The organism is Acidimicrobiia bacterium, from assembly GCA_035948415.1.
In the GTDB taxonomy this organism is placed as follows: domain Bacteria; phylum Actinomycetota; class Acidimicrobiia; order IMCC26256; family PALSA-555; genus PALSA-555.
Window position 1 is genome coordinate 1 of record DASZJD010000017.1, and the last position, 56914, is coordinate 56914.

At 72.3% G+C, this 56914-nt stretch carries 55 protein-coding genes, 3 tRNA genes and 1 other RNA gene (1 of these 59 cut by a window edge); 31 read left to right on the forward strand and 28 right to left on the reverse strand.

Translation table 11 applies throughout. The features are described 5' to 3' along the window. Positions 1 to 278 (reverse strand): 4Fe-4S dicluster domain-containing protein (locus VG869_01845; protein HEV3449923.1); only part of this gene is annotated, 278 nt, incomplete at its 3' end. A 113-nt stretch (positions 279 to 391) separates the two neighbouring features. Between VG869_01845 and VG869_01850 the strand changes: the two genes are divergently transcribed. Together VG869_01850 and VG869_01855 are read left to right on the forward strand one after the other, a co-directional pair. Then, the gene (locus VG869_01850) at positions 392 to 1255 is read left to right on the forward strand and encodes a methylenetetrahydrofolate reductase (protein HEV3449924.1); all 864 of its coding nucleotides are present in this window, start codon (positions 392 to 394) and stop codon (positions 1253 to 1255) included. A gap of 106 nt (positions 1256 to 1361) precedes the next feature. After that, positions 1362 to 3599 (forward strand): arylsulfatase, encoded by a 2238-nt coding sequence (locus VG869_01855; GenBank protein ID HEV3449925.1) that lies wholly within the window; start codon positions 1362 to 1364, stop codon positions 3597 to 3599. 228 nt (positions 3600 to 3827) lie between these two features. Here the strand turns inward: VG869_01855 and VG869_01860 are convergent, their stop codons facing one another. Then, positions 3828 to 4385, reverse strand: a complete 558-nt coding sequence (locus VG869_01860; GenBank protein ID HEV3449926.1) for a hypothetical protein — start codon at positions 4383 to 4385, stop codon at positions 3828 to 3830. Positions 4386 to 4650: 265 nt separating this feature from the next. Between VG869_01860 and VG869_01865 the strand changes: the two genes are divergently transcribed. Then, positions 4651 to 6090, forward strand: coding sequence for a sigma-70 family RNA polymerase sigma factor (locus tag VG869_01865; GenBank protein ID HEV3449927.1), 1440 nt, complete (start codon positions 4651 to 4653; stop codon positions 6088 to 6090). A 188-nt stretch (positions 6091 to 6278) separates the two neighbouring features. Here the strand turns inward: VG869_01865 and VG869_01870 are convergent. The 4 genes from VG869_01870 to VG869_01885 all read right to left on the reverse strand — a co-directional run bounded on the left by VG869_01870 (position 6279) and on the right by VG869_01885 (position 7511). Continuing rightward, positions 6279 to 6370: transfer RNA gene (locus VG869_01870), tRNA-Ser, on the reverse strand. Positions 6371 to 6418: 48 nt separating this feature from the next. Next, positions 6419 to 6880 (reverse strand): nucleoside deaminase, encoded by a 462-nt coding sequence (locus VG869_01875; GenBank protein HEV3449928.1) that lies wholly within the window; start codon positions 6878 to 6880, stop codon positions 6419 to 6421. A gap of 1 nt (position 6881) precedes the next feature. Further along, positions 6882 to 7307, reverse strand: coding sequence for a PPOX class F420-dependent oxidoreductase (locus VG869_01880; GenBank protein ID HEV3449929.1), 426 nt, complete (start codon positions 7305 to 7307; stop codon positions 6882 to 6884). 119 nt (positions 7308 to 7426) lie between these two features. Beyond that, a tRNA-Ser gene (locus tag VG869_01885) sits at positions 7427 to 7511 on the reverse strand. Between the two features lie 45 nt (positions 7512 to 7556). On the opposite strand from VG869_01885, the gene ffs reads away from it, so the two are divergent. From ffs to recR, 4 genes are all read left to right on the forward strand, one after another. Then, positions 7557 to 7823: signal recognition particle sRNA large type (ffs, locus tag VG869_01890), an RNA gene on the forward strand. A gap of 63 nt (positions 7824 to 7886) precedes the next feature. Continuing rightward, a complete protein-coding gene (dnaX, locus tag VG869_01895) occupies positions 7887 to 9635 on the forward strand; it encodes a DNA polymerase III subunit gamma/tau (protein ID HEV3449930.1) in 1749 nt (582 codons plus the stop codon). Between the two features lie 11 nt (positions 9636 to 9646). Further along, positions 9647 to 9991, forward strand: coding sequence for a YbaB/EbfC family nucleoid-associated protein (locus tag VG869_01900; protein ID HEV3449931.1), 345 nt, complete (start codon positions 9647 to 9649; stop codon positions 9989 to 9991). Between the two features lie 13 nt (positions 9992 to 10004). Further along, positions 10005 to 10610, forward strand: a complete 606-nt coding sequence (gene recR, locus VG869_01905; protein ID HEV3449932.1) for a recombination mediator RecR — start codon at positions 10005 to 10007, stop codon at positions 10608 to 10610. 1 nt (position 10611) lies between these two features. On the opposite strand, the gene VG869_01910 is transcribed toward recR, so the two are convergent. The 3 genes from VG869_01910 to VG869_01920 all read right to left on the reverse strand — a co-directional run bounded on the left by VG869_01910 (position 10612) and on the right by VG869_01920 (position 12900). Further along, on the reverse strand, positions 10612 to 11253 hold the full coding sequence (locus VG869_01910) for a hypothetical protein (GenBank protein ID HEV3449933.1): 642 nt from the start codon (positions 11251 to 11253) through the stop codon (positions 10612 to 10614). A 4-nt stretch (positions 11254 to 11257) separates the two neighbouring features. After that, positions 11258 to 11650 (reverse strand): DUF2752 domain-containing protein, encoded by a 393-nt coding sequence (locus VG869_01915; protein ID HEV3449934.1) that lies wholly within the window; start codon positions 11648 to 11650, stop codon positions 11258 to 11260. 65 nt (positions 11651 to 11715) lie between these two features. Continuing rightward, the gene (locus VG869_01920; protein ID HEV3449935.1) at positions 11716 to 12900 is read right to left on the reverse strand and encodes an acetyl-CoA C-acetyltransferase; all 1185 of its coding nucleotides are present in this window, start codon (positions 12898 to 12900) and stop codon (positions 11716 to 11718) included. A 223-nt stretch (positions 12901 to 13123) separates the two neighbouring features. On the opposite strand from VG869_01920, the gene ccrA reads away from it, so the two are divergent. The 8 genes from ccrA to VG869_01960 all read left to right on the forward strand — a co-directional run bounded on the left by ccrA (position 13124) and on the right by VG869_01960 (position 21586). Further along, positions 13124 to 14470, forward strand: a complete 1347-nt coding sequence (gene ccrA, locus VG869_01925) for a crotonyl-CoA carboxylase/reductase (GenBank protein ID HEV3449936.1) — start codon at positions 13124 to 13126, stop codon at positions 14468 to 14470. Between the two features lie 70 nt (positions 14471 to 14540). Further along, positions 14541 to 14939, forward strand: a complete 399-nt coding sequence (gene mce / locus VG869_01930; GenBank protein ID HEV3449937.1) for a methylmalonyl-CoA epimerase — start codon at positions 14541 to 14543, stop codon at positions 14937 to 14939. 107 nt (positions 14940 to 15046) lie between these two features. Beyond that, complete coding sequence (locus VG869_01935) at positions 15047 to 15925, forward strand: phosphatase PAP2 family protein (GenBank protein ID HEV3449938.1); 879 nt, start codon at positions 15047 to 15049, stop codon at positions 15923 to 15925. A 100-nt stretch (positions 15926 to 16025) separates the two neighbouring features. Next, a complete protein-coding gene (locus VG869_01940) occupies positions 16026 to 16439 on the forward strand; it encodes an Hsp20/alpha crystallin family protein (protein ID HEV3449939.1) in 414 nt (137 codons plus the stop codon). Positions 16440 to 16546: 107 nt separating this feature from the next. Further along, positions 16547 to 18163, forward strand: coding sequence for an acyl-CoA carboxylase subunit beta (locus VG869_01945; GenBank protein HEV3449940.1), 1617 nt, complete (start codon positions 16547 to 16549; stop codon positions 18161 to 18163). Between the two features lie 2 nt (positions 18164 to 18165). Beyond that, a complete protein-coding gene (locus tag VG869_01950; GenBank protein ID HEV3449941.1) occupies positions 18166 to 18396 on the forward strand; it encodes a hypothetical protein in 231 nt (76 codons plus the stop codon). Continuing rightward, the gene (locus VG869_01955) at positions 18393 to 19517 is read left to right on the forward strand and encodes a metallophosphoesterase (GenBank protein HEV3449942.1); all 1125 of its coding nucleotides are present in this window, start codon (positions 18393 to 18395) and stop codon (positions 19515 to 19517) included. Before VG869_01950 ends, VG869_01955 begins: the two co-directional genes overlap by 4 nt. A gap of 266 nt (positions 19518 to 19783) precedes the next feature. Then, a complete protein-coding gene (locus VG869_01960; GenBank protein HEV3449943.1) occupies positions 19784 to 21586 on the forward strand; it encodes a long-chain fatty acid--CoA ligase in 1803 nt (600 codons plus the stop codon). Between the two features lie 20 nt (positions 21587 to 21606). Here the strand turns inward: VG869_01960 and VG869_01965 are convergent, their stop codons facing one another. Both VG869_01965 and VG869_01970 read right to left on the reverse strand, forming a co-directional pair. Further along, on the reverse strand, positions 21607 to 22029 hold the full coding sequence (locus tag VG869_01965) for a hypothetical protein (protein ID HEV3449944.1): 423 nt from the start codon (positions 22027 to 22029) through the stop codon (positions 21607 to 21609). Positions 22030 to 22067: 38 nt separating this feature from the next. Then, complete coding sequence (locus VG869_01970) at positions 22068 to 24458, reverse strand: amino acid permease (protein HEV3449945.1); 2391 nt, start codon at positions 24456 to 24458, stop codon at positions 22068 to 22070. Positions 24459 to 24553: 95 nt separating this feature from the next. Here VG869_01970 and VG869_01975 point away from each other — a divergent pair, with 95 nt between their 5' ends. The 3 genes from VG869_01975 to VG869_01985 all read left to right on the forward strand — a co-directional run bounded on the left by VG869_01975 (position 24554) and on the right by VG869_01985 (position 26776). Further along, positions 24554 to 25222 (forward strand): TrkA family potassium uptake protein, encoded by a 669-nt coding sequence (locus VG869_01975; protein HEV3449946.1) that lies wholly within the window; start codon positions 24554 to 24556, stop codon positions 25220 to 25222. A 1-nt stretch (position 25223) separates the two neighbouring features. After that, on the forward strand, positions 25224 to 25886 hold the full coding sequence (locus VG869_01980; GenBank protein HEV3449947.1) for an NAD-binding protein: 663 nt from the start codon (positions 25224 to 25226) through the stop codon (positions 25884 to 25886). Positions 25887 to 26008: 122 nt separating this feature from the next. Beyond that, positions 26009 to 26776, forward strand: coding sequence for a DUF4118 domain-containing protein (locus VG869_01985; protein HEV3449948.1), 768 nt, complete (start codon positions 26009 to 26011; stop codon positions 26774 to 26776). A gap of 32 nt (positions 26777 to 26808) precedes the next feature. Here VG869_01985 and VG869_01990 read toward each other — a convergent pair whose 3' ends face one another. The 6 genes from VG869_01990 to VG869_02015 form a co-directional block, all read right to left on the reverse strand. Continuing rightward, positions 26809 to 29064: a [protein-PII] uridylyltransferase gene (locus tag VG869_01990; protein ID HEV3449949.1), complete on the reverse strand. Its 2256-nt coding sequence runs from the start codon at positions 29062 to 29064 to the stop codon at positions 26809 to 26811. A 7-nt stretch (positions 29065 to 29071) separates the two neighbouring features. Beyond that, positions 29072 to 29410 (reverse strand): P-II family nitrogen regulator, encoded by a 339-nt coding sequence (locus VG869_01995; protein ID HEV3449950.1) that lies wholly within the window; start codon positions 29408 to 29410, stop codon positions 29072 to 29074. 11 nt (positions 29411 to 29421) lie between these two features. Further along, on the reverse strand, positions 29422 to 31047 hold the full coding sequence (gene amt / locus VG869_02000) for an ammonium transporter (protein ID HEV3449951.1): 1626 nt from the start codon (positions 31045 to 31047) through the stop codon (positions 29422 to 29424). Between the two features lie 181 nt (positions 31048 to 31228). Beyond that, entirely contained in the window at positions 31229 to 33208 is a 1980-nt protein-coding gene (locus tag VG869_02005; protein ID HEV3449952.1) for a protein meaA, read from the reverse strand. A gap of 76 nt (positions 33209 to 33284) precedes the next feature. Next, positions 33285 to 34139, reverse strand: a complete 855-nt coding sequence (locus VG869_02010) for a 3-hydroxybutyryl-CoA dehydrogenase (GenBank protein HEV3449953.1) — start codon at positions 34137 to 34139, stop codon at positions 33285 to 33287. Positions 34140 to 34174: 35 nt separating this feature from the next. Further along, positions 34175 to 34669, reverse strand: coding sequence for a J domain-containing protein (locus VG869_02015; GenBank protein HEV3449954.1), 495 nt, complete (start codon positions 34667 to 34669; stop codon positions 34175 to 34177). A gap of 59 nt (positions 34670 to 34728) precedes the next feature. On the opposite strand from VG869_02015, the gene VG869_02020 reads away from it, so the two are divergent. Continuing rightward, complete coding sequence (locus VG869_02020; protein HEV3449955.1) at positions 34729 to 35445, forward strand: Type 1 glutamine amidotransferase-like domain-containing protein; 717 nt, start codon at positions 34729 to 34731, stop codon at positions 35443 to 35445. Between the two features lie 2 nt (positions 35446 to 35447). Here VG869_02020 and VG869_02025 read toward each other — a convergent pair whose 3' ends face one another. Next, positions 35448 to 36239: a peptidylprolyl isomerase gene (locus VG869_02025; GenBank protein ID HEV3449956.1), complete on the reverse strand. Its 792-nt coding sequence runs from the start codon at positions 36237 to 36239 to the stop codon at positions 35448 to 35450. Between the two features lie 141 nt (positions 36240 to 36380). Here VG869_02025 and VG869_02030 point away from each other — a divergent pair, with 141 nt between their 5' ends. After that, on the forward strand, positions 36381 to 37595 hold the full coding sequence (locus VG869_02030) for an aspartate kinase (GenBank protein HEV3449957.1): 1215 nt from the start codon (positions 36381 to 36383) through the stop codon (positions 37593 to 37595). A 2-nt stretch (positions 37596 to 37597) separates the two neighbouring features. Further along, complete coding sequence (locus VG869_02035; protein ID HEV3449958.1) at positions 37598 to 38629, forward strand: aspartate-semialdehyde dehydrogenase; 1032 nt, start codon at positions 37598 to 37600, stop codon at positions 38627 to 38629. A gap of 79 nt (positions 38630 to 38708) precedes the next feature. Here the strand turns inward: VG869_02035 and VG869_02040 are convergent. From VG869_02040 to VG869_02055, 4 genes are all read right to left on the reverse strand, one after another. After that, a tRNA-Pro gene (locus VG869_02040) sits at positions 38709 to 38785 on the reverse strand. 62 nt (positions 38786 to 38847) lie between these two features. Continuing rightward, positions 38848 to 39228, reverse strand: coding sequence for a response regulator (locus VG869_02045; GenBank protein ID HEV3449959.1), 381 nt, complete (start codon positions 39226 to 39228; stop codon positions 38848 to 38850). A 10-nt stretch (positions 39229 to 39238) separates the two neighbouring features. Beyond that, complete coding sequence (locus VG869_02050) at positions 39239 to 40426, reverse strand: ArsA-related P-loop ATPase (protein ID HEV3449960.1); 1188 nt, start codon at positions 40424 to 40426, stop codon at positions 39239 to 39241. Beyond that, positions 40423 to 41364 carry an ArsA-related P-loop ATPase gene (locus VG869_02055; protein ID HEV3449961.1) on the reverse strand — a complete coding sequence of 314 codons (942 nt, stop codon included), beginning with the start codon at positions 41362 to 41364 and terminating at the stop codon, positions 40423 to 40425. Before VG869_02055 ends, VG869_02050 begins: the two co-directional genes overlap by 4 nt. Positions 41365 to 41449: 85 nt before the next feature. Between VG869_02055 and VG869_02060 the strand changes: the two genes are divergently transcribed. Both VG869_02060 and VG869_02065 read left to right on the forward strand, forming a co-directional pair. Then, a complete protein-coding gene (locus tag VG869_02060) occupies positions 41450 to 42874 on the forward strand; it encodes an NfeD family protein (GenBank protein ID HEV3449962.1) in 1425 nt (474 codons plus the stop codon). 151 nt (positions 42875 to 43025) lie between these two features. Beyond that, a complete protein-coding gene (locus tag VG869_02065; GenBank protein ID HEV3449963.1) occupies positions 43026 to 43289 on the forward strand; it encodes a WhiB family transcriptional regulator in 264 nt (87 codons plus the stop codon). Here VG869_02065 and selB read toward each other — a convergent pair whose 3' ends face one another. Continuing rightward, entirely contained in the window at positions 43290 to 45083 is a 1794-nt protein-coding gene (selB, locus tag VG869_02070; protein ID HEV3449964.1) for a selenocysteine-specific translation elongation factor, read from the reverse strand. Continuing rightward, positions 45080 to 46414, reverse strand: coding sequence for an L-seryl-tRNA(Sec) selenium transferase (selA, locus tag VG869_02075; GenBank protein HEV3449965.1), 1335 nt, complete (start codon positions 46412 to 46414; stop codon positions 45080 to 45082). The genes selB and selA overlap by 4 nt, the downstream gene beginning before the upstream one ends. 77 nt (positions 46415 to 46491) lie before the next feature. Between selA and VG869_02080 the strand changes: the two genes are divergently transcribed. Beyond that, positions 46492 to 46704, forward strand: a complete 213-nt coding sequence (locus VG869_02080; GenBank protein ID HEV3449966.1) for a hypothetical protein — start codon at positions 46492 to 46494, stop codon at positions 46702 to 46704. After that, positions 46704 to 47546 (forward strand): MBL fold metallo-hydrolase, encoded by an 843-nt coding sequence (locus tag VG869_02085; protein HEV3449967.1) that lies wholly within the window; start codon positions 46704 to 46706, stop codon positions 47544 to 47546. Before VG869_02080 ends, VG869_02085 begins: the two co-directional genes overlap by 1 nt. A 3-nt stretch (positions 47547 to 47549) precedes the next feature. On the opposite strand, the gene VG869_02090 is transcribed toward VG869_02085, so the two are convergent. After that, entirely contained in the window at positions 47550 to 48749 is a 1200-nt protein-coding gene (locus VG869_02090) for an Mrp/NBP35 family ATP-binding protein (GenBank protein HEV3449968.1), read from the reverse strand. A 58-nt stretch (positions 48750 to 48807) separates the two neighbouring features. Here VG869_02090 and VG869_02095 point away from each other — a divergent pair, with 58 nt between their 5' ends. The 3 genes from VG869_02095 (at position 48808) to VG869_02105 (ending at position 50504) form a co-directional block, all read left to right on the forward strand. Next, positions 48808 to 49482 (forward strand): helix-turn-helix domain-containing protein, encoded by a 675-nt coding sequence (locus VG869_02095; GenBank protein ID HEV3449969.1) that lies wholly within the window; start codon positions 48808 to 48810, stop codon positions 49480 to 49482. Between the two features lie 21 nt (positions 49483 to 49503). Further along, entirely contained in the window at positions 49504 to 49860 is a 357-nt protein-coding gene (gene erpA, locus VG869_02100; protein ID HEV3449970.1) for an iron-sulfur cluster insertion protein ErpA, read from the forward strand. A 200-nt stretch (positions 49861 to 50060) separates the two neighbouring features. Then, positions 50061 to 50504, forward strand: a complete 444-nt coding sequence (locus tag VG869_02105; protein HEV3449971.1) for a hypothetical protein — start codon at positions 50061 to 50063, stop codon at positions 50502 to 50504. A gap of 61 nt (positions 50505 to 50565) precedes the next feature. Here the strand turns inward: VG869_02105 and VG869_02110 are convergent, their stop codons facing one another. After that, on the reverse strand, positions 50566 to 51309 hold the full coding sequence (locus VG869_02110; protein HEV3449972.1) for a hypothetical protein: 744 nt from the start codon (positions 51307 to 51309) through the stop codon (positions 50566 to 50568). Positions 51310 to 51449: 140 nt separating this feature from the next. Between VG869_02110 and VG869_02115 the strand changes: the two genes are divergently transcribed. Both VG869_02115 and VG869_02120 read left to right on the forward strand, forming a co-directional pair. Next, complete coding sequence (locus VG869_02115; protein HEV3449973.1) at positions 51450 to 53159, forward strand: 2Fe-2S iron-sulfur cluster-binding protein; 1710 nt, start codon at positions 51450 to 51452, stop codon at positions 53157 to 53159. Positions 53160 to 53196: 37 nt separating this feature from the next. Next, positions 53197 to 53337, forward strand: coding sequence for a hypothetical protein (locus tag VG869_02120; GenBank protein ID HEV3449974.1), 141 nt, complete (start codon positions 53197 to 53199; stop codon positions 53335 to 53337). Positions 53338 to 53346: 9 nt separating this feature from the next. Here VG869_02120 and VG869_02125 read toward each other — a convergent pair whose 3' ends face one another. Beyond that, positions 53347 to 54036 (reverse strand): response regulator transcription factor, encoded by a 690-nt coding sequence (locus tag VG869_02125; protein ID HEV3449975.1) that lies wholly within the window; start codon positions 54034 to 54036, stop codon positions 53347 to 53349. Positions 54037 to 54041: 5 nt separating this feature from the next. Continuing rightward, positions 54042 to 55367, reverse strand: coding sequence for a glutamine synthetase family protein (locus VG869_02130; protein HEV3449976.1), 1326 nt, complete (start codon positions 55365 to 55367; stop codon positions 54042 to 54044). Between the two features lie 189 nt (positions 55368 to 55556). Here VG869_02130 and glnA point away from each other — a divergent pair, with 189 nt between their 5' ends. Beyond that, positions 55557 to 56914, forward strand: partial view of a type I glutamate--ammonia ligase gene (glnA, locus tag VG869_02135; protein ID HEV3449977.1) — the 5' portion only. It continues 79 nt past the right edge of the window; only the first 1358 of its 1437 coding nucleotides appear in the window; its start codon is at positions 55557 to 55559; the stop codon falls past the right edge of the window.

A 56914-nucleotide genomic window follows, 5' to 3' on the forward strand; every position in this document is an offset into this window, starting at 1 on the left:
GCCCGGACGCGCCCGAACAAGAACTCGTCGATCTCGGGCTCCCAGGCCCGGAAGCGGGGGCAGGCCCGGGTGCAGCTGGTGCAGCCCTTCTGGCCGTGCGAGCAGTCGTCGGGCCCGAACCCGTCTTCGGTCTGGAAGGGCTTGTAGACCCCAGCGTCGTCGCGGTAGCCGAGCACGTCGTGGGGGCAGACGATGACGCAGCCGGCGCAGCCGGTGCACAGCCCGCTCGTGACCACCTCCTCGTAGAGTTCCTTCCACTGCAGCTTCTCGGGCGGCACCCGAGCAGTCTGGCACGACCCCAACCGCCGGCCCACGCCGACAGAACGGCCGGCGTCCTCGTGGGACGGTGGCCTACGCTTCGGAGTCCTCCACGGCACGGGCAGGTCGGTTGGTGGCCAAGATCAACGACATCCTTGCGGCCGGCCGGACGCTGTCGTTCGAGTTCTTCCCGCCGCGCACGCCGGAGGCCGAGGCCCAGCTCGAGCAGACCCTCGTGGAGCTGGAGCCGCTCCGGCCCTCGTACGTGTCCGTGACGTACGGGGCCGGGGGGTCGACCCGAGACCGGACGCATGATCTCGTGGTGCGCATCAACCGCGACACGTCGATGACCGCGATGGCCCACCTCACGTGCGCCGCCCACACCCGCGCCGAGCTCACCGACGTGGTCACCCGGTACGGGGACGCGCGGGTCGAGAACATCCTCGCCCTCGGTGGGGACCCGCCGAAGGAGCTCGAGCTTCCGCCGGGCGAGCTCGAGCACGCCATCGAGCTCGTGCGACTGGCGCGTGGTCTCGGCGACTTCTCGATCGGGGTCGCTGTGCACCCGGAGCCGCACCCGCGCTCGCCGACGATCGAGAGCGACCGACGGTTCACCGCCGAGAAGCTCGCCGAGGCCGACTTCGGGATCACCCAGTTCTTCTTCGAGCCGCGCCATTACTTCGAGCTCGTCGACGCGATGCGGGCTCGGGGCGTCGAGCGCCCCGTCATCCCGGGGATCATGCCCGTGCTAAGCCTCGCCGGTATCAAGCGCATGGCCGAACTGCAGGGCTCGGCGTTCCCGGACTGGCTCGCCGAGCGCCTCCACGCCGTCGGCGACGACCCGAAGGCGGTCCGGCAGGTGGGGATCGACGAGGCGACCCGCCTCTGCGCGTCGCTGCTCGAGGGCGGCGCGCCGGGCTTGCACTTTTACACGCTCAACCGCTCCCCGGCGACCCGCGAGATCGCCGCCAACCTCGGGCTGGCGCCGACGGGCTGAGCCCCGCGCGCCGCCGGCGGGGGCTCTAGCGTGCCGGGCCCGGGCCGGTGCGTGGGAGGACCCGATGACGGGACGAGCGACCATCGGGCGGACCATCGCAGAGTCGGTGCCGGCCTTCCCATCGGTCGCCCGGCCGCCCGCGGGCGCGCCCCACGTCGTGCTCGTGGTGCTCGACGACCTCGGCTTCGGGCAGCTCGGCTGCTTCGGGTCCGACATCGCCACCCCCGCCATCGACCGGCTGGGCGCCGAGGGGCTGCGGTACAACCGCTTCCACGTGACGTCGCTCTGCTCCCCGACGCGCGCCTGCCTGCTCACGGGCCGGAACCACCACGCCGTCGGCATGGGCTTCCTGACCGACGTGCCGACGGGGTTCCCCGGCTACGACGGGCGGATCCCGCCGTCGGCGGCGACGCTGCCGCGGATGTTGCGCGACGCCGGGTACAGCACCCTGGCCGTGGGGAAGTGGCACCTCGCCCCGCGTTGGGAGCAGAGCGCGTCGGGCCCGTTCAGTCGCTGGCCGCTCGGCCTCGGCTTCGAGCGCTACTACGGGTTCCTCGCCGGCGACACCAACCAGTGGGCGCCCGAGCTCGTGCGCGACAACGGCTTCGTCGAGCCGCCCCGGTCGCCGGGGGACGGCTACCACCTCACCGAGGACCTCGTCGATCAGGCCGTCCGGATGGTCCAGGACCAGCAGCAGGCGACGCCGGCGAAGCCCTTCTTCCTGTACTTCGCGACCGGGGCCATGCACGCGCCGCACCACGCGCCGCGGGAGCACATCGAGCGCTACGCCGGGCGCTTCGACGCCGGCTGGGACGCCTGGCGGACCCAGCTCTTCGAGCGTCAGCTGGCGGGTGGCGTCGTCCCGCCGGGGACCACGCTCACGGACCGCCCGCCCTGGGTCGACGCGTGGGGGGACCTGTCGGCGGACGAGCGCCGCCTGTTCGCCCGCCTGATGGAGGTGTTCGCCGGGTTCCTCACCCACACCGACGAGCAGCTCGGCCGGCTGTTCGCCTTCCTCGAGCAGCTCGGCGTGCTCGACGACACCCTCGTGCTGCTCCTCTCCGACAACGGCGCCAGCGCCGAGGGTGGTCCCTTCGGGTCCCTGAACGAGCATCGGTTCACGCACGACCGCCTCGACGACCCCGCCGACACCCTGGCCCGGCTCGACGACCTCGGCGGACCACGCGCGTACAACCACTACCCGTGGGGCTGGGCCTGGGCTGGCAACACGCCCCTGCGGCTGTGGAAGCGGTACACGTGGCTCGGCGGGGTGCGGACCCCGCTGCTGGCGCGCTGGCCGGGCCGGATCCCCGACCCCGGCGCGGTGCGCCCGCAGTTCAGCCACGCCGTCGACCTCCTGCCGACCGTGCTCGAGGCGGCCGGCCTCTCAGCGCCGGACGTCGTCGACGGGCGCACCCAGCAGCCCATCGACGGCGCCAGCCTCCTCGCCACGTTCGCCGACGCCGCGGCTGAGAGCCCGCGCCAGACCCAGTACTTCGAGATGATCGGCTCCCGGGCCATCTACCACGACGGGTGGAAGGCCACGACCGACCACCTGGGCAACCAGCTGCGGGTGGAGACCGAGCGGCTCGAGGGCAGCCGCGACTTCGACCGCGACCGCTGGCTGCTCTTCCACCTCGACGAAGACTTCTCCGAAGCCCACGACCGCGGTGACGAGCACCCCGAGCTCGTGCAAGCGCTCGTCGAGCGGTGGTGGAGCGAGGCGGGACGCAACCAGGTCCTGCCGCTCGAGGACAGCATGATCTTTCGCGTCTCCGCCCTCGAGCCGCCCCCGTACGGCCGGCGGCGGCGCGCCGTGCTCCATCCCGGCGGCGGCCCGGTGAACGAGGACGCGCTCCCGACGCTGCTCGGCGGCTTCCGACTCGACGTGGAGCTGGACGTCCCCGCCGACGGCGCCGAGGGCGTGGTGTGCGCGCTCGGGGACTGGAACAACGGCTGGGCCTGCTACCTGATCGCCGGACGACCGATCGTCGCGTTCAGCCTCCTGGGCGCGCCGTACCGGATCGCCGCCCGCGACCCGATCCAAGCGGGCCGCCGTGTGCTCGGCGTCGAGTACGCGCGGGGCGCCGACCCGGGTGGCGCGGTCACCGTCGCGGTCGACGGGGTCGTCGTTGCCGACGGCTCGTTGGCGGACCCTCTGCCGTTCCGGTGGCAGATCGGCGGCGCCGGCCTGCTGGTCGGACGGGACCGAGGCTTGCCCGTCTCGGAGGACTACACGCCGCCGTTCCCGTGCACCGCCGAGCTGCGCTCGGTCGTGCTGGAGGGCGGGGCCACGCGTCAGCGCGACCCCCAGGAGGTGGCGGCGGCGCTCCGGCACGAGTAGCGCTCGGACGGCGGACGGGACCGGCGCCGCCGCCGAGCCCGAGCCGCGACACCTCGTGCACAATCCCCAACGCGCAACGACCGGCCGGCGGGCGGTCCCAGCAGGACGATCGCGGCCGAGTCGGGTGGACGCCGATGGACCCGGAGCGCGGGCTCCGGGTCCATCGTCGGCCGGCGGGCGGTCCTGAGCCGTGCCCGGCGCTGCACCCGGCTCGGCTCGTCCACGCGCTTACGGACAGCCGAAGCCGACCTCGGCGAGGACGGCCGCCGACGGCGTCAGACCTGCACTGCCCGGACAGCCCACCATCGCAGTCCCGGCGTCCGTGACCGTCCACTGGCCGGCGTCGCAGTGCACGAGGCCATGTCCGCCTTGGAAGTCGTTGTAGAAAGCCGGTACCGGTCCGTCGAAGAAGCTGGCCCACGACGGGTCCGAGGCCGCGATCGTGATGTTCGCGACGTTGTACTCGTCGGCGGTGACGTTCAGCCCGGCGACGGGGCTGGCCTTCACGGCCGCAGGGATGGTGGCGGCCCCGCCACACGGCGGCGTCGGCGCCGTGACCGGCGTCGCCGGTCCGGGCGTGGCGTTGCTGGGTGTGACCGCCCCCGGCGCCGCCGTCGTGCGCCGCCGGCTCGCGGGATGACTCGCCTGTGGCGAGGTCGCGCAGGCGGCCAGCACGCTCAGCGCCCCGATGGCGACGAGCGACCGAGTGGCGAAGCGCTGGAAGGGACGAGGCCTCGGATCGGGAACCGAGCCCGTGACCGGCTGACGGGTGTGGAAGTGGGACATGACGACCTCCTGGTTGGTTCATGGATCAGAGGCCCGTCGGTGGTGATCCCTTACAGTTTTCGAGTCCCGATCTGGTCAGCTCGGCGGCTCGGCCGCTGACTGATGGCGTGGGCTCGCCACGCTCGGCGTTGCGGCCCCGCCCGATGGAACGCTCGTGGTGCCGCAGATCGGACGGATTTCTTGCAAGGTCGCGTGCCGCGCCCGACTCTCACTCGTGTGGACGGAATCGCCATGGGCGCGTCCGGAGCCCCCTACGATTCACGGCGTGCGCAGCGACGCCGAGCTCGCGGCTGCCGCTCGCGCCGGTGACCAGGACGCCTTCGCGGCGATCTACGACCGGTATGCCGATCGGTTGCACGACTTCTGCTATTCGGTCCTCCGCGATCGCCATGAGGCGGGCGACGCGATGCAGGACACGTTCGTGCTCGCCGCTCGTCATCTCGATCGCCTTCGTGACCTTGGGGCGCTGCGGCCCTGGCTGTTCGCGATCGCGCGGCGCGAGGCCCTGCACCGCGCGACGGCGCAGAACCGCGTCCTCCCAACCGAGGACGCGGGCGCGGACGAGCGTTCCGAAGGCCCAGATCCGGAGGACGCCGTGATCGGCGGCGACGCAGCGACGGTGGTGTGGCAGGCGGCCGCGGGGCTGGCCGAACGCGACCGGGTGCTGCTGGATCTGCACGTTCGCCAGGGTCTCGACGGCAAAGAGCTCGCCGAGGCGCTGGGCACGACCCCGTCGCACGCGTACGTGCTGATGACCCGTCTCCGCGATCAGGTCGAGCGCTCGATCGGCGCCCTCCTCGTGGCTCGGCTGGGCCGCCGCGACTGCGAGGAACTCCAGCAGGTGCTCGCGGGGTGGGACGGCACGTTCTCGCCGCTCTGGCGCAAGCGCGTCGCTCGGCACGTCGAGGACTGCGAGACCTGCTCGGAGCAGCGACGCAGCTTGGCGAGCCCCCTCGCGCTCCTGGCCGCGGCTCCGCTCGTCCCCGCCCCTCTGGCGCTGCGTGCGCTCACGCTCGAGCGCATGAACCGGGGCGGCGGCGGGTCCGTGCGCTCGTGGCGTCGACCTCGCGGTCGAGGCGGCTTTCCCCCGCCGCTGTCCCGCCGGCCGCGCCCTCGCACCGTCGTCGCGGCCGCGGCCGCCGCGATCTTGGTGGGCGCCCTCGCCGCGGGAGGCCTGCTGGCCGGAGGTGGATCCGGCGCTCCGGTCACGATCCGAGCCGACCGCGGCACCACCCAGTCGACCGCGGCCCCCAGGGCGACCACGACGTCGATGCCGGCTGCGAGCGATGCTGCCACCTCCACCACGGTGGCCACTGCGGCGCCCCCAGGGCGAGGCGGAGGGAGCGGTCCGTCGCCGCCACCTCCACCCCCGCCGAGGGACACCACGCCGCCGACGCTCACGAACCTCACCATCCAGTCGAGCTGCATCGACCAGCCGAGCGGAACCGAGGTGCTCGGCGCCACTGCGTTCGACGACTCCCGGCTCGCCTCCGTCGTGGTCGAGGTCCGCTACAACAACGGGTCCCAGGTCGCGGACGCCGGCCCGATGACCCCGAGCGGTGGCGACCGCTACTCGAGGACGGTCGCGGCCACTTCCTTCCCGCCGCCCTTTGCGACCGCGACCTGGACCGTGACGGCCACCGACGGCGCGGGAAACCAGTCGACCGCGTCAGGTCCACCGTTTGACGTCGGGTGCATCCACTGATTACGGGTCCCGTCACTCCATGTGCCGGGCGGTGGTGTCGGGCGCACCCGCCGGGCGGGCCGCTTGACCTTCGGAGCCGACGCACCGATGCGACGAGCCTCGCGACGCAGGGCCTCATGAAGAGTCGTCGCAGACTCGGCGCAGGCCGGCACCCAGCGACTCGGAGCCGGGGTGCCTTGCGGAGGGAGTGGCGGAGGGAGTGGGATTTGAACCCACGGTGCCCATTGCTGGACACAACGGTTTTCGAGACCGCCCCGTTCGGCCGCTCCGGCATCCCTCCGTCGACGAGTCTACGGCCGTGCCATTCGCCGACTGGACGGTGCTCGGCTCAGCGTCGCAACGCGAAGAACTCGTGGAGGACTGCGCTGCACTCGGCGGCCCGCACTCCGTCCACGACTTCGAACTCGTGGTTCAGGCGCGGATCCGCGCCGAGCTGGTAGAGGCTCCCGAGCGCGCCCGCCTTCGGGTCGGCGGCGCCGAACGCGACTGCGTCGACCTGGGCGGCGACGGCGGCGCCGGCGCACATGGGACACGGCTCCAGCGTGACGACGAGCACGCAGCCCGCGAGCCGCCGCGATCCCACGACCGCGGCGGCGTCGCGCAGGGCCAGGATCTCCGCGTGCGCGGTGGGGTCGTCGCGGAGCTGGCGCTCGTTGTGACGCTCGGCGATCACCACGCCGTCGGCGGAGCCGGCGACGACGGCGCCGATGGGCACGTCGCCGTGCTCGGCTGCCGCGCGGGCCTGGAGCAGCGCCTGCCCCATCAGTGCTTCGAGCCGCTGGGGTCGCACCTCAGGCCGCGACGTCGGTGTTGGCGACCACGGTCGCGCCGGTCACCCGCGCGAGGAGCTCGTCCGGGACCGCGTTCCGCCGGCCGAACTCCTGCGCCTGGTCCGCCCCCATGTACCGACCCCCGATCTTGGTGGCGAAGCGCAGCAGCTCATCGAGGTCGGTGCTGAGCGACGCTTCGCCGGTCACGGTCACGAACGCGTACGGAGGGCGTTCGTCGTCGACGCAGAGGGCGACCCGAGGGTCACGGCGCAGCGCGCGGCCCTTCACCGATTCTGCACCCGTCGTGAACACCGCGTCGTCGCCGTCGAGCACGAACCAGACCGGCACGACGTGCGGGCGCCCGTCGGCCCGGACGGTGGCGAGCTCGGCGGTGCGGGTCCCGGCGCCGAGGAAGGATCGGACCTGCTCCGGGGTCATGGGCGCCATCGGGCCAGTATCGCCGGCGCGCCTCGGACGACTGCCCCCATCCGCGCCGATCGGGCCTCGCCGGAGCGGCACCGAGTGGGCGCGCGGGACCCTCGGTCGCGCGGCCAGTACCGCCGGGGCGGAGGGAGTGGGATTCGAACCCACGGTGAGTTGCCCCACACACGCTCTCCAGGCGTGCCGATTCGTCCGCTCTCGCATCCCTCCTGGAGGACGGCATCGTAGGCACCGGCGCTAACCTCGCCCCGCGGACCGTGCTAGGCGGGGAGCTCGTGGTGCCCTGTACCCCCAATCCACGCACGGGGGGCTGAAGCCCCGCCCGAGGCCCGATCCGCCGTTCGATCGGACCCGCTCGACCGGCGTCGAGGGTCGGGTCCTGCGCGACGAGACCCCGCGAACCGAGTCAGGTCCGGAAGGAAGCAGCTCTCAGCGGACCGTCCCGGGTGCCGCAGGCAAGCCTGGCCGGAGCCGGCGGCGGGCACCGCGAGGGCGGCGGCCAGGTCGACGGCGGGTGCACGGTCCGCACCCTCGCATCGACGCGCCGGCGACGGGCCGAGCGCCGGCCGTCGATACAGTCCGTCCGTGGCCTACCAGGCGCTCTACCGAAAGTACCGGCCGCAGCGGTTCGGGGAGCTGGTCGGCCAGGAGCACGTCACCCAGGGCCTCCGCAACGCCGTGCGCGAGGGAAGGGTCGGCCACGCCTACCTGTTCTCCGGGCCGCGGGGCACGGGCAAGACCACCACCGCCCGCATCCTGGCCAAGGCCCTGAACTGCACGAACCTCGGCGCCGACGGGGAGCCGTGCGGCCGGTGCGAGAACTGCCGGGCCATCGCCGCCGGCACCTTCCTCGACCTGTTCGAGATCGACGCCGCCTCGAAGCGCAAGGTCGACGACGCCCGCGACCTCCGTGAGCAGCTCGCGCACAAGGGCTTCGGCGGGCGCCGCACCGTGTACATCCTCGACGAGGTGCACATGCTCACCAAGGAGTCGGCGAACACCCTGCTCAAGAGCATCGAGGAGCCGCCCGAGCACGTGGTGTTCGTCCTGGCGACCACGAACCCGGAGGAGGTGCTGCCGACGATCCGGTCGCGGACCCAGCACCTCCAGTTCACGCTGCTCAGCCCCGAGGACCTCGTCCGCCGCCTCGCCGACCTGCTCGGGCGCGAGGGGATCGACTTCGACCCCGAGGCGCTCGAGACCATCGCCACCGCCGCCGGCGGCTCGGCGCGCGACGCCGAATCGCTGCTCGACCAGGCGATCGCGGGTGCCGACGGCCGCCTCGACGCCGAGCGGGTCGCCAGCCTGTTCGGCTCGACCGCGTTCTCGCGTCGCGTCGGCGTGCTCGAGGCGATCGCCGACGAAGACGCCGCCCGTGCCCTCGTGGCCCTCGACGAGCTCCTCGACGCCGGCCACGAGCCCCGACGGGTCGCCGAGGACCTCCTCGTCGCCGCCCGCGACACCTTCCTGCTCACGGCCGGCGCCGGGAAGGTGCGAGTGAGCGCGCCGGCGGCCGACCAGGCCCAGCTGGCTCAGCTCGGTGAGCGGCTCGGCAACGCGGCGCTGGTCCGCGTCGTCGAGACGCTGGGCCAGGCCGTCGTCGACATGCGGGGGGTCGACGCCGCCGACCCCCGGCTCGTGCTCGAGGTGGCGCTGGTGCGCCTCAGCCGCCGGGACGCCGGGCCGCCGCTGCAGACGGTGGTGGAGCGGATCGAGCGCCTCGAACGATCGCTCGGGCCGCCAGCGGCCGCGGCCCCGCCGACGCCCGGCCCCGAGCACCGGGCGCCGGGCCGGACCATCGGCGCCGTGCGCGCCGGCGGCGCCGAACCGCGACCGGCCCCGGTCCCGGCGGCCAGCCCGCCGGTGGAGCGGCGGCCGTCGGTGGCCGACGGGCCGGACCTCGACCTCGACGACGTGATCGTCGCTTGGGGCGAGCTGCTCCCCGGCTTCTCACCCGCGACGCGGGCGGCGGTGCAGGCCGCCCAGCCGCTGCGCGTCGACGGCGACGTGGTCGTGTTCGGCGTCGCCCCCGGTCTGCTCGAGGCGGCGCGCCCGCGCTTCAAGAAGGAGGCCGACACCATCCGGGCCGCGCTCGCCGACCGGTTCGGCCGCAGCGTGAAGTTCAACCTGGTGGCCGCCGACGACTTCAGCGCCGTCGGCGACGCCGACCGCGCTCGACCCGAGTCCGCCCCGCCGTCCCCCGAGCCGTCCGAGCCGGACCCGTCGGAGCTCCACGACGCCGCCGACGCGACCGACGCACCGCCGCGGCGACCCGAGGCGCGGCTGACCGAGGAGTTCGGCGCTACCGTCGTCGACGAAGTCCCACGCCAGTAGAGGGAGCGTGCGTGGCGAAGCAGAAGCCGCAACCCAACCCCCAGGCCAACCTCCTGCGTCAGATGCAGCGCATGCAGCAGGACATGGCGACCGCGCAGGCCGAGCTGGCGGCCGAGACCGTCGAGGGTTCAGCTGGTGGCGGCGTCGTGAAGGCCACGGTGACCGGGACCGGCGAGCTCCGCGCGGTGGCGATCTCGCCCGACGTCGTCGACCCCGAGGACGTCGAGATGCTCGAGGACCTCGTCGTCGCGGCCGTCACCGAGGCCATGCGCGCCGCCCAGGAGCTGCAAGCCCGCAGCATGGGCTCGATGACCGCAGGCCTCGACCCCGGGTCGCTGGGCGGGCTGCTCGGCTGAGGCCGTTCCCGCCATGGATGTCTACGAAGGGCCGGTCCAGGCCCTCATCGACGAGCTCGGCCGCCTCCCCGGGGTGGGGCCGAAGTCGGCGCAACGGATCGCGTACTACCTGCTGAAGGCGGCTCCGGAGGACGCCAACCGGCTGGCCGCGGCCATCAGCGAAGCGAAGGCGAGCGTGAGCTGGTGCCGTCGGTGCTTCAACATCGCCCAGGGGGAGCTGTGCCGCTTCTGCCGCGACGAGCGACGCGACCCGACGGTCCTGTGCGTGGTCGAGGAGCCTCGCGACATCGTGGCCGTCGAGCGCACCCACGAGTTCCGGGGCCGGTACCACGTCCTGCAGGGCGCCATCTCGCCGATCGAGGGCATCGGGCCCGAGCAGCTGCGGGTGCAGGAGCTCGTGCGTCGCATCGGCGACGAGGAGGTCCAGGAGGTGATCCTGGCCACCAACCCGAACATCGAGGGCGAGGCGACGGCCATGTACCTCGCCCGGCTCCTGAAGCCGGTCGGGGTGACGGTCACCCGGCTGGCCAGCGGCCTCCCGGTCGGCGGCGACCTGGAGTACGCCGACGAGGTCACGCTCGGTCGGGCCCTCGAGGGTCGGCGCGAGGTTGACGCCTGACTCAGAGCGAGGCAACGGGCTGGCCGCTCAGCAGGCGGTAGACGTAGGCGAGGGCGACGGCGCTGATCGCGTACGTGACGACCAGGCCGACGACGCAGACCACGAAGCCGGCCAGGTTCAGGAGCAGGAGCACGACGGACAGGCCGAGCAGCCGGATGCGAGCCCCGCGGGTGATCTGGGCCGAGCGTCGCAGCGCCACCGTGGCCGGCGCGTCGGGGTGCTCGGCGACGACGAAGCCGTAGAACTGGAACACCAAGCCGAAGATCAGCCCGGGGACGACGAGCAGCAGCAACCCGATGTAGAGACCGAGCAAGAACAGGACCGACGCCACGAGGAACGGCCCGTAGCCGTCGGGGCGGAACGCCTCGGCCAGCGACGGGGTGCGGCCCTCGACGACCTCGAGGGCGGCCCGGATCAAGCCGAAGACGAGGAGCACCTCCACGAGGGCCCCGAACAGGCTGAAGGCGTAGTTCATCGCCGGGCTGCTGTTGGCGGCGCTCAGCAGCACCGTGAGCGCGTCGCCGGCGAGCACGACGAGCGACACGAGCATGACCGGCGCGAAGTTGCGCCAGCAGGCGTTCCAGCCGTACGTGACGGCGTCGCCGATCGAGAACTTCGGAACGGGTCGAGCCGGCTCCGCCACGAAGCTAGAGCGGGCGGCCGGTGGCGTACTTGAAGAGCTGCCAGGACCACAGCAGCCCCAGGATCAGCGCCACCAGCCACACCGGGACGTGGATCCGCTTCGTGCGCCAGGCCAGGAGGAGCAGCACGGCGGCGGCGACGACGGCGACGCTGCCCGGGTTCAGGAACGCCGCGTGCGCCAGGTCGCCGTGGACCGCGGCCGTGACGCCGCGGGTCATGCCGCACAGCGGGCACGGGATTCCCGTGAGGGTGCGCAACGGGCACGGCGGAACGAACTCGAAGGGGACGACGGGACGCACTGCCGCCACCGCGAGCATCCCGGCGCCGAAACCTCGAAGGGCCCCGAGGTCGACCGGGGTGTAGCCGGACAGCGGCTCGGGAAGCCGCACCGCGACCATGTCGGCAGCGTAGCGACCGGTCGCGCGGACAGGACTCCGCGCGTGCGCCGCGCCTCGACGAGCGGTCAGGACACCTTCACGATGGCGGCGTCGCCCTGCCCGCCACCGCCGCACAGCGCGGCGGCGCCGAGGCCGCCGCCGCGGCGTCGAAGCTCGTTCACGAGGGTGAGCAGCACCCGAGTCCCCGACATGCCGATGGGGTGGCCGAGCGCGATGGCGCCACCGTTCACGTTCACGATGTCGTCGGTGACACCGAGGTCCTTCATCGAGGCCAGCCCGACGGCCGCGAAGGCCTCGTTGATCTCGACGAGGTCGAGGTCGGCCACGGTCTTGTCGATCGGCTCGAGGGCGCGCTTGATCGCGCGCGAGGGCTGGCGGAGCAGCGAGGTGTCGGGGCCGGCGACCATCCCGAAGCTGACCAGCTCGGCCACGGGAGTGAGGCCGAGCTCCTCGGCCTTCGAGCGGCTCGTCACGATGACCGCCGCCCCGCCGTCGGAGATCTGGGAGGCGTTCCCGGCGGTGATGCTGCCGTCCGGCGCGAACGCCGGCTTCAGCGCGGCGAGGGACTCGGCGGTGGTCTCGGGCCGAACTCCCTCGTCGGTCTCGACCACGATGGGGTCGCCCTTGCGCTGCGGGATCGCGACGGGTGTGATCTCGTCCGCGAACCGGCCTTCCTTCTGGGCGACCGCGGCTCGCTCGTGGCTCCTCGCCGCCAGCTCGTCCTGCGCGGCGCGGGTGATGCCGCCGAACTGGCCCGTGTAGCGCTCGGTGCCGGCCCCCATGTGGACGGCGTCGAAGGCGCACCACAGCCCGTCCTGGATCAGGGCGTCGACGAGCTCGCCGTTGCCCATCCGGTACCCGGCCCGGGCCTTCGGTAGCAGGTAGGGCGCGTTCGTCATCGACTCCATGCCGCCGGCGACCACGATCTCGGCGTCGCCGGCCTGGATCATCTGGTCGGCGAGGTAGACGGCGTTCAGCCCCGACAGGCAGACCTTGTTGACGGTGAGGGCCGGCACGCTCATCGGGACGCCGGCCTGGGCGGCGGCCTGCCGGGCCGTGATCTGGCCCTGTCCGGCCTGCAGGACCTGGCCCATGATCACGTAGTCGACCTGGTCGGGACCGACCCCGCCCCGCTCGAGGGCGGCGCCGATGGCCCGGCCGCCGAGGTCCATCGCCGAGCACGATGCGAGCGCGCCCGAGAGCTTGCCGATCGGCGTACGTGCGAACGAGACCATCACGGAACCTGGCATCGAGCCCTCCTGGTTTCCTGAGCTGTCGCCCTCTCGAGCCGGCGGACGATGGTACCCCCGAGTCGGCGCCATCGCTCCGGCCGGACCGACGCGCGTAGGGTTCGGGACCGATGAGCAGGTACCGGACGACCGTCGCGGACACGACCGACCCTCGCGGTCGCCCCGGTCGCCGGCGCACGCGCGCGAGCCGCTCGGCCGTCATGCCGGCGGCGTCGAGCCGGCGATGAGCGCGATCGACGCCATCCGCACGGCGATCCTGGAGGGGGCGCCGGGCGACGAGCTCGGGGCGCTGGCGCTGCCGGAGAGCTTCCGCGCCGCCGTCGTGCGGGCCGACGAGCAGGACATGTTCGGCGGCATCCCGTCGGAGGAGAAAGATCCGCGCAAGTCGGTCCACGTCGACGACGTCCCGCTCCCGGAGCTGGCGCCGGACGAGGCCTACGTCGCCGTGATGGCGTCGTCCATCAACTTCAACACCGTGTGGACGGCCATCTTCGAGCCGCTGCCGACGTTCCAGTTCCTGGCTCGACTCGGCAAGGAGAGCGTCTGGGGCGCGCGCCACGACCAGGCCTTCCACGTCCTCGGGAGCGATGCCGCGGGCGTGGTGGTCCGGGTGGGTTCGGCCGTGCGCCGCTGGCGTCCCGGCGACGCCGTGACCGTGCACTGCAACTACGTGGACGACCAGGACCCGTCCTCCCACGACGACGCCATGCTGGCGACGAATCAGCGGATCTGGGGCTTCGAGTCCAACTACGGGGGCCTCGCCGAGCTGTCGCTCGTCCGGGCCAACCAGCTCATGCCGAAGCCGGCCCACCTCACCTGGGAGGAGGCCGCGGTCAACGCCCTCTGCAACTCGACGAGCTACCGGATGATCGTGAGCCCCCACGGGGCCCAGATGACCCAGGGCCAGACCGTCCTCGTGTGGGGGGCGACCGGCGGGATCGGCGCCTACGCGTGCCAGTACGTGCTGAACGGCGGCGGGAACCCGGTCGGCGTGGTCTCCTCGCCGGACAAGGTGGCGTTGCTCCGCGAGCTCGGCGTGCACGCGGTCATCGACCGCAGGGCCGAGGACTACCGGTTCTGGCGCGACGAGCACACTCAGGACCCGGGCGAGTGGCGCCGGCTCGGCAAGAAGATCCGCGAGCTCGCCGGCACCGACCCCGACATCGTCTTCGAGCACCCCGGCCGGCAGACGATGGGGGCCTCGGTGTTCGTCGCCAAGCGCGGCGGCGTCATCGTCACGTGCGCGGCGACGAGCGGCTACACGATCGAGTACGACAATCGCTATCTCTGGATGAACCTGAAGACCATCAAGGGCTCGCACTTCGCGAACTACCGCGAGGCGTGGGCCGCCAACCAGCTCGTGTGCGACGGCAAGATCCACCCCACGCTGTCACGCGTGTTCAGCCTCGGCGAGACCGGCGCCGCCGCCTACGAGGTCCACCACAACCTCCACGAGGGAAAGCTCGGTGTGCTCGTGCTCGCTCCCGAGGAGGGCCTCGGTGTCACCGACCCGGAACGGCGCGCGGAGCTCCTACCCCAGATCACGCTGTTCCGTCGCCACGGCGCCTGATCGCCGGTCGGCGGGCAGGCGATGCCGGGCCGATCGCCCGTCACGTTCCCGGTAGCGTGAGGGCGTGGGCGTGCTCACGGAGATCGATCACGTCGCGATCGCGGTGCACGACCTCGAGGCCGCGATCGCGTACTACCGCGACACCTTCGACGCCGAGGTCACCCACCGAGAGGTCGTGGAGCGCGACGGCGTCGAGGAGGCGCTCCTCCGGGTGGCGGGTTCCTACATCCAGCTCTTGACGCCGGTGCGCGACGACTCGCCGGTCGCGAAGTCGCTCGCCACCCGGGGCGAGGGGCTGCACCACGTTGGGTACCGGGTCGCCGACTGCGCCGCCGCGCTCGCCCGGGTGAAAGCCGAGGGCCACCGGGTCATCGACGAGGTGCCGCGCCCCGGGAGTCGCGGGACGACCGTCGCCTTCCTGCACCCGAAGTCGGCGTTCGGGACGCTCATCGAGCTGGTGGAGGAGTAGCGGTCCCTGACCGCGGCGGCGTCGGCGCCGGTCGCCAGACTGGGTCGATCGACGCCCTCACTGACGACCGTCGGCGGCGCCGGGTCGCGCTCCTCGTCACGAGCGGCGTGTGCCTGGTCGGGCTGGCCGCGCTGTACCTGCTGGCGGTGCGGACCGGGCTCGGCCAGCACCTCGACGACGACGCCCTCCTCGGGCGCTCGCTGAACCCGCGGGTGCAGCACGCCGCGAGCCGACTGCTGCGCAGCATCGACGTGTCGTCGCTCGCGCTCGTCGGCGGGGCCATCGTCCTCCTGGCCGTGGCCCGGGCGCGGCTCCGCCTGGCCGCGGCCGCCGCCGTCCTCATCGTCGGTGGCGTCGGCAGCGCCGAGGGCCTGAAGCACGTGCTGTCGCGGCCCGAGCTCACCGGCCCCGACCGCCTGCCGATCCCGAGCTACCCGAGCGGCCACACGACCGTGGCGGCGTCCCTGGCGCTGGGGCTCGTGCTGGTGCTCCCGGCCCGCTGGCGGCCGCCGGCGGCCATCGCCGGCGCCGTCTACGCCAGCGCGGTCGGGGTGGCGACGGTCACCGCCGGCTGGCACCGACCCAGCGACGTGGTCGGGGGGTTCCTCATCACCGTGGCCTGGGCGGGCGCCGTCGGCGCCGCCCTCGTGGCCCGAGCCCGGAGCGCCGCCGCGACGCCCGTCGACCGCCGCGCCGCCCGACGAAGCCGCTACGCGGTGGCGCTGCTGGCGCTGGCGGCCGCCCTCCTCGGCGCTCTCGGCGTGGCCGTCGCCCGCACGGTGGAGTCCCTCTCCGACCGCAACCTCCAGACCCTGCCGGTCGGGGCGGCCTACGTCGGCTCGGTCGCGTTCATCGCCGCGGCGGGCGCGGCGCTGTTCGCGCTCTTCCTCGCCGCCCTGGGTGGCGCCGTCCTCGACCGGGGGCCGCCGGCGGCCTCGGCCCGGACGAGCGCCGGTCTGCCGCAGAAGTTGACAACGCGACACTGAGGTTTTCTCAGTGGGAGCCGGAATAGCCGCCCCGGCGGCCCCGTTGGCAAGGATCGGAGGCCCCGAGCGGGGCCTCATCAGAGCATGGAGGTGCAGAGCTGTGTGGTACGACCCCTTCCGGGAGTTTGATCGCTACACCCGCAGCCCCTGGATGCCCATGGACGCCGTGCGTCGGGGTGACCAGGTCGAGCTGCGGTTCGACCTGCCGGGCGTGGCGCCCGACACGATCGACGTCGACGTCGAGCGCAACGTGCTGACGGTACGAGCCGAGCGGCACTGGGCACCTGAGGACGGCGACCACGTCTTCGCCCGCGAGCGGACCCAGGGCACGTTCAGCCGCCAGGTCCTCCTCGGCGACGCCCTCGACCCGGAGCGTCTCGAGGCTCACTACGACCACGGCGTCCTGACCGTGCGGGTACCCGTGGCCGAGCAGGCCAAGCCCCGCAAGGTCCAGATCCACGTCGGGTCGCCCCAGGCCCAGCCTGAGGCGATCGAGGTGGGCGCCACGAACTGACGCCCGCCCTTACTTCGACCGGCCCCGCCGCCACCGGTGGCGGGGCCTCGTCGCGTCCGGCGCTCGGCTCGGCGGCCGGACGAGGCCCTGGCAGTAGCCTGCGACCGATGGCCGCCGAAGAGGACGAAGTCCGCGGCGAGGCCGCGCCGGGCGCGGCCGTTGCGCCGGTGCCGCACCCGATCGAGGAGCGCCTCGGCCTGCTGGCGACGCTGCGCGAGCAGGCCCTGCACGCCGGCAGCGAGGCGGCGGTGGAGCGTCAGCACGCCCGCGGCAAGCTCACGGCCCGGGAGCGGCTCGGGCGGCTGCTGGACCCGGGCTCCTTCGTCGAGCTCGACATGCTGGCGCGCCACCGGGCCCACGGCTTCGGGATCGAGAACAGCCGTCCGCTGACCGACGGGGTCGTCACCGGCTGGGGGACGATCGACGGTCGCAAGGTGTTCGTCTTCGCCCAGGACTTCACCGTCTTCGGCGGCGCCCTCGGCGAGGTTTTCGCCGAGAAGATCCACAAGGTCATGGACCTCGCCGAATCCGTCGGCTGTCCCGTCATCGGGCTCAACGACGGGGCCGGCGCCCGCATCCAGGAGGGCGTCGTGTCGCTCGCCGCCTACGGCGGCATCTTCTTCCGGAACGTCAAGGCGTCCGGGGTGATCCCCCAGATCAGCGTCATCCTCGGGCCCTGCGCCGGCGGCGCCGTGTACTCCCCGGCCATGACCGACTTCGTGTTCATGGTCAAGGGCACCTCGCACATGTTCATCACCGGCCCGGACGTCGTGAAGACCGTGACCGGGGAGGACGTCACCCAGGAGGAGCTCGGCGGCGCGATGACCCACGCCTCGAAGTCGGGCATCGCGACGTTCGTGGCCGACGACGAGGAGTCCTGCCTGGAGCAGGTCCGGTACCTGCTGTCGTTCCTGCCGCAGAACAACCTCGAGGACCCGCCCTACTTCGAGCCCTCCGACGACCCCGACCGGCGCTGCGACGGGATCGTCGAGCTCATCCCCGACGCGCCGAACAAGCCGTACGACATCAAGGCGGTGATCGGCGCGGTCGTCGACGACGGCGACTTCTTCGAGGTCCACCCGCTATGGGCCATGAACATCGTGTGCGGCTTCGCCCGCATCGACGGCCACGTCGTCGGCGTCGTCGGCAACCAGCCGCAGGTCCTGGCGGGCACGCTCGACATCGACGCCTCCGAGAAGGCGGCCCGGTTCGTGCGGACCTGCGACGCGTTCAACGTTCCGCTCGTGACGTTCGTCGACGTCCCCGGCTTCCTGCCCGGGACCGACCAGGAGTACGGGGGGATCATCCGCCACGGCGCCAAGCTGCTGTACGCCTACTGCGAGTCGACCGTGCCCCGGGTCCAGATCGTGACCCGGAAGGCGTATGGCGGCGCGTACGTGGTCATGAACTCGAAGTCGATCGGTGCCGACCTCGCGTTCGCGTGGCCGTCGGCGGAGGTCGCCGTGATGGGCCCGCAAGGCGCGGTCAACATCATCTTCCGCAAGGAGATCGAGACCGCCAGCGACGCCGAGGCCCGCCGCGCCGAGCTGATCGAGGAGTACAGCGAGCGCTTCGCGAACCCGTACATCGCGGCCGAGCGCGGCTACGTGGACGACGTGATCGACCCTCGCGAGACCCGCCGCGTGCTCGTGCGGTCCCTCGAGATGCTGCGGACCAAGCGCGAGCAGCTCCCTCAGCGCAAGCACGGCAACGTGCCGCTCTAGCGATGCCGGCGCCCCGCCCCGTTCTCCGCGCCATCTCGCCCGAGGCCACCCCCGATGAGGTGGCGGCGATCCTCGCCGCGATCACCGTCTGCCTGCCGGCGCGCCGGGCCCGTGGGGGCGACGACACGCTCCACGAGTGGGTCCGCACCTCGCGCCTGCGCGCGCACCGGTCGGGCCTCCGTCGCGGGCCCTGGCGCCTCTCGGGCCGGATGCCCCGCCGCAGCCGGGCGTGACGGCCCGTCCGATCGAGCCCGAGCTGATGAGCGTCGGGCCCGACGAGGTCGTCGTCACCTGCACGACCGCCGGTGACGAGCTCGTCACCACCCGGGTCGGCCCGCGCGAGGTGACGACGACGGGTCCGCGCCACGTGGCCCGCGTGATCGGCCTCGATCCCGACACCGAGTATCGGCTCACGGTCGAGGGCGCGCCGCCGAGCCGGTTCCTCCCCGCGACCGTTCGCACCCTGGCTCGTCCCGCCGGTCGCGTGCTCGCCACCGTCGCCACCGCCAACGACACCCACCTCGGCGAGCTCGAGTGCGGCCGCACCGGCGATCCAGCCACCGACGCCATCGGCCCGATCCTGCGCGCGGAGCCGGGCGCGCCGCCGTACCCCGAGACCATGAACCGCGCCGTCGTGGCCGACATGCGCCACCTCGACCCGGACGCGGTCGTGGTGAAGGGCGACCTCACCGCGATCGGCACCGAGGAGCAGTACGGCGCCTTCCTCGCTGCGTACGGCGGGCTCGGCGAGCGGATGCACCACGTCCGTGGCAACCACGACGCCCTGCTCGACCCGACCCTCGCGGTCGAGGACACCCCCTACGCCGTCGAGCTCCCCGGCGTGACCCTGGCGGTCCTCGACACCGTCATCCCGGGCACCGACGCCGGCCAGCTCCCCGCCGACCAGGTGCAGTGGCTCGACGACCTCGCGTCGGAGCGGGTCGGACCGGTCCTGGTCTTCGGGCACCACCACTGCTGGAACGTCGACGCGCCGCGCCGTCCGGCAGGCCCGTACTTCGGCATCCAGCCGTCAGACAGCGAGGCCCTCGTGGACGTGTTCGCGCGCCACGAGCACGTCGTCGGCTACTTCGCCGGTCACACCCACACCAACCGGGTGCGGCGCTTCGGCGCCGCCCACCACCGGCCCTTCGTCGAGGTGGCGTGCACGAAGGACTACCCGGGAGCCTGGGCCGAGTACCGCATCTACGAGGGGGGCTACACCCAGGTCATGCGTCGAGTGCTGGCTCCGGCCGCGTTCGATTGGGCCGAACGCTGCCGCTCGATGATCCAGGGCGTCTACGGCGAGCTCGTCCTCGGCGGGATCGAGCACCGCTGCTTCGCCGAGCGGTTCTGAGCCGCCGGCGGCGGGACGCGACGCGCCCCGAGGAGGGTTCGGCGTAGAGATCCCGGCCCGGCTGCCGGGCGCCCCAACGGCCTCCTCGGGACGCGAATGCGCACAGTATCCACCATTGTCCACAGTTTTTCCACTTCCCTGACCGGGTTCTCCACCGTGGCTGTGGACAACCGGCCCCAGGCGGCGCCGGACCCCGCGGGTGGCAGGCCGGGGGGCGAACCGGCCGCGCGAGACTGCGGGCCGAAAGGGGGGGCGAGGTGCCGCAGGTGACGTCGGAGGAGCTGGCCCGGGCCGTGGCCGGGCAGACGGTCGCGACCCGCTTCCGGGACACGGTGGCCGCCCGGGGCGACGCCGTGGCCCTGCGGTGGCGGACCGGAGAGGGCTGGGGCGAATGGACCTGGGCCGATTACGCCGATCGGGCCTGCCGGCTGGCGGCGGCGCTCGAAGGGCTCGGCGTCGGACCCGGCGACCGGGTCGTCCTGATGATGCGGAACCGGCCCGAGTTCCACGTCGCCGACGTGGCGTCGGTCCTGGTCGGCGCGACCCCGGTGTCGATCTACAACTCGTCAGCGCCGGAGCAGGTCCAGTACCTCACCCAGCACTCGGGGGCAGTGGCGGCGATCGTCGAGGACGTCGGGTACCTCGAGCGGCTCCTCAAGGTGCGCGACGAGCTGCCGGCTCTCGCGCACATCGCCGTCATCGACGACGACGGCCGCGCCCCCGACGAAGTCCTCCACTTCGAGGAGCTGTGTCGCGGGAGCGCCGTCGACCTGGACGTCGCCGCGGCGAGGCCGCGACCCGAGGACCTGGCCACGGTCATCTACACCTCCGGGACGACCGGCCCGCCGAAGGGCGTCATGATCGACCACGCCAACGTGGTGTGGACGGTCGAGAGCTTGCGGCGCACCCTGCCGATCGACCCCACCGGCTTCCGGGTCGTGTCGTACCTGCCGATGGCGCACATCGCCGAGCGGATGGTGTCCCACTACTGGGGCGTCGTCTTCGGCTACGAGGTCACCACCTGCCCGGAACCGTCGCTCCTCTCGCAGTACCTCCCCGAGGTCCGCCCGCAGCTGCTGTTCGCGGTGCCCCGGGTGTGGGAGAAGATGCACGCCGGGGTGCTCGCGATCTCGGGTCGGGACGCCGAGGGACGGCGGGCGCTCGACGCCGCGCTCGCGGTCGGGGAGCGCGAGCAGGAGCATCGAGCCCGGGGCGAGCCGCTGCCCGAGGCGCTGGCGGCCGAGTACCGGGCCCACGCGCCGACGCTCGCGTTCGTTCGCGAGACCCTCGGCGTCGACGCGGTGCAGGCCGCGCTCAGCGGGGCGGCACCGCTCCCTCGCGAGGTCCTCGTCTTCTTCCGGTCGCTCGGCCTCGAGCTGTCGGAGATCTACGGGCTGTCCGAGTCGTCCGGGCCCATGACGTGGGAGCCGTTTCGAGTCAAGGTCGGCACCGTCGGACGCGCCATCCCCGGCTGCGGGGTGCGTCTGGCCGAGGACGGCGAGGTGCTGGCTCGGGGCGGGAACATCTTCCGCGGGTACCTCAACGACGCCGAGCGGACCGCGGAGGCCCTCGACGAGGAGGGCTGGCTGCACTCCGGCGACATCGGCCAGCTCGACGCCGACGGCTACCTGCGGATCGTCGACCGCAAGAAGGAGCTGATCATCACCGCCGGGGGCAAGAACATCAGCCCGGCGAACATCGAGGCGGCGCTGAAGGCCTCGCCGCTGATCGGGCAGGCCTGCGTCATCGGCGACGGTCGGCCCTTCGTGTCGGCGCTGCTCGTGCTCGACCCCGAGGTGACACCGGCGTGGGCCAAGACCCATGGTGTCGACGCCGACTCGCTCGAGGCCCTCGCCCACGACCCGGCGGTGCACGCGGAGGTGGAGCGCGAGGTCGGTGCCGCCAACGAGCGGTTCTCGAGCGTTGAGCGAGTGAAGCGCTTCACGGTGCTCGGCCAGGAGTGGCTCCCTGACTCGGAGGAGCTCACCCCGACGATGAAGCTGAAGCGGCGCGGGATCCACGCCAAGTACGCCGACGAGATCGAGGCGATGTACGACCAGCCGCGCTGACGGGGCACCGCCCCGGGTGGTCAGATCCCCTGCTGCGCCGCACCCGCCGCCACGACGAACAGCAACGCCGCCAGCACCCAGACCTGACCGGGCGTGCTGATCCACCGTGACGGGGCCCGGGCCGACGCCCAGGCGCGATTCAGCGATCGTTCCCGAGCGCCGGCGATGATCCACACCGCGAGCCCGACGCCGAGACCGGCCCCGAAGTAGCCCGTCGCGAGATGCAGCCGCTGGACCGCTCCGGCGTGGCAGGCACCGGTCGGGTCCGCGGTCGTCGACCGGTCCTGGCCGAGTGCGCCGACCGTGGTCCCACACTGCACCGGGGCCGGGCCCGTCCCCGCGACGGCGAAGCTGGTCAGGAGGAAGTAGAGCGAGAGCACCACGCCGAGGAGCAGCGCCACGCCGATGACGCGTTCGTGGTGGAGGCGGATGTCCCGACCCACCGCTTCTCAGCTCGCGTGTCGCAACGGCCGGCCTCCGATCAGCGCCGCGCCGGCTTCTTGGTGGGTGTCGGAGCGTCGTTGGGCAGGAGGCGATAGTCCGGGTTCAGGATGATGAGCTGTCCGGAGCGCGTACCGACGATCCCGTCGATGACGACACGCGCACCAGGCTCGATGCCGGCGATGTGTCGCCGTCCCAGGAAGACGACCGTGATGCGGCCCGTCCCGTCGGTGATCGTGCACTCGAGCGTCGGCTGACCGGCCCACGGCTGCACCCGGAGGGCGTGCACGCGACCGGCGATGCGGACCCGTTGCCGCTCGCGCACCGTGTCGATCGGCACCGCACCCTCGACCTGAAGCTCGGGCTTCGGGCGCTCGGCCTCGACGGGGGCCGTGGGCCGCCGACGAGGGATCCGGGGTCGGCGGTGATGCGGGGACGGCGTGACCCGGTTCTGACCGAGGTGGAACGGAACGATGGTGACGTTGGCGTGCGGCAGCTCGCTGATGACCGCGGCCATCGTGTCAGCCGTCCGGTCGTGGAGCCACCGGTGCCAGAAGCGGTTGTAGTCGCGCCGAGGAAGGAGCACCGTGGCCTCGGTCTCGCCGTCGGCGACGACCTCGGCGACCACGTCGAGCGCGGCGCGGGCGATCCTCCGATCTGGGATCTCGAGGAGGTCCAGCGGGAGCTGGGTCAGCCCGAGGCGACGCCAGTTGACGGCGAGGTCCTCGGTGCGGACGGGGTCGAGGTCGAAGTGGACCGCGCGCAGCTCATCGGGCATGAGCGTGCGCGCGTACTGGATGGCTCGGGCCGCGGCCAGGTCGAGCGTGTCAACGAACACGATCACGACGTGGCGGCGCAGGATCGGAGCCTCCGCCGCCTGTGGGGCGTTCTCCTCGAGCTCGACGGCCTCGGCCTCGTACTGCTTGTTCAGGCGCGTCAAGCCGTAGACCATGATCGGGACGAGCACGATGATGACCCAGGCGCCCAGGATCGAGCCCGCCGGCTTGAACTTGGTGATCGCGATGATCACGTCGACGGCCCCCGAGAGCACCGCTCCCGTGGCGTTGATGAAGAGGCCCTTGCGCCAGCCCGGTTCCTTGAGCCGCACGTGGTGTCTCGCCATCCCGGCCTGCGAGAGCGTGAACGACGTGAACACGCCGATGGCGTACAGCGGGATGAGGCGGTCGACCTTGGCGTCGGTGATGACGACCAGCACGATCGACGCCGCCGCCAACGCGATGATGCCGTTCGAGAAGACGAGGCGATGGCCGCGCTTGGTGAGCTGGCGGGGCATGAAGTTGTCGCCGGCGTGGAAGCTGGCCAGGCGGGGGAAGTCGGCAAAGGACGTGTTGGCCGCGAGGATCAGGATCAGCGTCGTGCCCGCCTGGAGGCAGTAGTACAAGGCGTGGCCACCCGGGCCGCCTCCGAAGACGACCTTGCCGATCTGGGAGATGACGGTCGGGGTGCCCTTGGCGTAGGGCGCGACGTGCATGTGGGCGGCGAGCAGCGACAGCCCCAGGAACATGGCGCCGAGCGTGGAACCCATGATGACCAGCGTGGTGCGGGCGTTCCGCCACTCGGGGACCCGGAACGCAGGGACCCCGTTCGAGATGGCCTCGACCCCGGTGACGGCGGCCCCGCCGGAGGCGAAGGCGCGGAGCACGACGAACAGCGTCGCCCCCATCAGGAAGCCACTGCCGCCGTGGCCGATGTGCACCAGGCCCGGGTGATGGAGCGACTCGACGGGTAGGTGTCCGAGCATCAGCTTGCCGATGCCGATGCCCAGCAGCGCCAGCATCGAGAAGATGAAGAAGTACGTCGGCACTGCGAACAACCGCCCCGACTCGCGGACGCCTCGGAGGTTGCCGAAGGCGATGAAGAGGATGAAGAACACCGAGAGCGGCACCGCGTACGGGGCCAGCGACGGCGAGACCGAGGTGAGCGCCGCCGTGCCCGCGGCCACCGACACCGAGACGGTGAGCACGTAGTCGGTGAGCAGCGCGACACCAGCGACTTGGGCCGGCAAGAGCCCGAAGTTGTCGCGCGTCACGATGTAGGCGCCGCCCGCGCTCGGGTAGGCCTTGATCGTCTGTCGATACGAGAGGATCAAGAAGGCCAGCACCACGAGCAGCACGATCGTGATGGGCATCACGAGCGCGAAGGCGGCGATCCCGACGAAGGGAACCAGGTGGGTGAGGATCTGCTCGGTCCCGTAGGCGACCGAGGAGAGGTTGTCCGAGGCGAAGACGGCCAACGCGGTCGGCTTGCCGAGACGCTCGTGGACGAGCTGCTCGGTGTTCAGTGGCGGGCCGAGCAGCCGGTTCTTGATCCGATACCCGAGGGTCTCGGGTACGTCATAGGAGGTGGGCACCGGCCGCGGCCCGGGGAGCGTCGTCGGGTCGGGCGTCCGAAGGTCGGCTTCGGTCTTCATGAGTCTCCTGGACGGGTCGGGACGCCGCGGCGCCGTCGCGGCGAGTCTTGCATCATCGAAGGCCGGGCCGGACTCGGGTGTGCCAGGATCGACGGGTGCACATCGTCGTCGTCGGGTGCGGGAGGGTGGGCTCCGGGTTGGCCGTCGCGCTCGAGGGAGACGGCCACAGCGTGGCCATCATCGACAAGAACCCGGCCGCCTTCCGCCGGCTCCCACCGGGATGGAGCGGCCGGGCCGTGCACGGCTTCGGCTTCGACCGGGACCACCTCGAGGCCGCCGGCGTCCACGACGCGACCGCCCTCGCGGCGGTCACGAGCGGCGACAACTCCAACATCCTGGCCGCCCGCATCGCTCGCGAGACCTACGAGGTCCCGCGGGTGGTAGCCCGCATCTACGACCCCCGCCGGGCCGTGATCTACCAGCGCCTCGGGATCGCAACCGTTGCCACCGTCACGTGGACCACGGACCAGGTCATGCGTCGACTCTTCGAGGACAACACGGTCACCGAATGGTCGGAGCCCAGCGGGGAGGTCGTCCTCGTGGAACGGTCCTTGCCCGACGCATGGGCCGGTCGCAGCTTGGACAGCCTCGCCGACGACGCCCGGTTCCGGCTGGTGTCGGTGACCCGCGCCGGCCATGCGGCGCTCGCGACCCAGGGTCTCGTCGGGCAGGAAGGCGACCTCTTGCATGTCGCGGTTCGCAAGCAGGACATGGACGAGCTGACGCGAGTGCTCGCGAATCCACCGACGACGCCTGGTCACTGACATGAAGGTGGCGATCGCCGGTGCGGGGAACGTCGGGACATACATCGCGGGCGACTTGCGCGAGGCCGGCCACGACGTGCTCCTGCTCGACAAGAACCTGGACTTGGTCAACCGCTGTCGTCCGACCCTCGACGTCGAGTGGGTCGTCGCCGACGCCTGCGAGGTCAGCTCCCTGCACGCGGCCGGGGTCGAGGGTACCGATGTGATGGTCGCCGCGACCGGCGACGACGAAGACAATCTCGTGATTTCGTTGCTCGCCAAGCAGGAGTTCGCGGTTCCGAGAGTGGTGGCCCGGATCAACCACCCGAAGAACCAGTGGCTCTTCAACGAGGCTTGGGGGGTCGACGTGTCGGTGTCGACTCCCCACCTGCTCAGCGCCCTGGTGGAGGAAGCAGTCTCGGTCGGCTCGCTGGTGCGGCTGCTGCAGTTCCGCGGTGGCCAAGCCCGGCTCGTCGAGGTGACGCTGGCTGAGGGCTCGCCCGCAGCCGGCCTCAGCATCGCCAACCTCGGTGTTCCCCGCGACGCCACCGTGGTCGCGATCGTTCGCGAGGGCCACGTCGTCGTGCCGCGCGGCGATACGGTCGTGGACGTCGGTGACGAGGTGCTGGTCCTGGTGACCCCAGAGTCGGAGGACCCGGTTCGGGCCATCCTGATCGGGGCCTGAGCGCGCGACGACCACAGGCCGCGCGGCACGAGCCGAACGCGATTACGGACGCGCCGGATTACGATCCGGTGAGTGAAATCGTCAGTGGCGTCGATGTTCTCACGAGCGAGGACAGGACGACGGTGGATGAGCACCGTCAGATCCCGGCTGCCCTGAGCGAACGCTTCGGGCTGAAGGACCTCGCCGTTGCCGTCGTGGGTCCTGTCGCGGTGGCCGTGGTCGTTCTGCCCTTTCGGGACCAGATCCGCACGCCCAACGTCGCGCTCGTGCTCGTCCTGGCCGTGCTCGTCGCGGCCATCGTCGGCGGTCGACTCGGCGGGGCGATCGCCGCCGTCGTCGCCGCGGGCTCGTTCGACTTCCTCTTCACGCGGCCCTACTACTCCCTCTCGATCAACAACGGGGACGACGTCCAGACCTTCGTCCTCTTGCTGGCGGTGGGGCTCGTCGTCGGGGAGATCGTCGCCCGCAGCCGCCGGAGCTACGCCGTCGCTCGCCGAAGTCGTCGGGAGGCCGAGCACCTGCGGCGCCTCGCTGAGCTGGCGGCCGGCGGCGAGTCGGCCGGGCGGCTGGTCGCCGTGGTGCAGAACGAGCTGACGACGATCCTCGACCTCAAGAGCGCTCGATTCGAGCGTCCCCCGTTCCGCAGCGCGCTTCCCCAGCTCCGGCACCGCGGTGTTCGCGTCGACGTGGGGGCGCCCGACGATCACGCCTTGAAGAGTCAGCTGGAGCTGCCTGTGCGTGGGGGCGGCCGCCTCGTCGGGCGGTTCGTCCTCACGATGGCCGCCGACGGCAGCGGGATCCAGCTCCCGGCCGAGAGCCGGGCCCTCGCGGTTGCGCTCGCGGACCAGCTCGGCGCCGCCCTCGTGAGGAGTGGCGAGGGCAACGAGTGACCCCGCGCCCGATGATGGGCCAGGGAGGCGGGTCACGGGGGAGCGAGCGCGCCGAGGATCCGAGGCTCGATCGCAGCGATCGTCTGCGCTGAGGGTCGCTGGCCGTTCCGAGCGTCCACGAGGTAGAAGGTGTCGACGACCTCGTGGCCGAGTGTGGCGATCTTGGCGAGGCGGATGTCGAGCCCGGCGTCGCGGAGCGCGCCGGCGATCCGGTAGAGCACCCCCACGCCGTCGGGAGCTCGGACCTCGACGATGGCCGCTGTCGGTGACTCCTCCCCGTGGACGAGGACTCGTGGCGCCGCGGGCTGGGCGGCGGTCGGGAGCCGCAGACGGCCATACGCGCGAGCCCGCTCGGCCAGGCGGCCGTCGAGGTCGAGTCGGTCCTCGACGGCGGCCGCGAGTTCATCCGCGAGCTGAGCCGCTTCGACCGGCTTGCCGAACGCGGGTTCGACCTCGAACTCGGCGACGGCCACGTCGGGGCTGGACGCGGCGCGGGCGGAGCGGACGTCCTGACCGTGGAGCGCCAGGAGGCCGACGCTGGCCGCGAACAGCCCGGGCCGGTCGCGGCCGACCACTCGGACGGTGCCATCGCGCACCTCCACCGTCGGCTGCAGAGGGGGTGGGCCCGGCGGCGGCTCGATGGTTGGACCCGGGTGGCCTCGCTCGGTCGGAGCCCCGAGGTGGGCTCGCACGCCCTCGACGAGATCGCCGACGAGGGTCGCGCGCCACGGGGTCCACGCGGTCGGGCCCGTCGCGAGGGAATCGGCTTCGGTGAGGGCGTGGAGCAGCTCGAGGGTCGTGACCGAGCCGACCTCGGCCGCGACGGCCTCGAGCGTCGCGGGATCCGCGAGGTCACGGCTTGTCGCCACCATCGCGAGCAGGAGGTGCTGGCGAACGAGCTGCGCGAGGAGCTCGACGTCCTCGGGATCGAAGCCCATACGGCTGGCGATGGTTCGGACGAGTCCGACCCCAGCGTCGGTGTGGTCGCCGGGGTAGCCCTTGCCGAGGTCGTGCAGAAAAGCACCCACGAGAAGGAGGTCCGGCCGTTCGACCCGACGGGTGAGGGCGGCGGCCCGCGCGGCGGCCTCCATGAGGTGCCGGTCGACCGTGAACTGGTGGAAGGCGTTGCGTTGCGGGCGGCTGCGCACCGGCTCCCATTCAGGGATCAGGCGGGTGACGAGGTCGTCCTGATCGAGCGTCTCGAGGACCGGGACGACCTCCCGCCCTGCACCGAGGAGCGAGACGAAGGCCTCGCGCGCGTCGTCGGGCCAGCGATCCGTCAGCGCGGGGGAGCGCGCGGCCAGCTCGTGTCGCGTCGCCCGCTCGATCGGGGCGCCGACGTGCGCCGCCGCCGCGGCGATCCGGGGGAGCGTCGCGGCGTCGCTGCTCAGGGCGGGGTCGAGGAGCGTCACCTCGCGGTCGCGGAGCACGATGCCGCGTCCCAACTCGATGTCGCCGCCGGCCGACGACCGCCGCGGGGGTCCCTCGATCCAGGATCGGACTCGCTGCCATGCGTCGTCGGTGTGCCACGCGATCACGCGGGCGGCCATCGCGACCCGACGCATGAGCACGTCCGCGTCCGGATCTCCGAGCTGGCTGGCGACCTCGTCCTGTTGCTCGAGGCCCAAGGTGTTCGATCGGCGGCTCGTGACGCGCTGGAGCGCGACGCGGACCTCGAGGAGCGTTTCGCGGGCTTGGATCACGGCCCCGTCGAAGCTCACGACGTCGGTCGCCGCCGCGACGGCAGCCAGCGTCGTGACATCCCGCAGCCCTCCGTGACCCTCTTTGAGGTCGGGCTCGAGGAGGAACGCCACGTCGCCGGCGGTGGCGTGGCGCGCCGCCGTCGCCCGGTCGAGGGCCGGGAGTCGCCGAAGGGCGTGCTCGCGCCAGGCGGCGTGGATTCGCTGGATCAGGGCGTCGCCGAGGGCCTCGTCGCCGACCACGACCCGGGCGTCGAGGAGCCCGACCGCCACCCGCAGGTCGTCGTGGGCTCCCGCCAGCGCCTGCCGGAGCGTTCGGACGCTGTGGTCCACCCGTAAGCCGACGTCCCAGAGCGGGTACCAGAGGCGGTCCGCCACGTCGGCGACCTCGTGGCGGCCCTCGTGCAGGAGCAGGATGTCGAGGTCGCTGCCCGGGCACAGCTCGCGGCGGCCGTAGCCGCCGACGGCGACGACGGCGAAGCCGGGCTCGTCGGGCACGAGGTCGCGGACCCACTGGTCCACCAGCGAGGCGTAGGAACGGCCGAAGGCACTGCCCCGCAACGAGCGGTCGCGGAGCAGTGCCTCCAGCCTGGGCTCAGAGTGCGTCCGAACCGGCCTCTCCGGTGCGGATCCGCACCACGGTCTCGATCGGCATGATCCAGAGTTTGCCGTCTCCGATCTTGCCGGTGCGAGCCGTGCTGATGATGGCGTTCGCCACCTTCTCCGCGTCGCCGTCGTCGACGACGACCTCGACGCGGACCTTCGGCACGTAGTCCACCGTGTACTCGGCTCCCCGGTACACCTCGGTGTGCCCACGTTGACGGCCGTGCCCCCGCGCCTCGGAGATGGTCATCCCCGAGACATCGAGCGCCCGCAGCGCGTCGGTGACCTCCTCGAGCTTGAAGGGCTTGATGATTGCAACGATCAGCTTCACAGCCCCTCCAGTCAGCTGAGGTCGGTGGTGGTGGACGATGGTGCCGGACCGGCCGTCCCGACGGGCATCGAGGCCGGGATCCCTGGGTGCTCCTCAGTCTTCAGCACGAAGTCCGGGTAGCAGACCTGGCCGAACTCGCCCTCGTCGGTGCCGGCGATCTCGACCTCCGGCGACACCCGGATCTTCATGAAGCGCTTGGCCACCGTGAAGATCAGGAACGTCACTCCGAAGGCCCAGCCGAACCCGACTCCGGCGTCGATGACCTGCGCGAGGAGTTGGTTCGCGCCGCCACCGTAGAAGAGCCCGACCACCGCATGCGGGATGCCGTTCCACCCAACCGCCTTGTCGGGGTACGTCCCGTCGGCCAGAAGGCCTACCGAGAGGAGGCCCCACACGCCGCAAAAGCCGTGGACGGCGATCGCACCGCAGGGGTCGTCGATCTTGCAGCGCCGGTCGAGGAACTCGACCGCGTACACGACGACGAACCCGGCGACGACCCCGATGACCACGGCTCCGGCTGGTGACACGAAGGCGCAGGGCGCCGTGATCGCCACCAGTCCAGCCAGCATGCCGTTACAGGTCATCGAGATGTCGGGTTTCCCCCACTTGGCGTTGGTCCAGGCCATGGCCACAACCGCGCCGGCCGACGCCGCAAGGAGCGTGTTGACGGCCACGACCGAGATCCGCAGGTCGGTCGCCCCGAAGGTCGACCCCGGGTTGAAGCCCATCCACCCGAAGGTGAGGACCAGCGTCCCGATCACCGCGTACCCCAGGTTGTGGCCGGGGAAGGCCCTTGGTGTCCCATCCTCCTTGTACTTCCCGATCCGGGGACCCAGGATCATGGCGAGCGCAAGGGCCGTCCACCCCCCGGTGGCGTGCACCACACCGGAGCCGGCGAAGTCGACGGCGCCGTTACCCAGGTGCACGGAATGGCCGAGCTGCGACAGGAACCCGCCGCCCCACATCCAGTTGCCGTAGATGGGGTAGATGACGGCACCCATCGCGATCTCGGCGAGGATGAACCCGGCGAAGCTCACCCGCTCGGCGATCGCGCCGATGATGATGTAGCCGGCGGTCTCCATGAACACGACCTGGAACAGGAAGAACGCAATGACACCGACGTCGTAGCTGTTCCCGGACTGCAGGAAGAAGCCGCGCACGCCGATCAGGCCAGCGGTGCCGTGGCCGAAGATGCCGTTCAGCGGTGACGCGCCGCCGAGGTTGCTCACTGGTGAGATGCCGCCGAACTGGAACGCGAAGCCCACGGCGTAATACGCGAGCAGCGCGATCACGAACGACGACAAGTTCATCATCATCATATGGCCGGCGTTTTTGGCTCGTGTGAGGCCGGTCACGAGGAAGGCAAAGCCAACCTGCATGAACAGCACCAAGAAGCCCGTGATGAGCAGCCACACGAAGTTGATCGACACCCCGAGATGACCGGTGACGTTGGCAAGCTTGTTGATGCCTACCTGCGACAACGGCACCGTCTTCGGTCCGCCGTTCACGACGGCGTTGTCCGCTGCGACGCCGGTCTTCGTCCCAATCGGGTCGGCGTGGTGGCTGTAGGTGCTCACCGCGAACAGTGCGATGAACGTCAGCAGTGTCATCGCGACCAGTTTTTGGAACGTGGTCACGGTCGTTCCTCCCCTCCCGCCTCCAGGTGGAGGCGTCTCCCGGGCGCGGCTCCTCCACGCCGAGCCGGACGCTAAGAAGGCAGTGGGTCTCGGCCGTCTCCCGTCGATGAATCGACGGTTACGGAAATCCGTCGGATATCTGACGGCAAGCGCGAGGGCCGTCAGCCGCGGTTGAAGTCGATCAGCCCGCCCGAGCGGTGGTCCGCACCCGGCGACGACGGGCGACGGCCAGGTCGGCGAGATCACCGATGATGGCGGCGAGGCGGAAGTCCTTCGGGGTGTACACGGCCGCCACGCCCGCGGCCTTGAGCGCCGCCCGGTCGGCATCGGGGATGATCCCGCCCACGACCACGGGGGCGTCGACGCCGGCGTCGCGCAGGCGCCGCGTCGTCTCCGGCACGAGCTCGCGGTGGGAGCCCGAGAGGATCGACAGGCCGACCACGTCCACGTCCTCGTCTCGGGCCGCGGCGGCGATCTGCGCGGGGGTGAGGCGGATCCCTTGGTAGATCACTTCCATTCCGGCGTCACGGGCGGCCACCGCGAGCTGCTCGGCGCCGTTCGAGTGCCCGTCGAGGCCGGGCTTGGCGACGAGGAGCCGGAGCGGGCCGCCGAGCTCGGCGGCGGCGGCCTGGACCCGGTCCCGGACCGACCGCAGATCGCCGGTCGGCGGGCTCACCGCGGCCCCCACGCCGGTCGGCGCCCGGTACTCGCCGAAGATGTCACGGAGGGCGTCGGCCCACTCTCCGACGGTTCCCCCGGCCTGAGCCAGCGCGATCGTCGCCGGGACGAGGTTCTCGTCGCTCGCCGCGGCGCGGCGGAGGGTGTCGAGCCCGGTCCGGACGGCGGCGTGGTCGCGCTCCGCCCGCCACCGCTCGAGGTGCTCGACCTGGGCGGCCTCGGCGGCCGGATCGACGACCAGGATGTGCTCGGCGTCCTCGGTGACGAGCGGCGAGGCCGCGGTCTCGGTGAACGCGTTGACGCCGACGACGGTGAGCTCCCCGTCCTCGAGCCGCCGGCGACGCTCGGCGTGGCTCCGGACCAAGCGTCCCTTCATGGCGTCGATCATCTCGAAGGCACCGCCGCCGTCGAGGACCCACTGGAGCTCGGCCGCGGCCGCCTCCTCGAGCTCGGTGGTCTTGGCCTCGACGACGGTCGAGCCCTCGAAGAGGTCCGCGTACTCGAGCAGGTCGGTCTCGTACGCGAGCACCTGCTGGATGCGCAGCGACCACTGCTGGTCCCAGGGTCGCGGCAGGCCCAGCGCCTCGTTCCACGTTGGCAGCTGCACCGCCCGGGCCCGAGCGTCCTTCGAGAGCGTCACCGCGAGCGCCTCGAGCACGATCCGCTGCACGTTGTTCTCGGGCTGGGCCTCCGTGAGGCCGAGGGAGTTGACCTGCACCCCGTATCGGAACCGGCGCAGCGACTCGTCGGTGACGCCGTAGCGCTCGGCGGTGAGGCGGTTCCAGAGCCGTCCCATCGCCCGGAGCTTGCACATCTCCTCGACGAACCGGATCCCGGCGTTCACGAAGAACGAGAGGCGACCCACGACGAGCGGCAGCTCCTCGGGGCCGACCTGACCGGACTCGCGGACGGCGTCGAGGACCCCGAGCGCGGTGGCCAGGGCGTAGGCGACCTCCTGGACCGGCGTGGCCCCGGCCTCCTGGAGGTGGTACGAGCAGACGTTGATCGGGTTCCAACGAGGAGCGTGGCGGACGGCGTGACAGACGAGGTCGACGGTCAGTCGCCGCGACGGCTCCGGCCCGAAGATGTAGGTGCCGCGGCTCAGGTACTCCTTCACGATGTCGTTCTGGGTCGTCCCGGCCAGGCGAGCAGGGTCGTCGCCGCGCTCCTCGGCCAGCGCCAAGTACATGCCGAACAGCCACATGGCGGTGGCGTTGATGGTCATCGAGGTGTTCATCTCCTCGAGGGGGATCCCGTCGAAGAGGGTGCGCAGCTCGCCGAGGTGCGGGACGGGCACGCCCACCTTCCCAACCTCGCCGCGCGCGAGCGGGTGGTCCGGGTCGTAGCCAGTCTGGGTGGGCAGGTCGAACGCGACTGAGAGCCCGGTCTGGCCCTTCGCCAGATTGGTCCGGTACAGCTCGTTCGACGCGGTGGCGGACGTGTGACCGGAGTAGGTCCGCATGAGCCACGCCCGGTCCTTCATGGGCTCCATTCTCGCCGCTCCGGCGGCCGGCGACGACTCCCGAGGAGCGCCGGGGACCGCGCCCGGCGGGCGGGGGTCAGCGCCGGTACTCGTAGAACCCGGCCCCGGACTTGCGGCCGTAGCGCTCGGCGCTGACCATGCGGCGCAGCAGCGGCGCGGGCGCGTAGTTCGGTTCCTGGAACTCGGCGTAGAGGGCCTCCAGGATGGCCAGGCTGGTGTCGAGCCCCACGAGGTCGAGCAGCTCGAGCGGGCCCATCGGGAAGTTGCAGCCGCCCTTCATCGCCGCATCGATGTCGTCACGGCTGGCGACGCCGGCGTCATAGAGCTTCACGGCGTTGTTGAGGTACGGGAACAGGAGCGCGTTCACGATGAACCCGGCCTGGTCCCGGACGTCGACGACGGCCTTGCCGCACGCCTCGGCGAACGAGCGGGCGGTCCGGATCGTCTCGTCCGAGCTCGTGATCGCCCGGACCACCTCGACGAGCGCCATCACCGGCGCGGGGTTGAAGAAGTGGATCCCGCACACCCGGTCCGGCCGACCCGTCTCCATGGCGAGGTCGACGACCGGCAGCGTCGAGGTGTTCGTGGCCAGCACCGCCGGCTCGGCGCAGACGCGGTCGAGCTCGGTGAAGAGGTGCCGCTTCGTGGTCAGGTCCTCGATCACCGATTCGAGCACGAGGTCGCATTCGCCCAGCTCACCGAGGTCGGTGACGACCCGGAGGCGTTCCAGCGTGGCGGTCCGCTCGACGTCCTCGAGCGTGCCCCGGTCCACCTGCTTGGCGAGGGACTTCTCGATGCTGGCCGCGAGGGCATCGGCGCTGGACTGGGCCCGGCTGCGCACGACGACCTCGAAGCCGGCCTTCGCCGCCACCTCGGCCACGCCCGCCCCCATGATCCCGGAGCCGACGACCCCGACGCGCTTGACCTCCATGCCCTGGTCTCCTCCCTCGACGGGAAGGCGTCAGGTTACCGCCCGGTAGCAAGTCGTCGCAGGCGAAGGAGCCCGGCCCCGGCCAGCACCGGGCCGCCGAGCAGGAGCTTCGCGGCCGCGATCCAGAGCGTGACCGTCTCGCCGGCGTCCCCGGTGTCGACGACGAGCAGCACCGTGGCCAGCGCGACCCCGAGGACCAGGAGCGCGATCCCGGCCGCCACCGCCGCCCGCGCCCGACCCGAAGTCCGGAACAGCGGCTCTCGCGAGACGACGGGCGCGGCCGCGGCGGGCACCGGGCCCGGGCGATGCCGCCGGTCGTACGCGGCCCGGGCCCTCGGCCGGATGAGGGTCTGGTAGGCGAGGGTCAGGTCCTTGAACTGCTCGACGGCTCGGGCGTCCCCCGGGTTGCGGTCGGGGTGCAGGCGCTTGGCGCGGTCCCGGAACGCGGCCCCGATCTCGTCGGCCGTCGCCGTCGGCGGCACGCCGAGGACCTCGTAGAGGTCGCCTCGTCGCACGGTCACCGACGTCACGGCGCCAGTATGGGCCGCCGGCCCGACGGCCGCGAACGCGAGCCGCCTAGAGTGCGCTGATGGCGGCGGCCAAGCGCGCCGTGCGCGGGGTGGGGACGCTCGCGCTCATCGGCGGCGGCGAGTGGAGCGATGGCTGCCGTGGCTTCGACACGGACCTCCTGGCGGCCGCGCGAGCCGAGGAGGTCGTGGTCCTCCCGTCGGCCGCGGCGTTCGAGCATCCCGAGCGCGTCGCCGAGCGGGCGTCCGCGTACCTGGCCTCGCTCGGCGCCGCGGCCCGACCGCTCATGGTGCTGCACCGGGCCGAGGCCGAGGACGCCCAGGTGGCGGAGGTCGTGCGCCGGGCGCGCTTCGTGTACCTCTCGGACGGCTCGCCCCTGCACCTGCGGTCCGTGCTCAAGGACTCGGCGCTCTTCGAGGCCATGCTCGCCTCGTATCACGGCGGCGGCGTCCTCGCCGCGTCGGGCGCCGGCGCCACGCTGCTCTGCGACCCGATGGTGGACCCGCGCGGCGGCGCCTACACCGTCGGCCTGGGCCTGGTCGCGGGCCTGGCGGTGTTCCCGTACCACGGCAGCGCCGCCGACCACCTGCGCGAGCGCTCCATCGACTTGCTGCCCGACCGGGCCCGGCTCGTCGGCGTCGACGAGCAGACCGCGTTGGTGCGGGACCCGACCGGCACGTGGCGGGTCGCTGGCGCGGGCGCCGTCACGGTCTACGCGGGCCGCGACGTCGCCCGGTTCGCCGCCGGCGCGGTGGTCGAGGGGCTCGAGGGGCTGTAGGGCTAGCTGCTCGGCGGCGGGGCGCCGCCCGTCGTGATCCGGACCGCCTTGATCACGACCGGCGTCGTCGGCGGTCCGTCCCCGCTCGCGGGCGCGAACGACTCGATCTTCTTCGCCACCGCGAGCCCCTTCGTGACCCGGCCGATGACGGCGTAGCTGGCGGGGAGCGCCGCCCCCTGCGCGCCGGTCACGATGAAGAACTGCGAGTCGGCGCTCCCCGCCGGCGCCGCACTGGACTTGGCGAAGGCGACCGTGCCGACCGGGTAGGTCGGGCGGCCGGCCTGGGTCGTGGGCGTCTCGGCCTGGATCGTGTATCCCGGCCCGTTGTTCGCGGTCTGGTTGGTCTGGTCGGGGCTGCCGGCCTGCACGACGAAGCCCTTGACGGCCCGGACGAACGCCAGGTTGTCGTAGAAGCCCTGGTTGGCGAGGGCAACGAAGTTGTTCACCGCCTTCGGGTACTGCTGGGTGTCGAGGGCCAGCTGGATCGTGCCGCAGGTGGTCCGGACGGAGGCCTGGTAGGTGACATTGGTGCTGACGCCGAGCGTGGGGGCGCTCAGGTGTGTCGCCTTGGGCGGCGGCCTGCTGGCGCTCTGGCAGGTGACGGCGCCGGCGGAGCTCGAGCCACCCCCGCCGCTCACCGCGAGCACGACGAGCACGACGACGACGGGCACACCGAGGATCGCGAAGCGTCGCCCCGTCCGCATGGTGCGCCGTCGCTTGGCTGCCCGCTCCTCGTACTCGCGGCGGGCCTCGCGGTTCAGGCGCTGGCGCTCGCGCTTCGACGCCTTCGACACGGTGGCGCAGTCTAGGGAAGGCGATTCGACGGTCGCTCGGCGGCCGCGGCGGTCGACCGACGGCGACCACGTCGCCGGGTGATCGATCGGCGGAGGAACCCTCAGCGTCTCGGCCGGGGGCCGCCGGTACGATCGGAGGTCGTGAGCCTCGTCGTGCAGAAGTACGGGGGCACCTCGGTCGCAGACCCCGCCCGCATCAAGGCCGTCGCTGACCACATCGTGGCGACTCGGCAGGCGGGCTCCGAGGTCCTGGTCGTTGTGTCAGCGATGGGTTCGACGACCGACGAGCTTGAGCGGCTCGCGATGGAGGTCTCGGCGACACCATCGGCCCGCGAGCTCGACATGCTGCTCACGGCGGGCGAGCGGATCTCCATCGCGTTGCTGTGCATGGCGATCATCGACCGCGGCGAGCACGCCGTGAGCTTCACCGGCTCCCAGGCCGGGATCCTGACCGACACTTCGCACGGACGAGCCAAGATCGTCGAAGTGCGGGCGGAGCGACTGCGGGACGCGCTCGCCTCCGGCTCCATCGCGGTCGTCGCCGGGTTCCAGGGGGTCTCGACGACCTCGGACATCACGACCCTGGGCCGGGGCGGCTCGGACACGACCGCGGTCGCGCTCGCCGCCGCGCTCGACGCCGAGATGTGCGAGATCTACACGGACGTCGCCGGCGTCTACACCGCGGACCCCCGCCTCGTGCCCGAGGCTCGTCGGCTGGGCCGGGTGTCGTACGAGGAGATGCTCGACCTGGCGGCCACCGGTGGCCGGGTGCTGACGCTGCGCTCGGTCGAGTTCGCCCGCAACTACCACGTGCCGGTGCACGTCCGGTCCAGTTTCACGTGGGAGGCAGGGACGTGGGTCGGTGAGGAGGACTCTATGGAGCAGGCGATCATCTCGGGCGTGACCCACGACGTCTCCGAGGCGAAGGTGACGATCACGCGTGTGCCTGATCGCCCGGGTGTGGCCGCCAAGCTGTTCCGCACGCTGGCCGACGAATCCGTGAACGTCGACATGATCGTGCAGAACGTGTCGAGCGCCGGTCACACCGACATCTCGTTCACCGTCCCCCGCGAGGACCTGACGCGGGCGACGAAGGTCATGGACACGATCGTCGACGACCTCGAGGCGGCGGGTGTGACCCACGACGCCGACATCGGCCGGGTCTCGCTGGTGGGTGCCGGCATGAAGACCCACCCCGGGGTCGCCGCGGAGATGTTCGAGGTCCTAGCCAAGGAGGGCATCAACATCGAGATGATCTCGACGTCGTCGATCCGGATCTCCTGTGTTGTCGCGGCCCGCGACGTGGAGCCAGCCGTGCGTGCGCTCCACGCAGCCTTCGGGCTGGAGCGAGGCTGACGATGCGCGTCGGTGTCGTCGGCGCGACTGGGCTCGTGGGCACGGAGGTGCTGCGCGTGCTCGAGGAGCGGTCGTTTCCGGTCACCGAGCTGCGCGCCTACGCATCCCCTCGCTCGGAGGGTCGTCGTTTGTCGTTCGCCGGCCGCGAGGTCGTCTGCGAGCGACTGCGGGACGACTGCTTCGAGGGTTTGGAGCTCGTGATCGTCGACGTCGACGAGCCCCTCGCCGCCGAGTGGGCGCCTCGGGCGGTGGCGGCCGGGGCCCGGGTGATCGACAAGTCGTCGGCCTTCCGCATGGATCCTGCGGTGCCGCTCGTCGTGGCCGAAGTCAATCCCCACGACCTGGTCGACGCGGCCCAGGGGATCGTGTCGTGCCCGAACTGCACGACGATGGTGCTCGTGATGGCCCTCGCCCCGCTGCACCACGCCGCGGGGATCGAGCGCCTCGTCGTGTCGACCTACCAGTCGGTGTCGGGAGCCGGGCAGGCCGGCGTGCGCGAGCTCGCCGAGCAATGGACGAAGGGCGCTGGCCAGGAGGACGCGCTGCGCCGGGCCGGCGCCTCCCCAGACGGACTCGAGCCTGGCGACCTCTGGCCGGTGCCGATCGCCGGCAACGTCATCCCTCTCGCCGGCCGGCGGCAAGAAGGTGGCTACACGTCCGAGGAGTGGAAGCTCGTCCGGGAGAGCCGCAAGATCCTCCACGCGCCGGAGCTGCAGGTGAGCGCGACCTGCGTCCGGGTGCCGGTCTACGTCGGGCACTCGATGAGCGCCAACGTCCAGTTCTCTCGCGCGTTGCCGCGTGCCGAGGCCGCGGCGGTGTTGGACCGGGCTCCGGGCGTGAGGCTCGCGGCCGACGGCGACGGCGCGCCGACCCCGCTCGACGCTGCCGGCATCGACCCAGTGCTGGTCGGGCGCCTTCGCGAGGACCCGTCCCAGGATCGGACGCTCGATCTGTGGGTGACCGGCGACAACCTCCGCAAGGGCGCGGCGCTGAACGGCGTGCAGATCGCCGAGCTCCTGCTCGACCGCCGCTAGCAGCCAGGCCGGCGCTCAACGCGTCGTGACCGTCCGGACGGGTGATCCACGGCGGAGTCGCGGTTCAGCAGGGCTGGGGTGGTCGGGCTGCCGGGACTTGAACCCGGGACCTCTTCGTCCCGAACGAAGCGCGCTACCAAACTGCGCCACAGCCCGTGGCGGGCCGAGTGTAGCGGCCGCCCCGTTTGGCTCTTCGAGCGAGTTCAGCCTCGCCGGCCTCACGCGTTCGTTCGCCGCGCCAGGATGCGCTTCACGGCGCGGCGGAGCGTGCCCGCGTCGATCGGCTTCACGAGCTCGCCGTCGGCGTCTGCACGCTTGGCGAGGAAGCGATCGTGCTCCCGATCGAGGAGCAACAGGATCGGGACCTCCGGCACGCGTCCCGCCGACGCCTCGAGTCGGAGGTCGATCGCGACCGCGATCCCGCCCATGTTGCCGATCTGCAAGTCGCAGATCACGAGGTCGGGATGGCGCTCGGCGACGAGGTCGCGGACGTCCTGGCCCCGATCGACCTCGATCACCTCTTGATCGGCGCCCGCGAGCGCGTTGCGCACTTGGTTTCGGATCCAAGCGCCATCGGCGGCGACGAGGATGGTCGTCACGACCGAGACGTTACCGATCGCCCGGCGGGTCGGGCGATCGACTCGGGACGTCGCTCGGCGCCTCCGATGCCCCGGGTCCGTCGAAGAGCTGCGCCGCGACGGCGTCGAGGGCATGAAAGTCGACGACGTCGTGCGCGAGGGAGGCCACGTAGGCGACGGTCGTGGCCCCGATGCGGGTGCCCACGTCGGCGAGCTGGTGCCGCTCCCGCTGGCCAAGCGCGGCGTAGTCAGCGAGGTTCTCGTAGCGCCGGGCGAGGCGCGTGGCCGCGTCGCCGTCGGCGTGACGTAGATCGTCGGCACGGGCTCGCAGGCCGTCCACCGGGCCCTCGACGCCGAAGTCGGGGTGGACACGGTTGACGACGAGGGCGGTCACCTCCAGGTGCGAGGCCCGCAGCCGCCCGGCGAAGTACTCGGCCTCGTCGACGGCGTCTCGCCGGGGGGAGGTGATGAGAACGAAGCCGGTCGTCGGCGCGCTCAGCAGCGCGGCGACACGGGTCGCCCGGTCCCGAAAGCCTTGCTCCATGCCCTCGAAGGCCCGGAAGAAGGCGACGATGTCGTCGAGCACCTCGGCACCGATCACCTTCCCGATCGTCCGCAAGAAGCGCTGCACCGCGGCGCTCGCAACCCGCACGTAGGCACGCGTCGGCATCATGAGGAGGCGGAAGATCCGATTGTCCAAGAGCCGCAGGAGACGCTGCGGGGCGTCGAGGAAGTCGAGGGCGTGGCGCGAGGGGGGCGTGTCCACGACGATGAGGTCGTAGCCGCCGTCCTCGTGCAGCTCGTGCAGCTTCTCCATCGCCATGTACTCCTGCGTGCCGGACAGGGCACCGGCGATGTTTCGGTAGAAGCGGTTGTTCAGGATCCGCGCCGCCTGCTCCTCGTCCTGTGCGTAGCGGCGGACCAGCCCGTCGAAGGTGGCGCGGGTGTCGAGCATGAGCGCCGACAGCCGTCCCCCGCCCGGCGCCTCAGCGACGGCCCAGCGCTCGCGCGTGATCTCGTGCGCGCTGTCGCCGAGGTCGGCGAGCCCGAGCGTGTCCGCGAGGCGTTTGGCTGGGTCGATCGTCACCACGACCGCGTCACGGCCGCGGCGCGCCGCCGAGAGCGCGAGCACGGCCGCCGCCGTCGTCTTCCCGACGCCACCGGTGCCACAGCACACGACGACGTGGCCGCGAGTGACGAGATCGTCGAGCGAGCTCACACGGACTCCGGGAGGGCGGCGATCTCAGCCGCCAGCGCGTCGGCGAGGATGGCGACACTTTCGGGCCCGATCTCCCCGAAGAGGAACGGCAGGTGCAGCTGCGGCAGCGGCAGCCGGCGAGCCAGGCGACTGGCCTGCTCCTGGGCGAGCGCGTGGCGCTCGGCTCGGAACGACGCCGCCGCGTCCAGCGCCGCCGCCTCGTGCGGTGTGAGCGTGAGCCCGGCTGTCGCCGCGTCGCGGTCGGCGGTGACGCCGTCCATGTGGAGGCTTTCCGGCAGCTGGTTCACGACGACCGGGCCCAGCTTGACGCCCACCCGGTCCTCGAGCGCGAAGGCGGTGTCCACGAGCTCGTTGACCGGAGTCTCCTCGGGCAGCGCGACGAGCAGGACTCGACACCGGGTCGGGTCCTGCAGCATCGCGATCACGTCCTCGGCCTGCGATCGGACCGGTCCCACCCGTACGGCGTCGAGCAGGCCTCGAGGAGACAGGAGGAACGTGACGGCATGGCCGGCGGCGGGCGCGTCGATCACGATGAGTTCCGCGGCCTCGGCCCGCTCGAGCTGTTTGATCTTCCCGAGCACGAGAATGTCCTTCATGCCCGGCACCGCAGTGGCGACCACGTCCAGCGCGCCGGACCGCGCGAGTCGACGCGAGACGCGGCGCAGGCCGCGCTCCTCGAGGTACTCGACGAGGGCCTCGTCGGGGGCGAGTGTGCGGGCCCGCAGCCCGTCGCCGAGCTCCTGCTCGGCGTAGGTGAGGTCCGCGCTCCCGAACGCGGCCGCGAGCCCCGATTTGCCTTCGACCTCGACGATCAGCACGCTGACACCGGCGCGCGCGGCGGCCGTGGCTAGCGCCGCGGTCACGGTCGTCTTGCCCACGCCACCCTTGCCGGCCACGATCACGACGCGGGAGGCGGAGCAGAACTGCTCCACATTCATGCTCGACTCCGCACTGCCGCCCTCCGTGCTCGACGGTCATGCTACGAGAGGCATCGACGGGCGCGGCCCTCGACGAGTCGCAATCGTGCTGGTGGTGCTGGGCGCGCTCGCGCTCGGCGGCCTCGGCGCCGACACCGCCGCGGGTCTGACGGACGCGCCGCGCGCCACGGGGCCGTCGTCGGCCGTGCGCGCCCCTGCCGGGCGTCGCGGGATCGCGGTGGTGCAGCTCCAAGGCTTCCTCGACCCTCCCGTCGTCGCCCTCGCCCGTCGCGCCGTGGCCGATGCCAACGCATCGCGTTCGACCCTGCTGTTGATGCAGCTCAACTCGCGGGGCCCGCTCGCGAGCGACCTGGCGCCCTTACTGCGCGCCGTGCGACGGTCGCGCGTCCCCGTCGTGGTGTGGGTCGGCCCGTCGGGGGCGCACGCCGAGGGCGGGGCCGCGCTGCTCGCCGAGGCGGCGCCGGTGCTGTTCGTCTCGCAGGGCTCCGATCTCGGGCCGGCCTCGCCGGAGCGTCTCGACGAGCCGCACGCCCGCGCCCCGGCGGCGACGGCCGCCGAGCTCCGCACCCTCGCCGACAGCAACGGACGGGACGGCGGGCGAGCCGCCGGCCTGGCCCGAGCTCGGCTTGGTGCGGGCGCCGCCAGTCGGGCTCGCGTGACGAGCGGGGTCCGGCCGACGCTCGGGGAGGTCATCGTCACCCTCGACGGCCAGACCGTGCGCACCGGGGCCGGCCCGGACCGCCTGTCGACCGCACGGGTCATCGGCACCGGCCGGGGCCGGCGCCGACAGCCGAACCAGGACGTCGTCTTCTCCAGCCTCAGCCTCGGCGCCCGGATCCAGCACACCCTGATCAATCCCCGGGTGGCGTACCTGCTGCTCGTCGCCGGCGCAGCGCTCCTCGTGTTCGAGTTCTTCGCGGCCAGCGTCGGGTTCGCCGCCGCCGTCGGGGCCATCGCCGTGCTCGGCGCCGCCTACGGCTCCTCGCACCTCCCGGTGGCGTGGTGGGCCGCGGCGCTGCTCGGGCTCGGAGTGACCGCGCTCGCCGTCGACGTCCAGGCCGGTGGGGTGGGCTTCTGGACCGCGACCGGCACCGCCGCGCTGATCGGCGGCTCAGTCACCTTCGTCGGGGGGTCCACCCGGCTCCACGTTCCGTGGTGGGAGGTGCTGCTCGTGGTGACTGCGACACTCGTGTTGTTTGTGGGGGCCCTGCCGGCGTTTGTGCGCTCACGGTTCTCGACCCCCACCGTTGGGCGGGAGGGTCTGGTCGGCGAGGTCGGCCGGGCCGAGGTGGCGGTGGATCCGGACGGCGTCGTCACCATCCGAGGCAGTCGCTGGCGGGCCCGCACCAACAGGGCCACCCCGATCGACGCCGGCGCCAGCGTGCGGGTCGTTGCGGTCGACGGCCTCGTCCTGGAGGTCGAGCCCGAGAGCGGCGGGGCTCGCGACTATCGGGAGCGGGCCCGGCGCCGCCGCGGCGACGGCGCCGACAGCCCGGAGCCGGCCCGCTGACCGCGGCCGACCTCGCTGCTCTCCTCTCTCTTGTGTCTTGTCGCCCCTTTCTCGGTCGCCTCGCTTCCGGTCCGCTCCTCTTTCCTGTCCCGCGCGGCGGCGGTAGGGTCCGCGCGCTGGGCCCCCGAGGGGGCCGGCGAGGAGGGGGAGGGTGGCGCGGTTCGGCGTCGACGAGCCCTGGCAGCGCCAGGCCAGTTGTCGGGGCCCGGAGTCGGTGCTCTTCTACCCGCCCGCGGCGGCCGAGCCCCGTCCCGAGCGGGACGCCCGGGAGCGGCGAGCGAAGGCGATCTGTGCCACCTGCCCCGTCCGGTCGCCGTGCCTGACCTTCGCCCTCGACACCCGCGAGCCACACGGGATCTGGGGTGGCCTCAACGAGGCTGAACGCCAGGCTCTCCTGGAGCGGCGGGCGGGGTAGTCAGCGGGCGAGACCGCTGGCCGGACCCGGGATCCGCTCGTCGCCGCGCCGGCGAGTCACGCCCTGCCGGTCGAGCCAGCCGCAGATCGGCACGACGAACTTGCGGGTCGAGCCGAGCAGGTCCCGGATGTCCGCCACCGTCAGCCGACCCCGCCGCCGCAGCGCGTCGACGACGGTCCGGCGGGCGGCGTCGAGCGCACCCGCCGCCAGCACGACCCCGTCGACGTCAACGAGCGCTCCCTCGCGCACGAGCGCCCGCACCAACGCCGGGTCTCCAGCCTCCGACGGGCTCGGCGGGGCGAACGGGGCCGCCTCGAACGCGGCGAGGATGCGCTGACCCGCCGGCGAGGCCGCCGCCGACCCGGCGTGGCTGCGGTCCCGCACCGTCCCGCGGTCGACGACCAGGTCGGGGTCGTCGGCGAGCGCGGCGCGCAGCTGCGGCGGCGTCACCTGGAGCACCGCCGCCAGGCCCGCCAGGTCGAGCCCGCGCTCCTGCGGATGGGCCCGGTGGCGCTCCTGGACCCGCTGGTGCGCCTCCCGCTGGAGCGCCGCCAGGGCCTTCGTCTCGACGAGCCATCCCGCCCGGCGGCTGGCGAGGCCCCGCGCCACGAGGTCGTCGGCCAGCGTCTCGGTCTCAGCCGGCGACAGCCCGCCGGCCCGGGCCATACCGTCGGGGGTCAGCCACGGCGAGGCCGCGAGGAGGCGTTCCCCGAGGGGCAGGGCCAGCCGAGCGGGAGCGTCCTTGGACCGACGGGCCGGCAGCACGTCCACGACCTCGGCGCCGGCCACCGTCCGACGGCGGCCGAGGTCGCGCAGGACGAGCCGGTCACCCGGCGCGAGGGGGAGCGCGACCTCGAGGCGCAGCCGGCCGAGACGGCCGGCCGGGTCCAGGGGCCGGTAGGACGCTCGATGCTCACCCGATCCCACGGCGGCGTGGAGCCGGCGTCGACGCGTCGTCTCGTCGGCCATGAGCGGCGTCATGGCAACGTCCACGACGGTGGGCGTGGCCCACTGGCCGGGTCGGACGACGGCGTCACCTCGTCGGAGGTCGCGGTGCTCGACGCCGGCCAGGTTCAGCGCGACCCGGGCCCCGGGCCCGACGTGGTCGAGACGCCGGCCGGCGGACTCCACGGCGCGGATCCGCGCCCGGTGCGCGCCGGCCTGCACGTCCTCGTCGACCGCGAGCGCGCCGCCGGTGAGCGTCCCCGTGACGACGGTCCCGGCCCCCCGTGCCGCGAACACCCGGTCCACCCAGAGGCGCGGCCGCCCGACGTCTCTCGGCGGGGGCGCGGTGGCCAGCACGGCGTCGAGGGTCGCGCGCACCTCGTCGAGGCCTCGCTGCGAGATCGAGTCGCACACCACCACCGGCGCGTGCGCCAGCGGCGAGCTGGCGAAGCGCTCCTCGACCTCGAGCTGGGCGACGACCAGGGTCTCGGCGTCCACCGCGTCGGCCTTGGTGATCGCCACCATCCCGGCCTGGACGCCGAGCAGCTGGAGGATTCGGAGGTGCTCCTCGCTCTGGGGCATCCAGCCTTCGCTGGCCGCGACGACGAACAGGGCCACCTCGACCGCGCCGACGCCGGCGAGCATGTTCTTGATGAACCGAACGTGTCCGGGCACGTCGACGAACCCGACCTCGGTGCCCGACGGCAGGGTCGTGAAGGCGAAGCCGAGGTCGATGGTGAGCCCGCGGGCCTTCTCCTCGGCGAGTCGATCGGGGTCGGTGCCCGTGAGGGCCAGGATCAGCGCCGACTTGCCGTGGTCGACGTGGCCGGCGGTGGCAACGGTCCTCACCGCTCGTCGACGACGGCCCGGAGGGCGGCGGCGAGACGGTCATCCTCGAGCGGATCGACGGTGCGCAGGTCACACACGAGCGCGTCCGCCTCGACGCGGGCGACGACGTCGTGGCGGCGCAGACGGCCCAGGGCGGCGTCGGGCGACGGCACGTCCAGCGCCAGCCCGATCGACGGGATCGTGAGGCCCGGCAGCGAGCCGCCGCCGGCCACCGCCTCCGTGTCGACGACCTTGGCTCCCGGGACGTCGGCGGCGAGCGCCTCCGCCCGCGCCCCGAGGGCGTCCAGGGAGACGGTGGCCATCCGCCACAGGGGGATCCGGGTGGCGTCCCCGTCGAGGTAGGCCATCGCCACCGCTTCGAGGGCGGCGAGCGTCACCTTGTCGGCGCGGACGGCCCGCGCGAGGGGATGACGGGCGATCGTGGCCACGAGGTCGGTCCGCCCGACGATGATCCCCGCCTGAGGGCCGCCGAGCAGCTTGTCGCCGGAGAACGTGACGAGCCCGGCGCCGGCGTCGAGGGTCTGGCGCACGCCGGGCTCGTCCCGCAGCCAGTCGGGCCGCCGGGCCAGCCACGGCGTCGTCTCGTCGAGCAGGCCCGATCCCGCATCCACCATCACCGGGGTGCCGAGCCCCGCCAACGCGGCCACCGGGGTCGACTCGGTGAAGCCGACGAGGCGGTAGTTCGAGGCGTGCACCTTCAGCACCAGCGCGGTGTCGGGACCGACGACGCCGGCGTAGTCGTCGAGGCGGGTGCGGTTGGTGGTGCCGACCTCGACCAGCCGGGCGCCCGATTCCGCCATGATCTCCGGCACGCGGAAGCCGCCCCCGATCTCGACCAGCTCGCCGCGCGACACGACCACCTCGCGGTCCCGGGCCAGCGCCCCGAGCGAGAGGAGGACGGCCGCGGCGTTGTTGTTCACGACCATGCCGGCTTGCGCACCGACGGCGCGCGCCAGGAGGCTGCCGGCGTGGTCGTGGCGCGAGCCGCGCCGGCCGGTTTCGAGCCGGAACTCCAGGTTCGAGTAGCCGCGAGCCACGAGCGCCGCGGCGGCGAGCGCGTCGTCGCCGATCGGGGCCCGCCCGAGGTTCGTGTGCAGGAGAACACCGGTGGCGTTGACGAGCGGTCGCAGGAGGCTCGCCGCGACGTGGTCGACACGGCGCCGAGCCTCCTCGACCACCTGACTCGGCTCGATGGCGGCACCGGCCTCGATCTGTCGGCGCGCCGCGTCGAGCGCCTCGCGGGCGCATTGCGCCAGCAGCCCGCGTGGGAGACCGTCGAGCTCCTCGAGCACGCGATCCACCGCGGGGAGCGCGCGCCGGGGGTCAGTCACGGCGCCAGCGTACGACGCTTGCGCCCGCTGGTCGCGTGGTTGTCGCGACGCGATTCGTGCGCCCGTACAATGTGCTGGTGCAGCACCGCGAAAGAGGCACGGATCTGCCGATGGCGACGGGTGGTCTCGCGCGCGCCGCGGCCGCCCGGCCGGCTTCGACCCGGCGGCGCGGGGTCGTCGCCGCCGACACCGAGTCTCGGGTGGCTGCCCGGCGGCGCGAACGGCCTCTGTCGCCCGCAGCCGTCGCCGGCCTGGTGGGCCTGGCCCTGCGACCGAAGCTGGGCCGCTGATGCCCGACCTCACGCCCGGCGTCCCGAGCGCGCTGTCTCCCCTCGTTCGACGAGTCGTGGCGCCGAACCCCGGCCCGTTCACCGGAGCGGGCACGAACACCTACCTCGTCGGGATCGACGAGGTCGCGGTCATCGACCCCGGGCCCGACGTGAAGTCACACATCGACGCCATCGTGGGGGCCTCCATGCGGGAGCGCGTCCGCTGGGTCGTCCTCACCCACACCCACCCCGACCACTGGCCGGGGACGGCGAGGCTCGTGAAGGCGACCGGCGCCGAGGTCCTGGCCTTCGGCAAGCATCGTGACAAGGACGCGGACGTGGTGCCGGACCGTCTCATCGGCGAGGGCGACACCATCGAGGGCAGCGAGTGGGGCTTGGACGTCCTCCACACCCCGGGCCACGCGCCGAACCACCTGTGCTTCCTCCTCGAGGAGGAGCGGGTCCTGTTCACGGGTGACACGGTCCTGGACGGCATGTACTCGGTCGTCAACCCCGCCCGCGGAGGGGACATGGGCGTGTACGTGCAGACCCTCGAGCGGCTGCGGCGGCTCCGACTGTCGAGGATCTGCCCGGGTCACGGCGACGTGATCGACGAGCCGAAGCCGCGGCTCGACGACTACCTGACGCACCGGCGCCAGCGCGGCCAGCAGATTCTGCGGCTGGTGCGCAAGCGCGACGGGGTCCGGGTCCGGGAGATCGTCGACGCGCTCTACGGCCGGGACGGCCTGCCGCCCGAGCTCATCGAGGCCGCGGGCTGGCAAGTGCACGCCCACCTGCTCGAGCTCAAGGCGGACGGGAAGGTCGTGGGCACCAGCGCGAAGGCGGCGTGGAAGGCCGCCTGAGGGTCAGCTGGCGCCGCGGCTCGCGAGCTCGAAGATGCGGGCCGTGCAGCCGCTCATCTCCACCGGCGGCAGCAGCTCCGTCGCCAGCCGGGTGGCGAGGGCTCGGAACGCCGCGCCGGCCGGTCCGTCGGGGCCGCGTCGCGCCACCGGGTCGCCGGCGTCCCCGCCCGCCGACACCGCGGGCTCGAGCGGGATCTGCGCGACCAGCGGCGCGCCGACGGCGTGGGCCAGGGTCTCGCCACCGCCTTCTCCGAACACGGGGTAGCGCTCGCCGTTCGGGGCGACGAAGGCGCTCATGTTCTCGACGACGCCGAGCACCTTCAGGAAGGAGCGGTGGGCCATGTCCGCGACGCGCGCCGCGACCGTCTGGGCCGCCAGCGCGGGTGTGGTGACGACGAGCAGCTCGGTCTGGGGCAGCATGCGGGCCAGCCCCATCTGGATGTCGCCGGTGCCCGGCGGCATGTCGACGAGCAGGTAGTCGAGGTCGCCCCACCGGACGTCGTGCAGGAACTGCTCGACCGCCTTCGTGAGGATGAGGCCTCGCCACATGAGGGCGGTCTGCGCGTCGTCGACGAGGAAGCCCATCGACACGACCTTCAGACTCCCGGGCGGGCCGTGGGGCTCGAGCTGGTTGGGCACGACGACCGCGTGCGGGTGGATCTTGCCCTCCTCGCCGCTGAGGCGACCCTCGATCCCGAGCATGCGCGGGACGCTGAAGCCCCAGATGTCGGCGTCGAGCACCCCGACGGTCAGCCCTCGGGCCGCCAGCGCGAGGGCGAGGTTCACGGTGACGGTGGACTTGCCGACGCCCCCCTTCCCGCTCGCGACGGCCACGACCCGCGCCGACGCCGGCACCTCGGTCGGCTCGGCCTCCTCGCGAGCGTTCCATCGGGCCCGCTGCATGGCCGCGGACTTCTGCGGTGCCGTCATCTCGCTGTACTCGACGCGGACGTCGGTGACGCCGGGCAGACCCCGGACCTTCGATTCGACGTCGGCCTTGATCTGGGTGCGCAGCGGGCAGCCGGCGGTCGTCAGCGCCACCTTCACCGTCACGGCCCCGCCGTCGTCGACCCCGATGTCGTCGACCATCCCGAGGTCCACGATGCTCGCGTGCAGCTCAGGGTCCGAGACGCCGGCGAGGATGCGACGGACGTCGTCCGGCGACGGGGCGCCAGCAGAACCAGGGGCAGGGGGTGGGCTCATCACGGAATAAAACCAGTCTCCCTTGAAAATATGCCCCACGCGGGGTACCGTCAAGCCTGTGATCGACCTGGGCGTCCTGAAGGCCTTGGCCGACGAGACCCGGTACGCCGTCTACCGGGAGCTGGCGTCGTCGCCCGCCGCCCTGTCGGCCCCCGAGCTCGCCGATCGCCTCGGGGTCCACGCCAACACGGTCCGGCTCCACCTCGAACGGCTCCGCGACGCCGGCCTCGTGGACGCCGAGGCCGTGCACCGGGGGACGGTCGGCCGGCCCCAGCACCTGTACTTCCTCGCTCCGGGCGCGCCGAGCCTCGGCTTCGACCCGCCGGCGCACGCGCTGCTCGCCGGCCTCCTCGCCGCGCTGGCCGAGCGCGTCGGCGCCGACGTCGGCGACGCCGCCAGCACCGGCCGGGCCTGGGGTGCGGAGGCGGCGCATCGCACCAAGACCCGCTCGTGCGTGCGCGCCCTCGCGGCCGAGCTCGAGCGGCTCGGCTTCGAACCCGCCGTGGCACCCGGCGACGGCACGTCCGAGGGCGGGGTGCGGATCGACTTCCTGCACTGCCCGTTCCGCGAGCTCGCCGAGGCGTACCCGGAGCTGGTCTGCAACCTCCACCGAGGCCTGTGCGAAGGCCTCGTGGACGAGGTGGGCGGGGGAAGGGTGGAGGAGTTCGCCACGTTGTACGACCACGAGCCCTGCCACGTCACCGTTGACGCCGGCCGCCAAGACGACCGGTAGGCTGAGGGAGGAGGCGAAGCCATGTCGATGTTCCAGGTCACCGACGCCAGCCAGGTGTTCCAGCTCACCGACTCGGCCGCCGGAAAGGTCAAGACCCTCCTGGAGGCCGAGACCGGCGCCGAGCCGCTGGCGCTGCGCGTTGCGGTCCGCCCCGGCGGGTGCTCGGGCTACAGCTACGAGATGTTCTTTGACGGCGACATCGGGGACGATGACGTCCGCAGCGAGCACGCCGGCGTCCAGGTCGTGATCGACCCGGCGAGTTTCCAGCTCCTGAAGGGCGCGACCCTCGACTACAAGGACGGTCTGCAGGGCGCCGGGTTCGCGATCAGCAACCCCAACGCCGAGCGGTCCTGCGGCTGCGGGCAGTCCTTCTCGTAAGGACGACGCCCGGGTCGGTCGAGCGAGATCGGCCGACCACGTTCCTGATCGCGGGGTGAGCGCCGGTTGACGCGTCCAATCCTGTATCTGGCGACGTGATCGGGTTACGCTACGCGCAATCGCGTGATTCGTTGCCGAGCGTCCGCGCCGGCTTGAAGGGAGCGACGCCCATGTCATCGACCTGGCCGCCTGGCCCGCCCTTGGGTGGGCCATCGACACCGCCGAGTCCGCCTCCGCCCCGCCCCTGGGAGCCGCCGACGCCGACCCCGGCACCACCCTCCCCGGCCGCCTCGAAGCCGGCGAAGAAACGAGCCGCCAAGAAGCGGGTCGCCAAAAAGCGGGTCGCCAAGAAGCGGGTCGCCAAGAAGCGCGTCGCCAAGAAGCGGCCGGCCAAGCGCAAGGCCGTCGCCAAGAAGCGGCCGGCCAAGCGCAAGGCCACGAAGAAGACGGTCAAGCGGGCCACCGGCCGCAAAAAGGCCACGAAGCGCGCCGCGACCAAGCGCAAGACCACACGCAAGCCCGCGAAGCGCAAGGCCACGAAGAAGCGCAAGGCCACGAAGCGCACCGCGACCAAGCGCAAGACGGCGCGCAAGCCCGCGAAGCGCAAGGCTACGAAGAAGCGCAAGGCCACGAAGCGGCGCTAACGAGCGCCTTCACTGCTGTCGGGCCCACCGGTCAGCGCCGGTGGGCCCGGTCGCGTCCGGCCTAGGCGCCCGGTGCCACCAGCGACTCGAGCAGTGGTGTGATCTCGTCGCGGCCGAACGCGCTGTCGAGCCGACCCCGGATGGTGCCGCCGCCGTCGACCGTGAAGAACCACGGCTCGAACGGGATGTTCCACGCCTGCACCGTGGGCGCCAGCGTGGTGCCCGAGTTCGAGGTGTAGATCTCCACATGGACGAAAGTGACCCGGCTCTCGAAGGCGCCACGAGTGGTCAGGAGCTCGTTGAGCACGGGCCCGCAATAGCGGGTCTGGCACAGCGCCGGCGTCGCGAAGAGCACCGCCACCGGGCGGCCGGAGCCGATCACGTCCGCCAGCGAGACCGAGTGCAGCGGGCACATGGGCTGACGGGTGCAGATGGGGTTGACACCGAGCGGGTTCTGGGGCGTCGGGGATGGCGCCCGCGACGCGGCGCTGCCGACCGTCGGGGCGGCGGCGGTCGCCTTGACGTCCAGGGACATGGGGAGGCGGTGCTTGAGGGTCAGGACCTCGCCCGGGTAGACGCCGGGCCGGTCCAGGACCGCCTCGACGACGTACACGCCCCGGCCCTTCGGCAGGCCCGCGCTCATCTGGCGCGCCGGCACGATCTGGCCCTGCGCCGATCCGGGAGGCGCCAGCGCGAGCTGGGCGGGGGCGCCGGTGGCCGGCTTCGGGCCGCGGTACACGGCGAAGGCGACACGTTGGGGCGCCGGCGAGGCGTAGAGGTCGTTCGAAACCAGCAGCGCGCTCAACGCGCTCGATGTCTCAGGCTGCGTAGCGCCCGCCGTGCGGGGCCAGCCGACTGCGCCGGCTAGCGCGAGCGCGCCCGTGCTGGCGAGGAACGAGCGCCGGCTCGGGGTGTGCGCCATCGCTCCTATCCTGCCGTAGCGGGATGCCCGATCTGCAGCAGCTCGAGTTCGTCTGCAACGGGACTCGCCAGCGTGTGCCGGTCGCCGCCGGCGCCTCGCTGCTCGGGGTGCTCCGCGAGCAGTTGGGGCTTCGCTCGCTGAAGGACGGCTGTGCCCCCCAAGGGCAATGCGGCTGCTGCACCGTGCTCGTCGACGGTGACGCTCGGGTCGCGTGCGTCACCCCGGCGACCCGCGTCGCGGGCCGAAGGGTGACGACGCTCGAGGGGCTGGACCCGGCCCGCCGGTCGACGCTCGTCGACGCCTTCGTCGCCGCCGGCGCCTCCCAGTGCGGGTTCTGCACTCCTGGGATCCTGCTGCGAGCCGCCGCGCTCGTCGAGCGGGGCAAGACAGCTCCGAGCGACGTCGAGCGAGCCCTCAGCGCCCACCTCTGCCGGTGCACCGGGTGGCGCACCATCGTCGACGCGATCACCGGCGACGTCAGACCCGAGGCCGGCCGGCGCCTATCGGCCGCCACGACGCGGGCGACGCTCGAGGGCGACACCCCGCAGCGGGTCGGGCCGGACGTTCCCGCGGGCGGCGGCGGCTTCGCCGAGGACACCGCACCGGCGGACGCGCTCGTGGCCGTCCCGGTCCCACCGAGCTCGACCGTCGACGGCGTCGAGGCCGCCGGGCTGCGCTGGGTCGTCGCCGAGACGCTCGGCGACGCCCGGTCGCGGGCCGGCACCCCGCCCGGTCGGCGCAGCCCGCGCGCGGACGAATCGCCGCTCCCGCTCCCCGCTCCGGTGCCGGGCGGCGTCCGGCTCACCACCAGCTGGGTCGAGCCGGCCTACCTGGAGCCGGACGCGGCGTGGTGCGAGCCCGGCGGGGAGCCGGCGTCCCCGCTAGCGAACGGCGGCGCGTTCGGCGGCAAGACCACTTCGGCTGCGCCGGCGGCGGCGCGGGAGCTGAGCGACCGGCTCGGTCGTGCCGTTCGCGTCGTGTACTCGCGCGAGGACACCGTGCGCCTCGGACCGAAGCGACCCCCGATCGCGGCGACCGCGGTCGTCCGCGACGGTGCCGTCTTCATCGACGGCAGCTACGCGGCGGCGCCGTCCGCGTGGCCGCCGGCACCCGATGTCGTGACGCTCCCAGTGCGCGAGCACTGGGCGAGCGTGCCGTGTCCGGGCCCGCCGACCGACCCTGGCCTGCGCGCCTTCCCGCTCGCCGAGCGCACGGTGCTGCGGGAGGGCGCACTCGCGGCGGCCGGCGTCGACGGTGCGCGCTGCTGCGTCGGCGACCGAGTGGCCGGCGTCCGCCTCGCGACGGTCGCCGCCGCCCCCGAGGGCGGGCTTGCCGGCGCCCGAGTCGAGCTCGACGCCGCGGGTGGGCTGGCCCGGGTCGCGGTGCGCGTCGCCGGGGGTGACCCGCTCGACGAGGTCGTGCTGCGCTCCTTCTGCCTCGGGGCGACGCACATGGCCCTCGGCTGGGTCCTGACCGAGGGCATCGCCGTGGACCCTGAGCGCGGCGAGGTGCTGGACCTCACCATCCGGTCCTTCGGGATCCTGCGGGCGCGGGCGATGCCACCGGTCGACCTCGACGTCGTCGACGAGGCCGGGCCTCCGTGCCCGGTCAGCGGGGCGGTGTTCGCAGCGGTCGCGGCCGCGGCGTGGGAGGCGATCAGCGGCGCCGAGGGTCGGCGGCCCGAGGCCTTCCCCACGCGTGCGACCCGGGCCGCGCGCGCCGCCCGGGGCTAAGCGAGGCCGGACCCGTGCCGGGAGGTACCTTCGCGCCGTGCCCGGCGCCATCATCCTCGTGCTCGGGATGGTGCTCGCGGTGCCCGTCGGCGTGATGCTGGTCGGCGCCCTGTGGAGCGCGGTCTTCGGCTGGCTCGAGAGCAAGCAGGCGGACGCCCAGAGCCCCGACGGCGCCTGAGCGGCGCGGTCAGCCGCCCGCGAGTCCGCGGGTGTGCCCGAACCGGTAGCCCACGGACCGCACGGTCTGGATCCAGCCCGCGTGCTCCTCGCCGAGCTTCGCGCGCAGTCGCCGCACGTGGACGTCCACGGTGCGGGCACCGCCGTAGTACTCGTAGCCCCACACGCGCGACAGCAGCTGCTCCCGCGTGAAGACCTTCCCCGGGTGAGTGGCGAAGAACTTCAGCAGCTCGTACTCCATGTACGTGAGGTCGAGCGGCCGGTCGCCGAGTCCGGCCTGGTAGGTCTCGAGGTTCAGAACCAGGTCGCCGTACTCGACGATCTCGGGCCGCGCCCCCCGCCCCGTCCGCCAGAGGAGGTGCCGCAGCCGAGCCTCGAGCTCACGCGGGTGGAAGGGCGAGAGGCAGAAGTCGTCGAACAGGTCCTCGCGCAGCTCGAGCTCAGCCAGCTGGGCTCCCGAGGCGAGGAGCAGCACCGGCACGAGGTTCGCGTCGCGCCGGCACAGCGCTCGGCACATCCCGAACGCACCCTCTGGGTCCTCGTCGCACACCACGACCGCGCCCGCCCACCCCTCGCGGGGCTCGGCCTGCGTGGCTGCCGAGACGTTGACCGCCGCCTTCCACCGGTAGCCGGCGAGGTCGAGGGTCTGGACGAGCAGGGGCGGCGGTGGGTCCGGGAAGACCAGAAGCGGCTCGAGCATGTCCATCACAAGGTGCCGAGATACCGGCCGAGCTCGTACGGCGTGACTTGGGCCCGGTAATCATCCCACTCGGCCCGCTTGTTGCGCACGAAGTGCTCGAAGACGTGCTCGCCCAGCGCCTCGGCCACCAGCTCCGAGCGCTCCATCACGTCGACGGCCTCGCCGAGCGACTCGGGCAGCGCCGCGATGCCCTCGGCGGCGCGCTCCTCGGGTGTCAGCTCGAAGATGTTGTTCGTCGCCTCCGGCGGCAGGTCGTAGCCGTCCTCGACCCCCTGTAGCCCGGCCGCCAGCATCACCGAGAACGCGAGGTACGGGTTGCACGCGGGGTCCGGGGAGCGAAACTCGATTCTCGTCGAGCTCTCCTTGCCCGCCTTCGTGACTGGGACCCGAACCAGCGCCGACCGGTTGTTGCGCGCCCAACACACGTACACGGGCGCCTCGTAGCGCACGCTGAGGCGCTTGTACGAGTTCACCCACTGGTTCGTGACCGCGGTGATCTCCCGGGCGTGCTGCAGCAGGCCGGCGATGAAGCACTTGCCGACCTTCGACAGGCCGTGCTGGTCGCCGGGGTCGTGGAAGGCGTTCACGTCACCTTCGAAGAGCGACAGGTGCGTGTGCATCCCGGAGCCGAAGTCTCCAGCGATCGGCTTCGGCATGAAGGTGGCGTACACGCCGGCGTCGGCGGCGATCTTCTTCACGACGTGGCGAAACGTGATCACGTTGTCCGCCATCGTGAGCGCGTCGGTGTACCGCAGGTCGATCTCGTGCTGGCTGGGCCCGAGCTCGTGGTGGCTGTACTCGACCGGGATGCCCATGGCCTCCAGGCTCACGATGGCCTGCTTGCGCAGGTTCGAGACGCTCTCCACCTGGGTCAGATCGAAGAACCCGGCGTGGTCGAGCGGCTCCGGCGCGGTCTCGGACTGGAAGAAGAAGAACTCCATCTCGGGACCGGCATAGAACGTGAAGCCCTTCTCGCGGGCTCGCTCGAGGTTCCGCTTCAACACGAAGCGCGGGTCGCCCTCGAAGGGCTCGTTGGAGATCCGGTGCACGTCGCAGAACACACGCGCGGTCGGGGCGTCATCGCCGTGCCAGGGCACGATCTCGAACGTGTTGGCGTCCGGGAGCAGCAGCATGTCCGACTCCTGCACCCGGCTGTAGCCCTCGATCGCCGATCCGTCGAAGGTCATGCCCTCCTCGAGCGCGACCTCGAGCTCGGCCGGCGTGATCTCGAAGCTCTTCAGGAACCCCAGCACGTCGGTGAACCACAGCCGGACGAAGCGCACGCCCCGCTCCTCGACGGTCCGAAGGACGTAGTCGAGCTGGTGCTGCATGGGGCCAGTGTGGCAGGCCGTGCTGCGGGTCTCGCTCGCCGCGGCCGGGCCGAACCCCCTGTTCACACGGCGTTCACAGACGCGAATGGGAGCGGAAACAGCGGACGTGACAGCATCCCGCATCGGCTCGGCGAGCCGCGGTCGCGGACGGCCCGTGGGGTCGGCCGAATCTGAACGGAGGGTCAAGACGTGGAGAGCCGCACCCCGAAGGAGGTCCTCGACCTCGCCCGGAGCGCCGACGCGCAGTTCGTGGACCTGCGCTTCTGCGACCTGCCCGGCGTCATGCAGCACTTCTCGATGCCAATCCACGAGCTGACCGAGGACGGCTTCGAGGACGGCTACGGGTTCGACGGGTCATCGATCCGCGGCTTCCAGGAGATCCAGGAGTCCGACATGCTCCTGATCCCCGACGCGAACACCGCGGTCATCGACCCGTTTCGGGAGCATGTGACGCTGAACCTCAACTGTTTCGTGCGCGATCCGGTGACGGGAGAGTCGTACACGCGCGACCCGCGCTACGTGGCCCGCAAGGCCGAGGACTACCTCAAGAGCACCGGGCTCGCCGACACCGCGTACTTCGGGCCTGAGGCCGAGTTCTACATCTTCGACCAGGTCCGTTTCGATCAGACCCAGAACTCCGGCTACTACTTCATCGACTCGGTCGAGGGCGTCTGGGGCTCGGGGCGCGAGACGGAGCTCGACGGGACACCGAACCTCGGGTACAAGCCCCGCTACAAGGAGGGCTACTTCCCCGTCCCGCCGATGGACCAGCACCAGGACATCCGGGCCGAGATGATCGCGGTCCTGGAGTCCCTCGGCGTCGAGGTCGAGGTGCAGCACCACGAGGTCGGCACCGCCGGCCAAGCCGAGATCGACATGCGCTTCGACTCGCTGCTCCGCATGGCTGACAAGCTCATGCTCTACAAGTACGTCACGAAGAGCGTGGCCCGCACCCGGGGCAAGTCCGTCACGTTCATGCCGAAGCCGATCTTCATGGACAACGGGTCGGGGATGCACGTCCACCAGTCGCTGTGGAAGGGTGGCAGCCCCTTGTTCTTCGACGAGAAGGGCTACGGGAGCATCTCCGACATGGCCCGCTGGTACATCGGCGGCCTGCTCCAGCACGCCGCGGCGATCATCGCCTTCTCGAACCCGACGACGAACTCCTACAAGCGGCTGGTCCCCGGTTTCGAGGCCCCGGTGAACCTCGTGTACTCGCAGCGGAACCGATCCGCGGCGGTCCGGATCCCGCTGTACTCGAAGAGCCCGAAGGCCAAGCGGCTCGAGTTCCGCTGCCCCGACCCGGCTTGCAACCCTTACCTCGCGTTCGCGGCCATGCTGATGGCCGGGATCGACGGGGTGCAGAACAAGGTGGAACCGCCGAACCCGGTCGACCGCGACCTCTACGACCTGGCGCCGGAGGAGCTGGCCCAGGTGCCGCAGGTCCCGGCCTCGCTCGACGAGGCGCTGGCGGCGCTCGAGGCCGACCAGGACTTCCTGCTTGCCGGTGGGGTCTTCACGCCCGACGTGATCGAGACGTGGGTGGG

Coding starts and splice junctions, on each gene's coding strand:
- VG869_01860 (HEV3449926.1), bottom strand. CDS start 4,385: ATGTCCCACTTCCACACCCGTCAGCCGGTCACGGGCTCGGTTCCCGAT.
- VG869_01880 (HEV3449929.1), bottom strand. CDS start 7,307: ATGGCGCCCATGACCCCGGAGCAGGTCCGATCCTTCCTCGGCGCCGGG.
- recR (HEV3449932.1), top strand. CDS start 10,005: ATGGATGTCTACGAAGGGCCGGTCCAGGCCCTCATCGACGAGCTCGGC.
- VG869_01915 (HEV3449934.1), bottom strand. CDS start 11,650: ATGGTCGCGGTGCGGCTTCCCGAGCCGCTGTCCGGCTACACCCCGGTC.
- VG869_01920 (HEV3449935.1), bottom strand. CDS start 12,900: ATGCCAGGTTCCGTGATGGTCTCGTTCGCACGTACGCCGATCGGCAAG.
- ccrA (HEV3449936.1), top strand. CDS start 13,124: ATGAGCGCGATCGACGCCATCCGCACGGCGATCCTGGAGGGGGCGCCG.
- VG869_01945 (HEV3449940.1), top strand. CDS start 16,547: ATGGCCGCCGAAGAGGACGAAGTCCGCGGCGAGGCCGCGCCGGGCGCG.
- VG869_01950 (HEV3449941.1), top strand. CDS start 18,166: ATGCCGGCGCCCCGCCCCGTTCTCCGCGCCATCTCGCCCGAGGCCACC.
- VG869_01970 (HEV3449945.1), bottom strand. CDS start 24,458: ATGAAGACCGAAGCCGACCTTCGGACGCCCGACCCGACGACGCTCCCC.
- VG869_01980 (HEV3449947.1), top strand. CDS start 25,224: ATGAAGGTGGCGATCGCCGGTGCGGGGAACGTCGGGACATACATCGCG.
- VG869_02005 (HEV3449952.1), bottom strand. CDS start 33,208: ATGAAGGACCGGGCGTGGCTCATGCGGACCTACTCCGGTCACACGTCC.
- VG869_02010 (HEV3449953.1), bottom strand. CDS start 34,139: ATGGAGGTCAAGCGCGTCGGGGTCGTCGGCTCCGGGATCATGGGGGCG.
- VG869_02020 (HEV3449955.1), top strand. CDS start 34,729: ATGGCGGCGGCCAAGCGCGCCGTGCGCGGGGTGGGGACGCTCGCGCTC.
- VG869_02035 (HEV3449958.1), top strand. CDS start 37,598: ATGCGCGTCGGTGTCGTCGGCGCGACTGGGCTCGTGGGCACGGAGGTG.
- VG869_02055 (HEV3449961.1), bottom strand. CDS start 41,364: ATGAATGTGGAGCAGTTCTGCTCCGCCTCCCGCGTCGTGATCGTGGCC.
- VG869_02085 (HEV3449967.1), top strand. CDS start 46,704: ATGCCCGACCTCACGCCCGGCGTCCCGAGCGCGCTGTCTCCCCTCGTT.
- VG869_02090 (HEV3449968.1), bottom strand. CDS start 48,749: ATGAGCCCACCCCCTGCCCCTGGTTCTGCTGGCGCCCCGTCGCCGGAC.
- erpA (HEV3449970.1), top strand. CDS start 49,504: ATGTCGATGTTCCAGGTCACCGACGCCAGCCAGGTGTTCCAGCTCACC.
- VG869_02115 (HEV3449973.1), top strand. CDS start 51,450: ATGCCCGATCTGCAGCAGCTCGAGTTCGTCTGCAACGGGACTCGCCAG.
- VG869_02125 (HEV3449975.1), bottom strand. CDS start 54,036: ATGCTCGAGCCGCTTCTGGTCTTCCCGGACCCACCGCCGCCCCTGCTC.
- VG869_02130 (HEV3449976.1), bottom strand. CDS start 55,367: ATGCAGCACCAGCTCGACTACGTCCTTCGGACCGTCGAGGAGCGGGGC.